Source organism: Nocardia beijingensis NBRC 16342, from assembly GCF_001612785.1.
Taxonomy (GTDB): domain Bacteria; phylum Actinomycetota; class Actinomycetes; order Mycobacteriales; family Mycobacteriaceae; genus Nocardia; species Nocardia beijingensis.
This window is the reverse complement of record NZ_BDBC01000032.1, coordinates 1-57,671: the sequence shown is the minus strand read 5'-3', so window position 1 is coordinate 57,671 and position 57,671 is coordinate 1. Positions and strand designations below refer to the sequence as shown.

General features: G+C 66.7%; 50 protein-coding genes, 1 tRNA gene and 7 pseudogenes (1 of these 58 running past the window's edge). 23 read left to right on the top strand and 35 right to left on the bottom strand.

Annotated features, from left to right (window positions below):
* Both NB3_RS35180 and NB3_RS19645 read right to left on the bottom strand, forming a co-directional pair.
* On the bottom strand, positions 1–6,715 hold the start of the coding sequence (locus NB3_RS35180; protein ID WP_169810715.1) for a type I polyketide synthase. 15,287 nt of this gene lie to the left of the window's left edge; only the first 6,715 of its 22,002 coding nucleotides appear in the window; its start codon is at positions 6,713–6,715; its stop codon lies off the left edge, out of view.
* Between the two features lie 178 nt (positions 6,716–6,893).
* Positions 6,894–7,244, bottom strand: coding sequence for a winged helix-turn-helix transcriptional regulator (locus NB3_RS19645; protein ID WP_067805325.1), 351 nt, complete (start codon positions 7,242–7,244; stop codon positions 6,894–6,896).
* Positions 7,245–7,387: 143 nt separating this feature from the next.
* Between NB3_RS19645 and NB3_RS19640 the strand changes: the two genes are divergently transcribed.
* The 3 genes from NB3_RS19640 (at position 7,388) to NB3_RS36285 (ending at position 9,165) form a co-directional block, all read left to right on the top strand.
* On the top strand, positions 7,388–8,257 hold the full coding sequence (locus NB3_RS19640) for an NAD(P)-dependent oxidoreductase (protein ID WP_067805323.1): 870 nt from the start codon (positions 7,388–7,390) through the stop codon (positions 8,255–8,257).
* A gap of 126 nt (positions 8,258–8,383) precedes the next feature.
* Positions 8,384–8,468: transfer RNA gene (locus NB3_RS19635), tRNA-Leu, on the top strand.
* Between the two features lie 190 nt (positions 8,469–8,658).
* Positions 8,659–9,165: a hypothetical protein gene (locus tag NB3_RS36285; RefSeq protein ID WP_244891982.1), complete on the top strand. Its 507-nt coding sequence runs from the start codon at positions 8,659–8,661 to the stop codon at positions 9,163–9,165.
* 45 nt (positions 9,166–9,210) lie between these two features.
* Here the strand turns inward: NB3_RS36285 and NB3_RS36280 are convergent.
* Positions 9,211–10,110, bottom strand: a pseudogene (locus NB3_RS36280) (recombinase family protein); the annotation flags it as partial.
* A 625-nt stretch (positions 10,111–10,735) separates the two neighbouring features.
* Between NB3_RS36280 and NB3_RS19625 the strand changes: the two are divergent.
* Positions 10,736–11,409, top strand: a pseudogene (locus tag NB3_RS19625) (DUF8020 domain-containing protein).
* A 331-nt stretch (positions 11,410–11,740) separates the two neighbouring features.
* Here the strand turns inward: NB3_RS19625 and NB3_RS19620 are convergent.
* The 3 genes from NB3_RS19620 to NB3_RS19610 form a co-directional block, all read right to left on the bottom strand.
* Positions 11,741–13,510 carry a hypothetical protein gene (locus NB3_RS19620; RefSeq protein ID WP_157111882.1) on the bottom strand — a complete coding sequence of 590 codons (1,770 nt, stop codon included), beginning with the start codon at positions 13,508–13,510 and terminating at the stop codon, positions 11,741–11,743.
* Positions 13,511–13,604: 94 nt separating this feature from the next.
* Complete coding sequence (locus tag NB3_RS19615) at positions 13,605–15,311, bottom strand: hypothetical protein (protein ID WP_157111881.1); 1,707 nt, start codon at positions 15,309–15,311, stop codon at positions 13,605–13,607.
* Positions 15,312–15,616: 305 nt separating this feature from the next.
* Positions 15,617–16,198, bottom strand: a complete 582-nt coding sequence (locus NB3_RS19610) for a TetR/AcrR family transcriptional regulator (protein WP_067805317.1) — start codon at positions 16,196–16,198, stop codon at positions 15,617–15,619.
* Between the two features lie 78 nt (positions 16,199–16,276).
* On the opposite strand from NB3_RS19610, the gene NB3_RS19605 reads away from it, so the two are divergent.
* Positions 16,277–17,239 (top strand): TauD/TfdA dioxygenase family protein, encoded by a 963-nt coding sequence (locus NB3_RS19605; protein WP_067805313.1) that lies wholly within the window; start codon positions 16,277–16,279, stop codon positions 17,237–17,239.
* On the opposite strand, the gene NB3_RS35175 is transcribed toward NB3_RS19605, so the two are convergent.
* The 3 genes from NB3_RS35175 to NB3_RS19590 all read right to left on the bottom strand — a co-directional run bounded on the left by NB3_RS35175 (position 17,176) and on the right by NB3_RS19590 (position 20,219).
* Complete coding sequence (locus tag NB3_RS35175; protein WP_157111880.1) at positions 17,176–17,466, bottom strand: hypothetical protein; 291 nt, start codon at positions 17,464–17,466, stop codon at positions 17,176–17,178. The two genes, NB3_RS19605 and NB3_RS35175, sit on opposite strands and share 64 nt — an antisense overlap.
* 284 nt (positions 17,467–17,750) lie before the next feature.
* A complete protein-coding gene (locus NB3_RS19595; RefSeq protein WP_067805309.1) occupies positions 17,751–18,497 on the bottom strand; it encodes an SDR family oxidoreductase in 747 nt (248 codons plus the stop codon).
* Positions 18,498–18,596: 99 nt separating this feature from the next.
* Positions 18,597–20,219, bottom strand: coding sequence for an MFS transporter (locus NB3_RS19590; RefSeq protein ID WP_067805306.1), 1,623 nt, complete (start codon positions 20,217–20,219; stop codon positions 18,597–18,599).
* A gap of 341 nt (positions 20,220–20,560) precedes the next feature.
* On the opposite strand from NB3_RS19590, the gene NB3_RS19585 reads away from it, so the two are divergent.
* Together NB3_RS19585 and NB3_RS19580 are read left to right on the top strand one after the other, a co-directional pair.
* A complete protein-coding gene (locus tag NB3_RS19585; RefSeq protein WP_067805304.1) occupies positions 20,561–21,283 on the top strand; it encodes a DUF8020 domain-containing protein in 723 nt (240 codons plus the stop codon).
* Positions 21,280–22,065 carry a DUF8020 domain-containing protein gene (locus tag NB3_RS19580; protein ID WP_067805301.1) on the top strand — a complete coding sequence of 262 codons (786 nt, stop codon included), beginning with the start codon at positions 21,280–21,282 and terminating at the stop codon, positions 22,063–22,065. The genes NB3_RS19585 and NB3_RS19580 overlap by 4 nt, the downstream gene beginning before the upstream one ends.
* Positions 22,066–22,074: 9 nt before the next feature.
* Here the strand turns inward: NB3_RS19580 and NB3_RS19575 are convergent, their stop codons facing one another.
* Entirely contained in the window at positions 22,075–22,869 is a 795-nt protein-coding gene (locus tag NB3_RS19575) for an IclR family transcriptional regulator (protein ID WP_169810714.1), read from the bottom strand.
* Between the two features lie 101 nt (positions 22,870–22,970).
* Positions 22,971–24,227, bottom strand: a complete 1,257-nt coding sequence (locus NB3_RS19570) for an acyl-CoA dehydrogenase family protein (RefSeq protein WP_157111879.1) — start codon at positions 24,225–24,227, stop codon at positions 22,971–22,973.
* 122 nt (positions 24,228–24,349) lie between these two features.
* Here NB3_RS19570 and NB3_RS19565 point away from each other — a divergent pair, with 122 nt between their 5' ends.
* Positions 24,350–25,657: an alkyl sulfatase dimerization domain-containing protein gene (locus NB3_RS19565; RefSeq protein ID WP_067805295.1), complete on the top strand. Its 1,308-nt coding sequence runs from the start codon at positions 24,350–24,352 to the stop codon at positions 25,655–25,657.
* A gap of 121 nt (positions 25,658–25,778) precedes the next feature.
* Here the strand turns inward: NB3_RS19565 and NB3_RS19560 are convergent, their stop codons facing one another.
* The 5 genes from NB3_RS19560 to NB3_RS36840 form a co-directional block, all read right to left on the bottom strand.
* Complete coding sequence (locus tag NB3_RS19560; protein ID WP_067805292.1) at positions 25,779–26,093, bottom strand: DUF202 domain-containing protein; 315 nt, start codon at positions 26,091–26,093, stop codon at positions 25,779–25,781.
* Entirely contained in the window at positions 26,090–26,467 is a 378-nt protein-coding gene (locus NB3_RS19555; protein WP_067805289.1) for a YidH family protein, read from the bottom strand. The genes NB3_RS19560 and NB3_RS19555 overlap by 4 nt, the downstream gene beginning before the upstream one ends.
* A gap of 342 nt (positions 26,468–26,809) precedes the next feature.
* Entirely contained in the window at positions 26,810–27,541 is a 732-nt protein-coding gene (locus NB3_RS19550; RefSeq protein WP_244891980.1) for a YoaK family protein, read from the bottom strand.
* Between the two features lie 65 nt (positions 27,542–27,606).
* Positions 27,607–28,158, bottom strand: coding sequence for a transposase (locus tag NB3_RS36845; RefSeq protein WP_084823487.1), 552 nt, complete (start codon positions 28,156–28,158; stop codon positions 27,607–27,609).
* On the bottom strand, positions 28,146–28,280 hold the full coding sequence (locus NB3_RS36840; RefSeq protein WP_371855922.1) for a hypothetical protein: 135 nt from the start codon (positions 28,278–28,280) through the stop codon (positions 28,146–28,148). The genes NB3_RS36845 and NB3_RS36840 overlap by 13 nt, the downstream gene beginning before the upstream one ends.
* A gap of 69 nt (positions 28,281–28,349) precedes the next feature.
* Here NB3_RS36840 and NB3_RS36270 point away from each other — a divergent pair.
* The 3 pseudogenes from NB3_RS36270 to NB3_RS34260 all read left to right on the top strand — a co-directional run.
* Positions 28,350–28,610, top strand: a pseudogene (locus tag NB3_RS36270) (alpha/beta hydrolase); the annotation flags it as partial.
* 58 nt (positions 28,611–28,668) lie between these two features.
* A pseudogene (locus NB3_RS36835) lies at positions 28,669–28,740 on the top strand (hypothetical protein); the annotation flags it as partial.
* Positions 28,741–28,784: 44 nt separating this feature from the next.
* Positions 28,785–29,100: pseudogene (locus NB3_RS34260) on the top strand (Tn3 family transposase); the annotation flags it as partial.
* Positions 29,101–29,128: 28 nt separating this feature from the next.
* Here the strand turns inward: NB3_RS34260 and NB3_RS19530 are convergent.
* Positions 29,129–30,565: an amidase gene (locus NB3_RS19530; protein ID WP_067805606.1), complete on the bottom strand. Its 1,437-nt coding sequence runs from the start codon at positions 30,563–30,565 to the stop codon at positions 29,129–29,131.
* 42 nt (positions 30,566–30,607) lie between these two features.
* On the opposite strand from NB3_RS19530, the gene NB3_RS19525 reads away from it, so the two are divergent.
* A complete protein-coding gene (locus NB3_RS19525) occupies positions 30,608–31,213 on the top strand; it encodes a TetR/AcrR family transcriptional regulator (RefSeq protein ID WP_067805284.1) in 606 nt (201 codons plus the stop codon).
* Positions 31,214–31,724: 511 nt separating this feature from the next.
* Here NB3_RS19525 and NB3_RS35170 read toward each other — a convergent pair.
* The 4 genes from NB3_RS35170 to NB3_RS19500 form a co-directional block, all read right to left on the bottom strand.
* The gene (locus tag NB3_RS35170) at positions 31,725–34,070 is read right to left on the bottom strand and encodes a lanthionine synthetase LanC family protein (RefSeq protein ID WP_067805279.1); all 2,346 of its coding nucleotides are present in this window, start codon (positions 34,068–34,070) and stop codon (positions 31,725–31,727) included.
* Positions 34,070–35,242, bottom strand: coding sequence for a hypothetical protein (locus NB3_RS19510; RefSeq protein ID WP_067805276.1), 1,173 nt, complete (start codon positions 35,240–35,242; stop codon positions 34,070–34,072). The genes NB3_RS35170 and NB3_RS19510 overlap by 1 nt, the downstream gene beginning before the upstream one ends.
* Positions 35,239–35,514: a hypothetical protein gene (locus NB3_RS19505; RefSeq protein WP_067805273.1), complete on the bottom strand. Its 276-nt coding sequence runs from the start codon at positions 35,512–35,514 to the stop codon at positions 35,239–35,241. The genes NB3_RS19510 and NB3_RS19505 overlap by 4 nt, the downstream gene beginning before the upstream one ends.
* 225 nt (positions 35,515–35,739) lie before the next feature.
* Positions 35,740–36,516 carry a DUF6065 family protein gene (locus NB3_RS19500; protein ID WP_067805270.1) on the bottom strand — a complete coding sequence of 259 codons (777 nt, stop codon included), beginning with the start codon at positions 36,514–36,516 and terminating at the stop codon, positions 35,740–35,742.
* A 311-nt stretch (positions 36,517–36,827) separates the two neighbouring features.
* On the opposite strand from NB3_RS19500, the gene NB3_RS19495 reads away from it, so the two are divergent.
* Positions 36,828–37,163 carry a DUF732 domain-containing protein gene (locus NB3_RS19495; RefSeq protein ID WP_067805268.1) on the top strand — a complete coding sequence of 112 codons (336 nt, stop codon included), beginning with the start codon at positions 36,828–36,830 and terminating at the stop codon, positions 37,161–37,163.
* A 485-nt stretch (positions 37,164–37,648) separates the two neighbouring features.
* Here the strand turns inward: NB3_RS19495 and NB3_RS19490 are convergent, their stop codons facing one another.
* From NB3_RS19490 to NB3_RS19480, 3 genes are read right to left on the bottom strand one after another with little or no spacing between them, the layout of a single operon-like run.
* Entirely contained in the window at positions 37,649–38,137 is a 489-nt protein-coding gene (locus NB3_RS19490) for a hotdog fold domain-containing protein (RefSeq protein WP_067805265.1), read from the bottom strand.
* 27 nt (positions 38,138–38,164) lie between these two features.
* A complete protein-coding gene (locus tag NB3_RS19485) occupies positions 38,165–38,812 on the bottom strand; it encodes an enoyl-CoA hydratase/isomerase family protein (RefSeq protein ID WP_067805603.1) in 648 nt (215 codons plus the stop codon).
* Between the two features lie 11 nt (positions 38,813–38,823).
* The gene (locus NB3_RS19480) at positions 38,824–39,462 is read right to left on the bottom strand and encodes a TetR/AcrR family transcriptional regulator (protein WP_067805263.1); all 639 of its coding nucleotides are present in this window, start codon (positions 39,460–39,462) and stop codon (positions 38,824–38,826) included.
* A 227-nt stretch (positions 39,463–39,689) separates the two neighbouring features.
* On the opposite strand from NB3_RS19480, the pseudogene NB3_RS36830 reads away from it, so the two are divergent.
* Both NB3_RS36830 and NB3_RS19475 read left to right on the top strand, forming a co-directional pair.
* Positions 39,690–39,817, top strand: a pseudogene (locus NB3_RS36830) (GTP 3',8-cyclase MoaA); the annotation flags it as partial.
* A 280-nt stretch (positions 39,818–40,097) separates the two neighbouring features.
* Positions 40,098–40,337, top strand: coding sequence for a hypothetical protein (locus NB3_RS19475; protein WP_067805260.1), 240 nt, complete (start codon positions 40,098–40,100; stop codon positions 40,335–40,337).
* Positions 40,338–40,514: 177 nt separating this feature from the next.
* On the opposite strand, the gene NB3_RS19470 is transcribed toward NB3_RS19475, so the two are convergent.
* The gene (locus NB3_RS19470) at positions 40,515–41,438 is read right to left on the bottom strand and encodes a DAPG hydrolase family protein (RefSeq protein WP_244891979.1); all 924 of its coding nucleotides are present in this window, start codon (positions 41,436–41,438) and stop codon (positions 40,515–40,517) included.
* 349 nt (positions 41,439–41,787) lie between these two features.
* Between NB3_RS19470 and NB3_RS19465 the strand changes: the two genes are divergently transcribed.
* The gene (locus tag NB3_RS19465) at positions 41,788–42,387 is read left to right on the top strand and encodes a TetR/AcrR family transcriptional regulator (protein WP_067805258.1); all 600 of its coding nucleotides are present in this window, start codon (positions 41,788–41,790) and stop codon (positions 42,385–42,387) included.
* A 133-nt stretch (positions 42,388–42,520) separates the two neighbouring features.
* Here the strand turns inward: NB3_RS19465 and NB3_RS19460 are convergent, their stop codons facing one another.
* From NB3_RS19460 to hxsA2, 5 genes are all read right to left on the bottom strand, one after another.
* Positions 42,521–42,946, bottom strand: a complete 426-nt coding sequence (locus NB3_RS19460; RefSeq protein WP_084823484.1) for a Zn-ribbon domain-containing OB-fold protein — start codon at positions 42,944–42,946, stop codon at positions 42,521–42,523.
* A 410-nt stretch (positions 42,947–43,356) separates the two neighbouring features.
* Positions 43,357–44,517 (bottom strand): His-Xaa-Ser system radical SAM maturase HxsC, encoded by a 1,161-nt coding sequence (gene hxsC, locus NB3_RS19455; RefSeq protein WP_244891978.1) that lies wholly within the window; start codon positions 44,515–44,517, stop codon positions 43,357–43,359.
* The gene (gene hxsB / locus NB3_RS19450; protein WP_067805252.1) at positions 44,514–45,968 is read right to left on the bottom strand and encodes a His-Xaa-Ser system radical SAM maturase HxsB; all 1,455 of its coding nucleotides are present in this window, start codon (positions 45,966–45,968) and stop codon (positions 44,514–44,516) included. Before hxsB ends, hxsC begins: the two co-directional genes overlap by 4 nt.
* Before the next feature lie 3 nt (positions 45,969–45,971).
* On the bottom strand, positions 45,972–46,229 hold the full coding sequence (locus NB3_RS19445; RefSeq protein ID WP_169810712.1) for an HxsD-related protein: 258 nt from the start codon (positions 46,227–46,229) through the stop codon (positions 45,972–45,974).
* Positions 46,230–46,348: 119 nt separating this feature from the next.
* Entirely contained in the window at positions 46,349–46,945 is a 597-nt protein-coding gene (gene hxsA2, locus NB3_RS36825; protein WP_218020604.1) for a His-Xaa-Ser repeat protein HxsA2, read from the bottom strand.
* Positions 46,946–47,120: 175 nt separating this feature from the next.
* On the opposite strand from hxsA2, the gene NB3_RS35640 reads away from it, so the two are divergent.
* Complete coding sequence (locus tag NB3_RS35640; protein WP_169810711.1) at positions 47,121–47,432, top strand: hypothetical protein; 312 nt, start codon at positions 47,121–47,123, stop codon at positions 47,430–47,432.
* Positions 47,433–47,814: 382 nt separating this feature from the next.
* Here NB3_RS35640 and NB3_RS19440 read toward each other — a convergent pair whose 3' ends face one another.
* A complete protein-coding gene (locus NB3_RS19440) occupies positions 47,815–48,660 on the bottom strand; it encodes an NAD(P)H-binding protein (RefSeq protein WP_067805245.1) in 846 nt (281 codons plus the stop codon).
* 126 nt (positions 48,661–48,786) lie between these two features.
* Here NB3_RS19440 and NB3_RS19435 point away from each other — a divergent pair, with 126 nt between their 5' ends.
* Complete coding sequence (locus tag NB3_RS19435; RefSeq protein ID WP_244891977.1) at positions 48,787–49,797, top strand: Lrp/AsnC family transcriptional regulator; 1,011 nt, start codon at positions 48,787–48,789, stop codon at positions 49,795–49,797.
* Positions 49,798–49,829: 32 nt separating this feature from the next.
* Here the strand turns inward: NB3_RS19435 and NB3_RS19430 are convergent, their stop codons facing one another.
* The 3 genes from NB3_RS19430 to NB3_RS19420 all read right to left on the bottom strand — a co-directional run bounded on the left by NB3_RS19430 (position 49,830) and on the right by NB3_RS19420 (position 52,108).
* Positions 49,830–50,648: an NAD(P)H-binding protein gene (locus NB3_RS19430; protein ID WP_067805238.1), complete on the bottom strand. Its 819-nt coding sequence runs from the start codon at positions 50,646–50,648 to the stop codon at positions 49,830–49,832.
* Positions 50,645–51,532 carry an alpha/beta hydrolase gene (locus NB3_RS19425; protein WP_067805235.1) on the bottom strand — a complete coding sequence of 296 codons (888 nt, stop codon included), beginning with the start codon at positions 51,530–51,532 and terminating at the stop codon, positions 50,645–50,647. The genes NB3_RS19430 and NB3_RS19425 overlap by 4 nt, the downstream gene beginning before the upstream one ends.
* A gap of 81 nt (positions 51,533–51,613) precedes the next feature.
* A complete protein-coding gene (locus NB3_RS19420) occupies positions 51,614–52,108 on the bottom strand; it encodes a nuclear transport factor 2 family protein (protein WP_067805232.1) in 495 nt (164 codons plus the stop codon).
* Between the two features lie 256 nt (positions 52,109–52,364).
* On the opposite strand from NB3_RS19420, the gene NB3_RS19415 reads away from it, so the two are divergent.
* The 5 genes and pseudogenes from NB3_RS19415 to NB3_RS19395 all read left to right on the top strand — a co-directional run bounded on the left by NB3_RS19415 (position 52,365) and on the right by NB3_RS19395 (position 56,334).
* Positions 52,365–53,282 carry a LysR family transcriptional regulator gene (locus tag NB3_RS19415; RefSeq protein WP_067805230.1) on the top strand — a complete coding sequence of 306 codons (918 nt, stop codon included), beginning with the start codon at positions 52,365–52,367 and terminating at the stop codon, positions 53,280–53,282.
* A 685-nt stretch (positions 53,283–53,967) separates the two neighbouring features.
* Positions 53,968–54,582: a restriction endonuclease gene (locus tag NB3_RS19405; protein WP_084823482.1), complete on the top strand. Its 615-nt coding sequence runs from the start codon at positions 53,968–53,970 to the stop codon at positions 54,580–54,582.
* A 124-nt stretch (positions 54,583–54,706) separates the two neighbouring features.
* Positions 54,707–55,231 (top strand): cupin domain-containing protein, encoded by a 525-nt coding sequence (locus NB3_RS19400; RefSeq protein WP_244891976.1) that lies wholly within the window; start codon positions 54,707–54,709, stop codon positions 55,229–55,231.
* Between the two features lie 131 nt (positions 55,232–55,362).
* Positions 55,363–55,464, top strand: a pseudogene (locus NB3_RS36820) (helix-turn-helix domain-containing protein); the annotation flags it as partial.
* 63 nt (positions 55,465–55,527) lie between these two features.
* Positions 55,528–56,334, top strand: a complete 807-nt coding sequence (locus NB3_RS19395) for a GAF domain-containing protein (protein ID WP_218020602.1) — start codon at positions 55,528–55,530, stop codon at positions 56,332–56,334.
* Positions 56,335–56,388: 54 nt separating this feature from the next.
* On the opposite strand, the gene NB3_RS19390 is transcribed toward NB3_RS19395, so the two are convergent.
* Positions 56,389–57,291: a universal stress protein gene (locus tag NB3_RS19390; RefSeq protein WP_067805214.1), complete on the bottom strand. Its 903-nt coding sequence runs from the start codon at positions 57,289–57,291 to the stop codon at positions 56,389–56,391.
* Between the last annotated feature and the right edge of the window lie 380 nt (positions 57,292–57,671).

The following is a 57,671-nucleotide window of genomic DNA, read 5'->3' as shown; positions in this document are numbered from 1 at the left end:
GAGCCAGGTCGATCGACCCGTTCGAGATCTCGACGACCGACTTGCTCGCGGTGACGCCGGAGGCGATGTTCTCGAGCTCGGCGCGCAGCTGCGCGGCGGTGTCGAAGCAGATCGCCACCCGCTCGGCGAAGTGCGTGCGGCCCACCGCGGCGCTCGCGCACAGATCCACCAACGCGGTCTCGGGGCGGGCGACCAAGAGATCCCTATAGCGACCAGCCAGTTCGCGCAGCGCATCGGCGCTCTTCGCCGACAGAACCAGCAGATGCGGCCCGGCATCGTCACCAGAACCGGCCCCCGACACCTGCGGCGGCTCTTCGATCACCACGTGCGCGTTCGTCCCGCTGATCCCGAACGCGCTCACCCCCGCCCGCCGTGGCCGGTGCGAACGCCGCCACGGCCGCTCCTCGGCCACCACGCGGATCGCGACCGAGTCCCAGTCGATGTGCGGATTGCCCGAACGGAAATGCAGCGAGGCGGGGATGCGCTCGTGCCGCATCGACTCGATCACCTTGATGATGTTCGCGATGCCCGCCGCCGCCTGGGTGTGGCCGAGATTAGACTTCACCGACCCGATCCACAGCGGCGTCGTCTCGGTGCGGCCCTGCCCCAGCGCCGCGGCCAGCGCGTTCACTTCGATGGGATCACCGAGTGCCGTGCCGGTGCCGTGCGTCTCGACGTAATCGATGTCCTGCGCCTCGACCGCCGCGTCCGCCAGCGCCGCGCGGATGACCCGTTCCTGCGCCGGACCGTTGGGTGCGCTCAATCCCTGGCTGCGGCCGTCGGAGTTGACCGCGGACCCGCGCACCAGCCCCAATATCCGATCGCCGTCGCGCCGCGCGTCCGCCAGCCGCTTGAGCACGAGCATTCCCGCGCCGTCGCTCCAGACCACGCCGTCGGCACGCGCGTCGAAACTCTTGCAGCGGCCGTCGGCGGCCAGGCCGCGCGCCCGCGCGAAGTAGATGTCGAGCGAGGGCGTCAGCACCACGGTGGCGCCACCGGCCAGCGCCAGGTCGCATTCGCCGCTGCGCAGGCTTCGCACCGCCGTGTGCACGGTGACCAGCGACGACGAGCACGCAGTGTCGATGGTGAGGCTCGGCCCCTGCGCGCCGAGGAAATACGACAGCCGACCGGAGGCGACGCTGGAGAGGTTGCCGGTGCCGAACCAGGCATCGGGCGCGACATCGGCCCGCGCCATCCGTTCGGCGTAGTCGTTGGACATCACGCCGACGAAGACCCCGGTCCGGCTGCCCTCCAGCCGGCTCGCCGGATAGCCGGCGTGTTCCAATGCTTCCCAGGCGGTTTCGAGCAGCAGCCGCTGTTGTGGGTCCAGCATCCGCGCCTCGCCGACGGAGATGTCGAAGAATCCGGCATCGAAATCCTCGACCCCATCGACGAAACCGCCCCAGCGGGTGTAGGTCTTGCCGTCGGCATCGGGGTTCGGATCGTAGAAGGCCTCCACGTCCCAGCGGTGCGGTGGCACCTCGGTCACCGCGTCGGTCTCGGTGGCCAGTACACGCCACAGATCGGCGGGCCCCCGCACCCCTCCCGGGTAGCGGCAGCCCATGCCGACGATCGCGATCGCGTCGGCGTAATCGTCGGCGGCAGCTTCGGATTCACGCGATGTGAGCTGTGACACGTTCGGCGTAGTAGGTGTAACCGGGAGTTCCGTCGGGTACACCGGGGAGGTGAGTTGCTCGGAGACGCGCGGGGTCGATCGCATGTCGGCCTGTTTCGCTGTCGCGCGTCCGGGGGCGGGTATGGCGCCGAGCCGGGCGATCTCCTCCGACACCGCGGCGACCGTCGGATGATCGAACAGCAGGGTCGCAGGCAGCCGCACCCCCAGCTCCGCGGAGAGCGCGTTGCGCAATTCGACCGCCATCATCGAATCCAGCCCGAGTTCCCGCAGCGGCGTGCGATCGGGAACGTCGGCCGCGCGGCCGAGCGTGGCCGCGGCATGGGTGCGTACCAGTTCCAGCAGCTCCGCCGGATCGCCCGGTTCCTGTCCTTCGACCGAGTCCCGCTCCGCCGTAACGGCGGGAAAAACAGCGACGACTCCCTCCGCCGACAGCAGCGAGCGCAGCGCGCGGGCGCCGTCCTCGGCATCCAGTTCGCCGACACCGTGGCGTTCCCACGCCCGGCGGGCGGCGTCGCTGAGCCCTTTGGCCATGCCGGTGCCCGCCCACGGCCCCCACGCGATACTCACGGCGGGCAGTCCCCGGGCGGCGCGCAGGTGGGCGAGGGCGTCGAGATACGCGTTCGCCGCGGCGTAGTTGCCTTGTCCGGCGGTGCCCACCAGGGCGCTGACCGAGGAGAACAGCACGAACAGGTCCAGCGGCCGCCCCGCGGTCAGCTCGTGCAGGTGCCACGCGCCCGCGACCTTCCCCGCGAACACCCGGTCGATGTGACCTGCGGTCTGTTCGAACAACAGGGCGTCGTCCAGCACACCCGCGCAGTGCACGATCCCGGCCAGCCTCGGCAGCTCCGCGCCGAAGCGGCCGATCAGGTCTTTCACCGCGTTCCGGTCTTCGACATCGACCACCACGGTCTCGACTCGCGCCCCCAGTGCGGCGATCCGCGCTGTTTCCCGCTCGTCTCGCGGGGTGGGTCCGCTGCGACCGGCCAGCACGATGGTGCCCGCACCGGCCTCGGCCAGCGTCCGAGCGGCGGTCGATCCCAAGGCTCCGCGCCCGCCGGTGATCAGATACGCACCGTCACGATCCAGCTCGGCCGGCCCGCTCACTTCGTCGGAGGGCCGCATCCGCATCGTGTAGCGGTGACGTCCGCGCAGAGCGATCACGGAATCCTCCGCTTCGGAGCGGATTTCGTTTACCAGCCGGTGGTCGTCACATCGGGCGTCTCCGGGCAGATCGATCAGACGACAGCGCAGTTCGGGCAGTTCGGTGCGCACGACCGCGCCCAGTCCCCACAGAGTCGCGGCAGCCGGGCGCACGGGTTCCCCGGGCAGCGCCGCGGTCGCCCCCATGGTCACGACATACAGCGGTGCGTCGGACACCGTCCGGACCATGTGCTGCACCACGGCGAGGGCGAATCGCGTTTCCACCCGGGCCGTTTCGGCGCTGTCGTCGGCCTCGGCATCGGCGAGGTAGATCACCGCCCGTTCGTCGCCGGGCCACACCGCCGGATCGACAGCACGCTCCACGGCCACCGCGTCGATACCCGCGGCGCGCAAGGCGGCGGCGAGTCGCTCTGCCTGGTGCCCGACCCCGATCACCAACGCGGCGGCATCCGCCCGTTCACTGGGCGAACCCACGGCGGGCTCCCAGACCGGGCGGTGGGTGTGGCCGGACATGCGATACCGATCCTGCGACTGCCCGGAAGAACCGGACTCGGCGAACCATACGTTGTCGATATCGCAGACGACCGTGCCCGCGGTATCGAAGATCGTGAGACGAACCGTGCGGTCGATGAACTCGGCCCGCACCCACGCCGTTTCACCTGCGTCCTGACCGGACAAACGCAGACTGCCGATACCTACCGGCAGTCGAGCCGCGTCACCGTTTCCGGACACCAGCGCCAGACCGGTCTGGATCGCGGCATCGAGCAGACACGGCAGCCAAGCGTCGGGTTCGTCGGCCAGTCCCGAGGGACGCCGCAGTTCCGCGAGCATCGCGTGCTCGCCGGACCACAACCGCGTGATCCAACGGAATCGCGGGCCGAAGGTCAATCCCGCGTCCGCGCAGCGGCGGTAGAAATCCTCGACATCTTCCTCGGTCGACATCACCCGTCGTGCCGCGGCCAGTTCACCGGCATCGCGCGGCCGAGTCGAGGCGGTCCGGACCGCGGCGGACACCGCGGGGACACTGCCGTTCTCGACGTGGAACCGCACCTCGGTGCGGTCGCCCGCGTCGGTCACCAGCGGCTCGGTCAATTCCTCCAGCGGCACCGGTCGCGCGGCGACGAAATCGATCAGTTCGTGGCCCGCGCCTCCGGCCGCACGCAACGCGCGCAGCGCGAGTTCCGCCGCGGGCACCACCGCGCGGTCGCGGAACCGATGCTCGGTGAGGTATCCGGTGCTCGACGACGCGCTTCCGATCGGCACAGACACCCGCTCTCGTTCGAAGGGGTAGGTGGGCAGGCCGTTGCGCCTGCGCGCGTCAGCGGGAAACACCGCGGCCCAGTCGATTTCGGCGCCCGCGCGATACAGCTCGCCGAGGCCGGTCAACAGCACTTCGTCGTCGGTGGACGTCCGGCGCATACTCGGTACCCACAGGGCGTCGGGATCGGTGTGCCGCCCGAAGTCCAGCAGCACCGGATGCGGCCCCACCTCGAGGTAGACGTCCACGCCCGACTCGGCGGCGGCGCGCACGCCCTCGGCGAAACGAACGGTGCCGCGGGCGTGCGCACGCCAGTACGCGGCATCCATGGGGCCGTCGACCAGCGCGCCGGTCACGTTGGAGATCAGCGGAATCGCCGCCGCGCGCGGGACGGGCGCCAACGCGGCGACCGTGGTCTCGAAGTCGTCCAGCATCGGATCCAGCATGGGCGAATGGAAGGCCGTGGTCCCGGGCAGCCGCACCGCACGGATCGACCGTTCCTCGGCAGCCCGCAGAACCCGGCCCACCCCGTCCACCGCTCCGGACACCACGAACTGGCCGGGGCTGTTGACGGCGGCCACCGACACACTCGCCGCGAGCTCGTCCAGCAGATCTTCGAACTCCACGGGCGCGGCGAACACCGCCGCCATCGCTCCTCGCTGCGCCACCGCCTGCATCAACCGGCCCCGTTCCGCGGCCAGACGCAAGCCGGTGTCCAGGTCGAACACCCCAGCGACGGTCGCCGCGACCAGTTCACCGAGGCTGTGCCCCAGCACGACGTCGGGGCGGACGCCGAACGCCGACCACAACTCGGCGCATGCCCATTCGAGCGCGAACAGGGCTGGTTGCGCGTACTCGGTGCGAGCCAGCACATCGTCGTCCGCGGCGAAGAGCGCCGACCGCAGACGCATCCCGCCGGGAAGCGGTCCCAGCAACTCGTCACAGCGGTCGAGCGCCGCGCGGAAAGCCGGATACTTGCCGTCCAGCGCCGCACCCATCCCGGCGTACTGCGCGCCTTGCCCGGTGAAGAGCATCGCCACCCGCGGCGCACCAGGCTCTGGTTCGATCGTCCGGCCTGGAGAGGCCACGAGTTCGCGCGCCGCCTCTTCGGCCGTGCCGGCCACCACCACTCGCCGATGCGCGAAGTGCGTGCGTCCCAGCGCCGCGGTGGCGGCCACATCGGCGAGCGGCACCTCCTGCCTGCCCAACTGCTCGGCATAGCGGACGGCCAGCGTATCGAGGGCTGACGGGGTGCGGGCCGAAATCGCCAGTAACACAGGCCCGTTCGGATCAGCACGCGCCGCAGGCTCGGGCGCCTGCTCCAGCACGACGTGCGCGTTGGTGCCCGCGAAACCGAACGAACTCACCCCCGCCAATCGCGGCTGCCGCGTGCGCGGCCAGGCGAGATCGCCGGTCGGCACCGCCAGCGCCGTGCCGTCCAGCTTGATCTTCGGGTTCATGGTGGCGAAGTCGTGCTGACGCGGAATGCGTTCGTGCTGCAGTTGCAGCACCACCTTGATCAGCCCGGCGACGCCCGCGGCCGCTTCCAGGTGCCCGATCTGCGACTTCACCGAACCCAGCTGGCACGCCGACCCATCGGCCCGTGGCGCGCCGAGCACCTGCGACAACGCCTCGATCTCGATCGGATCGCCCAGCGGCGTGCCGGTGCCGTGCGTCTCGACGTAGCCGATCCGGTCGGCGGCGCACCCGGCGTCGGCCAGCGCGGCGCGCAGCAATTCGCGCTGTGCCGTCGGATTCGGCGCGGTCAGCCCCATGGAACGACCGTCGTGGTTCACGCTCGAGCCTCGGACGAGCGCTCTGATCTCGTCGCCATCGGCGATCGCCCGCGAAAGCGTCTTCAACACAACGACACCCGCGCCCTCGCCACGCACATACCCGTTCGCGCGCGCGTCGAACGGGCGGCAGCGCCCGTCCGGAGAGAGCGCCCCCATCCGAGCCAGCGCCTCCGAGGTCAGCTCGGATTGCAGCAAGTTCACTCCGCCCGCCAACGCGACGTCGCACTCCCCCGAAAGCAGACTGCGGCACGCCTGATGCACGGCCACCAGCGACGACGAGCACGCCGTGTCGATCGCCACCGCGGGCCCGCGCAATCCGAGTACGTAGGACACCCGTCCGGCCACGATGCTCGACATCGTCCCGGTGAGCGTGTGCGCGTCCACCGAACTCACCCAGTCGGGGGTGATCGTGCGCTGGTATTCCTGCCAGCTGACGCCGAGGAACACCCCGGTGCGGGCCGCGGCCGGACTGCCAGGAACCAGAGCGGCATCTTCCATTGCGGCCCAGGCGACTTCGAGTACCAGCCGCTGTTGCGGATCCATCGACGCCGCTTCGCGCGGCGCGATCCCGAAGAACTCCGCGTCCATCGCATCGATCGGACCGGCCAGCAACCCGGCTCGCCGCCGTGCCCGTCGGGGCGCCGAATCCGCTACAGGCCAACGGCTTTCCGGCGCATCGACGATGGCGTCGCGACCCGAGGTCAGCAGATCCCAGTACTGCTGCGGGGATTCCGCGCCGCCGGGAAAGCGGCAGCCCATCCCCACGATGGCGATCGGCTCGCGCTGCGGCCGCGCCTCCAACTCCTGAATCCGGCGGAGTGCCCGCGTCAGCAAGACCCGTAGGTCATACCCATCATCCGACATCCGCAAAGCCACCCACATCTTGCAAAAGTTGTGACGTGGAACATACGACGGGCCCGGTTAGGCGTCAATTGCCTACGGTGTGCACAAAATTAACTCAAGTTACCAACTAGTAGCTTGATCTTCCGCTCAAGGATGTTGCCCGAGTGAAACATTCACTTTTGAAGGATTCACTTCGGAGCTACTGATGCACCCGCCGCGCCCCGATCCGATCGATCCGAGCGCGCCCCCACTCCCCCAGCGGCTCCAGCGCGGCGTTGAGCGCCGCGCCGATCTCGGTCAACCGGTACTCCACGCGCGGCGGCACCTCGCGGTAGACGGTCCTGCTGACGATGCCGTCCTCCTCCAGCTCCCGGAGCTGCTGGATGAGCATCTTCTCCGAGACGCCCGGCAACCCCTTGCGCAGCTCCCCGAAGCGCCGAACCCCGTGATTCTCCAGCTCCCACAGAATCAGCGCCTTCCACTTGCCGCCGACGACGTCCATCGCCGCATCGATCCCGCAGAAGTACGGTCCCGATCGTTTCGCGCCCATCGCTCACCCTCTCCACCTGCTCACAAACCAATGGGTAAGTACCCGACAAAATAGTAGGTACTTGCCCCATTGCCGGTCACCGAGCAGTCTGGATCCCAGCGCGCTGACCAGGACATTTCGATCTCGGAGGAGTTGAACCCGCAATGGCGGAGACCACGAAGACCCCGGTGACCATTCTCGGGCTCGGCGCGATGGGCCGGGCGTTGGCCGCGACCTTCCTGAAGGCCGGCGTGCCGACAACCGTCTGGAACCGCACGCCGGGCAAGGACGCCGACCTGCTCGCGGCCGGAGCCATCGGCGTCGCCACGGTCGCCGAAGCGATCGATACCGAGGGCCTCATCATCGCGATACTGCTCGACCACGCTTCGGTGCACGCGACCCTCGACCCGGTCGCCGACCGCCTGGCCGGACGGCAGTTGATCAACCTGACCAGCACCGCCCCGAACGAGGCCCGCGAACTCGCCGCCTGGGCCGCCGGACACGGCTGCGACTACCTCGACGGCGGCATCATGGCGGTGCCGCCCATGATCGGCCAGCCGGGCGCGTCCATCCTCTACAGCGGCTCCAGGACAGTCTTCGACACACATGTCGAAGCGCTCGAATTGCTCGCCGCCGCAGAATATTTCGGCGACGATGCGGGCCTCGCCTCGACCTACGACTTCGCCCTGCTCGCCACCATGTACGCCATGTTCGGCGGCTTCCTGCACGGCGCGGCCATGATGCGCTCGATGGGCGTCCCCGCCGCCGAATTCGGCCGGCGAGCCGCCGCCTGGGTCAGCGCGATGGCCCAGTCGTTCCCGCACCAAGGCACCGTCATCGACACCGCCACCTACACCGACCCCATCCAGTCCATCGCCTTCCACAAAGCCGCCCTCGACGCGATCACCCGCGCCAGCCGCGACGCCCACGTCACCCCCGACTTCGTCGCCCCCATGAAGACCCTCCTCGACCGCCAGGTAGCCGACGGCCGGGGCGCCCTGGGCTTCGAACGCACATTCGAAGAACTCCTCTGATCCATCGCGTGGGCCGCATCGCTCCCCGATGCGGCCCACGCGCGCCCGTCAACGCCGGAGAATCCCCAGGTCAGGCTGCGATTTGGTCCACACGGAGGTGATCCGATAATCTTGCTGGGCACACCGGTCCGGGTGGCGGAATGGCAGACGCGCTAGCTTGAGGTGCTAGTGCCCTTTATCGGGCGTGGGGGTTCAAGTCCCCCTCCGGACACAGACACTACGCACACGGGTGGTTGTGGAGCAGTTTCTGCCACGACCACCCGTTTTTCGTGGTCGTAGGTGAGCTTCAGGCCGAGTTGCCGGTAGACCTCAAGTTTGTCGCTGGGGTCGGCCGCCTTCAGTATGTGAACCAGCCCACCCAGTGAGGTCACAAGCTGGAGGATCTCCTCCTTGTTCAAGTGGTGATCCGACCATTGCTCGGCTTCCAGCGCGGTGAGCTGTGCAGCGGTGGCCTGGCGTTCACGCTGAACTTGTTGGGTCCAGCCCGCCACAAGGACCGGGTCGGTGCCCGCTTCCAGTGCTGCTCGGTACCGCGACAGTTTGCGGTCGTGTTCGGCAAGCGATCGCCGTGCACTCTCGATGGCGGGTGTGTTGTCGGTCTGGGCGCCTTCGAGCATGGTCAGCGAATGCTCGATCCGGTCGGGGTGGAAGATGTCGGCCAACCATGCATCGATCGGGGCGCTGAGCTGGTCTTCGCGCAGGTAGACGGTCGTCGGGTGGTCGATCTTGTTGACGAGGGCGTACTCGGATGGATACCGGCAGCGGTAGTGCGGCAGCCCGTGGTTCCAGTTGCCTTGCATGCGGCGTCCGCAGGCGTCGTGGAACAGCAGTCCCTTGAAGGCGTACGGGTGCTGGCGGCGGGTCGTTGTTCTGCCTGTCGACTGCGGGCCTCGGGCGGCGAGCCGTAGTTGTGTCTGCTCGAAGGCGTCCTTGCTGATGAGTGCGCTGTGGGCTGGCTGGTCGGAGTAGACCCACTCGTTTTTCGGGTTCCACGCCAAGCGGGTGTGATGGCCTAAGGCGACGTCATCGACGTCGATGAGGGACTCCTGCTTGCGTTGTTTGTTCCACACCTCGTAGCCGGTGTAGCGCGGATTGCCCAGGATCGCGCGCACCGCGCTCTTGGACCACGCGGCGCCGGAGCGATGGCTGTTGCGCCTGCGGTCGTAGGCCGACGGGCACAAGATGTTGTCGGCGGTAAGTCGTTGCGCGATAGCGAAAATCCCTATGCCGGATAAGTACTCGCTGAAGATCCGTTGCACCACTGGCGCGGTGACAGGGTCGGGTCCAAGGGTATGCAGCCGTTTACCGTCGGCGGCTTTGCCCGGGTTGGGATGGGGCCCGGCGTCGGCGAGGCGGTACCCGTAAGGTGGCCGGCCGCCGAGGTAGCGGCCCTCGACTTGCGCTTGCGCGGCCATGGCGGCGCGGACGCGGATCTTGATGCGGTTGCGGTCGCCTTTGGACATGCCGCCGAACACCGACATGATCAGGTCGTGTGCTTCGGAGTCCGGGTCGATCGGACCGCCGACCTCTGGGACCCACAGCTGCACGCCGTAGTGTACGAAGACCGGAAACGTCAGCCCGAACTGGTTGCCGTAGAACGCGCGTTGCGGTTCGCCGATCACGACCGCGTCGAACCCTCGCTCGGGTTCTTTCAGCAGCTCGAGCAGTCGCCCGGCCGCGGGGCGGCGCTTCCACGGAATCGACCGCGACTGCCCGATGTCGAAGAACTCCGCGACGATCTGCCCGTGCTGACCGACCAGGGCGTTCGCTCGCCCGAGCTGCCAGTTGCGAGACGCTTCCGGATCTTGCTGGTCTTCGGTGGAGACCCGCCCGGCGAAAGCGAACCTGATCATTGCTGCGATTCCTCCTGCTGGTTGAGAAAGACATCGGCGTTCGGTGGTGGCTTGGCCGAAGTACTCCATCCTCGGGAGTTGAGCTGGAGGGAGTCGGCCGTGGTGTTGGGGCTGGACTCGGTCGGGGACTATCGACGGTCTCGACACCAGTCTCGCGGACGTGTCGGAGAATGATCTCCAGCAACACTTTAGCGGCTATGGCGTTGAGCTGAGGCGGGTCCTCTGGAACGACGACAGTGACATCGTTCGTGCGGCTTCTAGCAGCCTGATCATGCGCGTTGCTGCCATCAGGGCGCACGGCGCACGTCCTCGGCTACGCTGGCCGACTGGTAGCTGACCGATGACGACCGGCACCTCGTTCTGTACCAATCACGAGCCGCGCGCGTTCGGGCGTGGCAATCCCTCCGCCAAGAACGACAGACCGGTGTGCTGGTGCGAGTAGAGGTGAACGATGAGCGCGCCGCCGCGGGAGACAAAGGCCCAGGACGAGCTCTGGCGCCGAGATGGCCAGTAGAGGGCTGACCGTGGAGATCGAAAGGCATGGCTCCTCCAGGCCTGCCGATTCTCCCGCCTTCCATGAAAGCCGAAACACGGCGATTTCGCCACCACCTGTAGCCGATGGTCCGTGCCCGCGCTGGCACTGGCCGCCCTGACCGCCGTGACGGGCACCGCCCACGCCGACCCGGGCGATGACCAGCCCATCTCCTTCACCGCGCACGCCACCGACACCTCCTCGATCATCGAAATCGACTCCGGAGCCTTGGTCGTCGAGGACGGAACGCTGAAAGTGAAGTCCCGGGACGGCATCACCGTCGCGGGGACGCCGCTGCGGTTCACCATCGACGAATACGAATTCCCGATCCGTGCCGAAATCTCCGGCCGTACCGCGACACTGACGCCGGACCTGTCGATGGATCGCGCCGTCTACAAGCCGGTAGCGTTGCCCTACGAGGACAAGGCGCCCTGGAAGACCGAATACGACCGGGAACAAGCCGCTTGGTCCCGCATGACCAGCACCATCAGCATGGGCGCCACCATCGGAACCCTCGTCGGCGGCCTCGGCGGCGCGGCGGTCGGCTGCGTGCTCGGCGGCCTCGCTGGCGCGACCATCGCCGCGGGGACCATCGCGGGCCTGTTCGGTCCATTCATCCCGCCGCAGCCGTTGGGTGCCTCGTCGGCGTCGCCGCGGTCGGCGCGTTGGGCACTGTGGCGGGCCAGATACTGGTCACCGCCCCGGTGGCGATCGGCGCCGCGATCCAGTACTTCACCACGATCAACAGCCCGTACCCGGCGAAATAGGAGGCAGGGCAGAACTATTCGTATCGACGGCGGCCACGACAAGGTGGCCCCCGTCGAAGCCGTTGTACCGATCGGGGCCCATACGATCAGCGATCTGACCGGTGGGCAGCACAAGCCAACCTGACCAGTGAGCTCCGACAACGAGCCCAGCGCCAACTACCCCCGGACGATGCACACCGAACCAGCCCGATGAACCGATCGAGGAGGTACTGCTCGAGCGATAGACGCGACCGCCGCCTGATCGTCACCGTCTAGCGCCGCTAGCCTCGGTGCGTGATACCACTGTCGGACCAGACACAGGTAGCTTCGGATTCGTCGCGCAGCCCAACTTCTATCCGGCGGAGACCCGTTTGATGGAGAACATGCCTCCGGCAAGGAATTCTCCGTTGCCGATCGGCGTAACCATGCCGCCGAAGAGATTGAAGTTCCTGCTTTCATCCGGCATCGGCCATCGAGCGACGAGTTGACCGGTGTTCCAGTCGATAGCCACGTACTCGTATTTGCCGTCCTTCTTGCTGGCGGCATAGAGCAGGCCGGACTCGGCCGAGACCGAGGGGACTGTGATATCGCTGTTGTCGACCTCGGTGTTGGACCACACCTTGACGAAGGTGTTCTCCGCGCTGTCCCACCGGAACTTCTGCATTCCACTGGGTGCCGGACGGGTGGTTCCCGGGGCGAAGATGTTCGCCCATACGTTCGGGGCAGGCTGCGGGTATGCCGTGGTGGTCGCCAGCACGTCGTGGCCGAGCACGGTCGGTGACAGTTCGAGGGTGACCTTGGACATGTCTACCTTGACTTTGCCTGCAACGCGATTCCGCTTTCCCCCTGATTGGGTATCGGTATTGTTGTGCGGAATCTCGTTGCGCCAGAACGCCACAAGGTTCGGGCCTGAAGAGCTCGCGTCCGAGATGATGACCAACTCGTCTTCATCCGGACCGAATCCCATCAGGGTTGGGGTGGTGCCGGAGCCGCCGGAGCGGGTCAACGATCCCGCTGCTCGCGCGATTGCCGGGTCGGACCGTTCGTAGTCGGCCTCCCACCCACCGTCTTTCTCGGCGATCGAAAACTTCTCGCCGTTCCAGGCGATCTTCAGCATCCTGCGCGATGTCACGGCGTAGATGCCGGACTCGTCGATCGCGAAGCTGTTCTCGAGTCGCTCGTCCGACAAGGGGAAGACCGAGAGGATGTCGAGGTCGCGATTCATCAAGAACAGGGCCGAATCCGATCCGGCGACGACGTGACCATCGAACGTCATACCTAATCCGACGATGGCGGAACCGGGCCGCCGCACGGCAGCGACGGTCTCCTCGGGTGTTTCCTCGGGCAGTGGGGCGTTCTGCAATTCCACGACTTTGTCGAACCGCAGGTCACCGCGGGGGTCGTTGTCGTCGGTGGTCTTCAGGACGCGCATTCCCTCGATGACCGAGTAGTGGTAACCGTCCTTGTCGATCATGTTGTAAGCGCCGTTGGGGATCTTCGAGTAGGCGATACCCGCCGCGTCCGCCTCCTGTCCGAGACCGACGAGGGCGGCATCATCCTTCGCCGCCACTGCGGCGTCGGTCGCTGCCAGCAACTCTTCCACAGCCTCGGGAGCCGGGGGGTTCGCGCCCGGGTAGGGAAGGAAGTCGATCGGCTCGAACTCGTCTCCCGTTGCGAGAATCTTCTGGATTCCATACATCGTGGGGGCGAGCACAATGCGATCGTCCCCACTGTATTTGATGGTTGGATTGCCCGCATACGTGGTGCGGACGTAGTCGACATCCGAGTTCGACAGTTCCTTGGTCTCGGTGGGCCCCGCTACTGGCGTGGAATCGGTAGCAGCGGAATCGAAATGGGTGATCGGATATTCGGAGTCGGCCAACCACGGGTTTTTCGGCGGCGCGGCGGCGTGCGTCGCCGACTGCGAATCCGGTTCGCCGGTAGAACATCCCGTGGTCATAAGGCCAGTGCCGAGTACAGTCGCCACGATCGAGATCAGGGCCCCGGTGCGGAGGCGGCGAACCGAGCGACCGAAGCCATTGGGCCTTGTCGAGATCTCGGCGTGGGCTTCTCGATGGTGCCAGTATTCATTCTGTGCGGGTTGGCAGGGCATGCCGATCATGCTCCTTCTGTTCGTTGGGATTCGGGGTCAATCGCGACCGAGGCGGCGAGAAGCGCAGGCGTGTGCCCGCGATGAAACTTCTTTGCGCGAGAACTCATCGCTGATGGACGACGTTCTGGGATGTGGGGGCGAACCGTGAGATCCCGGCGATGGTGCCGGTGTAGATACTGCCATCCGATCCCATTGTCATTCCGGAATAGAAGCCGTTCTCGCATGCGTTGCCCCCGGTCAGCGCGGGCATGTCCCCGGAGATATCGTCGGCGACAGTCGATGTACCGGTTGCCAGCAATCCGGCTACCAAACCAGCTGCGCACTCCTGCGCAGCGCCCGGCACGAACCACCGGGACTCTCCGGTGCCCAGATCGAGAGCGTGAACACCGAATACCGCCTGACCATCCGACTGAACCTGTAGCGAATTCCCCAATACCAAGCCCGATCCGCGCGAGATCATCGGAATCCCGTTAGGGAAGCTGGCGGTCGGGTTCTCCCAAATCGTGTGACACGTTCGAGTTCGCGGATCCCAGTCGACTCGGGCGACTCCGCGTGAAGTCTGCACGGGGTCCCCTCCGGCGAGCCCGCTGGCGGCGACCCGGTTGTACCGTGGCATCCCCGCGTATTGCTGATCGTTCTGCAGCTGGTTGTCGACGACGACGGCCGAGTACCCGGCCACTGCGACAGACTGCTCGGTGGTCGTGCGGGTACGGCCGTCACCGAAATCGACGGCGACTTCGCAGGCGATGCGCGGATCCCGGCCCGGAGCGATGGGCGTCCAGTCCGCCGGTATCTCGTCGCGCCACATGAGCACCAGATTCCGGACGGGTTGCTCGTCTGTCAGCACGACGAACTGATCGTATCGGCCGCTGGTTCCCATCAACGTCGGCGTCGATCCGGTGCCGCGCCCGAGCGAGACCGCGCTCGGTGTCGGGGAGGTCTGGTACTCGGTCCGCCACGTGCGCGCCAGAGTCGAACCATCCCAATCCAATCGGTACTGTGCCGCGGTGGTGGCGGGGTAAACGCCACCGTCTTCGTCGACAGCGAAGTTGTTGGTGAGCTGTTCGAGATCCCCGTCGGGCAGAGCGAGGTCATCGCAGCGTTCTCCGTTGACGGAGTAGTGCCCGAGCACGCCGCGCGTCTGCCATTCCATCGGATCGGCGGGCAACACGATCATCTCGCCGAGCTCTGTTCCCGCCACGAGGTGACCGTCATAGGTATGCGCCACACCGGTCAATTGCTCGGCCCGGCAGAAGAATTCGTCCGGAATCGAGTATCGGGCGACGCTGCGGATCGGCGAGGACGGTACCGCCGGATCGACGTCTCCGAAGGCCTCGACCGCCCGGTCGGCAATTCGAATGACCTGATTGTTCGAATTCAGTTCGTAGTAGGCCGTACCGACGCTCGCCGACGCGGGTGCCGGTTGTGTCGTCGCGTACGTGCGCAGGCTCTTCTGGTCGAGCTTGACCACCTGCTGGGTCCCAGACATCGACGCCCAGACAACCCGCTCGCCATTGGGATAGGGCATCGACTCGTATGCCCAGATGGGTACTACGCCGGGAAGAAACGCGTGCTCCGCACGATACTGCCCATCCGCGGCGGCCTGGTACGGGTAGGACTGTTGGCGGTACCCGTCTCGATGGGTTCCGCCGTCCGGGGCGAGGTAGGGGTTGCAGGGCGGTTCATCGGATGCGCCCGCCTGGCATGCCCGGGGAACATCTGGGGGTGCTGCTGCGGCTTCTTGTGTCGGAAGTACGAGTCCGAGGGCGACCGCTAGCGCGACGAACATCGGCTGGAAACCGTTTCGCAACGGAGACTCCTAGTGCGGTGGAAGGGGTTCGATGTCAACGCCCGGGAGCGCCTGGGTGGCGCCGCGCTCGGCGACCAAACCAGGTCGCAGGCAGGTTGACAGCTCCGCGGTCGATGCAGGTGTCTACGTCAACTGCGGTCCCGGCTGCCCCAAGGCGTACTCGCGCGAACGGTGAGACCAGGCAGCCCGATGACCGCGAAGCGTTCGCCAGTGTAGTCACTCGACTACGGCATTGCAATCGAATCCCGATCTCCGACTTCGCCACTGTGGCGACCATGGGGCCATAGAGCCGCACAGCGCCCTTGTCAGCCCTCTTTCTTCCCGCCCTGCAACAGGCGCGCCGCCTCGGAGTCGATGCACGCTTGCAGCTCGGCCTCGGGGATATCTTCGAGTCCCGTAGCCCCTCGCAGGAATGATCCGAACAACCGCCAACCGAGCTCGAGTGCCGCGACGTTGGCGACCGCGATCGCGGCGGCGCGCTCATCGAGGTGATGACGACGGGCTTCGTCGAGCAGGCGGGACATCAGCGGAAACCGCTCCTGTAGCGCTCCGACGTCGAAGCCGTCGAGGATGCAGCGAGCCAGAACGATCCAGTGGCGCTGCCAGCGTGCATCGGAGGCAGTCAGTGGGCTGTCGGCGTCCAAGGCGGCCGTCTCGGTCCCGAGGTGATTCAGTACGGCCGCGACCAACTGTTCCTTCGCGCCGAAGTGCCGGAAGACCAGGCCGTGATTGACGCCAGCGCGTTCGGCGATGTCGCGAATGGAGGTGGCGGCCGGCCCGCGTTCGGCGAACAGTTCCGTGGCGCTGGCCAGGACCGCCGCCACCACCTCGTCACGTCCGACCGGCACGCTTCCGTCCCCCGACTTCGTTGCACCCTTCGTAGTCATGCGACTACACTAGCGCACACGTGCTGTAGTCAACTGACTACACACGCTCCGTTTCGCTCATCCGAGAGGATCATCCCGATGACAGACACTGTCGTGGTCGCCGACAAGGAACCCGCCGCCGCACTCGATCTCCATCCAGTCCGGCTCCCGGGTTCACCGCTCATCACCGGCCCGTTCACCCATCTCGCCGCCGAGCGCGACCGTTTGGCCGGGCTACGCTGGCAGCACTTCGACGCAGTCCAGATGGGGGCCACCGTTGGCGCCGAGATCAGTGGCGTCGATCTGACCTCCGATCTCGCCGACGAGGTGATCGCCGAAATGCGTCAGGCGCTGCACGACTACAAGGTGCTGTTCTTCCGCGACCAGCCGATGACGCCCGTTCAGCACGTCGCCTTCGCCCGCCGCTTCGGCAACCTCGAGGTGCACCCCTTCATTCCGTCCAATACCGACCACCCCCAACTGGTCCGGTTCGAGAAGAGTGCTCAGGTCACCGGTTTCGAAAACAGCTGGCACCATGACGTCACCTGGCGCCGAGAGCCGTCGATAGGTGCGATCCTGCATGCCCTGTCGGTTCCGGACGTCGGCGGCGACACCCTGTTCTCCGATATGTACGCCGCCTACGACGCACTCGACGACGAGACCAAGCAGCTGATCGAATCCCTCGACGCCGTTCACGACTTCACCAAGGCCTTCGGGCATTCGCTGCCCGAGGAGCAGCGCGATGCGATGCGCGTGCAGTATCCGTCGGTCCGGCATCCGATAGTGTGCGCCCACCCCGCAACGGGTCGCCGCCACCTCTACGTCAACAGGATCTTCGTCGACCGGGTCGACGGCATGGATCTCGACGAAGGCGCGGAACTGATCGACCGGCTGTGCCGCCAGGCCGACTACCCCGAGCACCAGGTCCGGCTGCGATGGGAACCGCACACTGTCGCCTTCTGGGACAACCGCGCGGTGCAGCACTATGCGTCAAGTGACTACTGGCCGGCGATCAGGGTCATGGAACGCGCATCCATCGCCGGACCGCGTCCCTGCCGCTGACCCGAATGACCGGCGAAAGTGATGATGTGACGAGAACGAGTCGTACGGCGTCGGCCGCGGCGGAGGTGTTCGCCGAGTTCAAGGAGCTCGACGGATTCGATCGCAGCGCCGACGCCATCGGCCCGGTACTGGCGTTCCTCATCGGATACCAAATCGCCGGTGCGCACGGTGGCGTCGTGGCAGCCATCGGCACAGCGGCGACCTTGGCGGTGGTGCGCCTCGTTCACGGCGACTCCGTCCCGCTCTTGACGGTGTCCCGGCGCGGCCGTGCTGGTCTATTCCCTCTTCGTCCAGTTCAGCGCACCCGATGGGTCTGCGCGACAGCGCAATCCACGAACCAGCATCGATCGCACAGCGATACCGGCTGATCGCCACTCCACTCACCAACTCCCGTTGCCGCCAGAAGACACCGTTGCGAAACGGTTTCCGAGCCGATGGCCAGTGCGTTCGCACTGGCCATCGACTGCGTTCGTCCTGTGCGGCCCGCCGTTCGTCCAAGACCGGAAATCGCTCAGCCGACCGCGGCCCCGGCCGTCATGCCGCCATCGACGACGAACTCTGCGCCGTTGCAGTAGCTGGATTCGGTACTCGCCAGGAATACGACGAGACTCGACACCTCCTCGGGCAGACCCAGACGCGCCCGGGTGTTTTCCGCCCGGTCGACATCGAGATCTCCTGTCGCGCCGATCATGGGGGTGAGGATGCCTCCCGGGTGCACCGAATTGACGCGCACTCCGTGCGGGGCCAGTTCCAGAGCAGCGGATTTCGTCAAGCCGCGCACCCCGAACTTCGACGCCGCGTAGGCGTGCATGCCCGCGACGCCCTGGATGCCGGCGGCCGAGGAAATGTTGACCACCGACGACGGGCGTGCTGCGACCAACGCGTCACGGGCGGCGGTCAATCCGAGGAAAGTGCCCGTCAGATTGACTGCCAGCACATGCTCCCACTGTTTCTCGGTGTAGACGCCGAGTTCGCCGCCGTCGAGGATGCCGGCATTGTTGACCAGCACGTTGAGTTCACCGAAATGCCGGACCGCTTCCGCGACAGCGTGCGTCCAATCCTGGGCGCTGGTGACATCGAGATGGACGTACAACGCGAGGTCTCCGAGTTCGTCGGCGAGTCGGGCGCCGGTCTCGTCGGCGATATCGCCGAGCACCACCGCAGCGCCCTCATTCAGAAAGGCCCGGGCGTGGGCGGCGCCCATGCCGGACGCTCCGCCGCTGATCAGTGCTACCCGGCCGGACAAACGGTTACTCATGAAACGGACTCCTCCGAAGTGATGGACGGGTTCTGCGCTCCGCCAACCGGTGGACGCAGCGGGCGTGGCAGATCGATACCGCGGTCGGCCTCCGAGTGATCACCGGAGCAGCGCTCCGCCGGTCGCCGGTGTGCGCCCGTGCTTCATCACCAGTGCGACCGCGAGCCCGCACACCGCTGCCGCCACGCCGAACCAGAAGCCGAGTTCATAGCCTCGGTCGGCGAAGACGTTCGTGAGCTGATTCGCCTGTGGGGTGCGTCCGGCCACGCTCACACTCGCGATGATCGGGTGGGCGGCGATAAAGGCGGTGATCACGGCGGTGCCGGCCGCGGCGCCGAGGTTCTGGGTCACTCCGAGCATGCTGGCGCTGATGCCCTGCTGTTCCTGCGGAACGGCCTCCACCATCAGAATCGGCATGCACGCGTAATACAGGCCGAAGGCGGCGCCGAACGCGATGCCGGACAGCGCGAACACCTGCCAGGTGTGCGGCAGCACGGCCAACACGATGGTGCTCCCGATGAACAGCACCAGTCCGGCCAGCAGCGGCAAGCGGGCACCCACACGCCGCGCGACGAAGCCGGCGACGACTCCGAAGATCATCGCGGTCAGGCCCTGCACCACGCCGATGCGCAGGGCGAATTCCATCAGTGACAAGCCGTCGCCGTAGCTGTACCCCGGTATCAGAGACACCTTCACGATGTCGTGCGAGACCGACCGGCCTGCCATCTCGGAAACTTGCGCGACCGTGCGGCCCGCGATCTGGGCTTCGAGCTCGGGCTGGGACGGCGTCTGCGCCATGTAGGCGATGGCGTAACTGTGCACTCCGATCAGGCAGGACGTGAAGACGGCGGTGACGAGCACGAGAATCACCCGAGGCGCGAACAACAGGCCCATATCCATGATCGGGGTGCTGGAGCGGCGCTCCACGAGCACGAAGGCCACCAGCGCCGCGATTCCGGCGACCAGCCAGGCGAGCGTGGCGGGCTCGCTCCACCCCCAGTCATGACCTTTGGACACGTAGAGCAACAGCATGGCGACACCACCGGAGAGCAGTGCGGCGCCGATGATGTCGACGCGCCCGGCGACTCGGAGCTTCGATTCCGGTACCACTGCCGCCACCAGCGGCATCATGGCGACCACGTAGCCGAACAACACCCAGAACATAGCCCGCCAGCTGTGGTTGTCGACCAGATAACCGGCGACGATCGGCCCTAGCGCCGCGGAGAATCCGAGACCGGTCGCGGCGACGCCGAGACCGATCGGCACATACCTGTGCGGCAATAGATCCCGGATGAGTCCGTAGGAGACAACCGCCATCGCGGCCGCCGTGGACTGTAGGCAGCGACCAGCCAGGAATACCGGCCAACTACTGGTGGTGGCCGTGACGAGGCAGCCCAGAGCGAACAAGGCGCCGCAGATCAGCAGAACCCGCTTCTTCCCCCAGATGTCGCTGATCTTTCCGATGACCGGTGTGGCCGACGCTCCGATCAGCCCGAAGACAATCAATGCCCAGGTGATATCGGGTCCCGCGCCGGGGAACGATGGCGCGATCTTCTGCAGGGCGGCGGAGATCATCGTGAACTGGATCGGCGCGACCTCGACGTACAGCACGATGATCACCAGCACCGAGAAGATCCGCAGGCGTGACGCGCCGTCGAGCCGCCCGGTGTCCTGTTCGGGAGCGGGGAGATCGGCATCGCCGACAGTGGGCGTAGTGGACATGGCACCTCTTCGTCGATTGGGGGAAGGTACGGCGCAACATGACATGCCTGTTCCGCTCGCATGCCGGAGATTTCGGTCAGTGAAACCGCCATCCGCCCCACGAATCGCTCGGCCCAGCCTTGTCACGCGGTTGCGGGCGAGTCGGGCATCGACACCGGCTGCGCATCGCCGATCGGAATGCTTCAGGCAGCGGCTCTGGCCGGCGGCACGCACTCGGATCCTCCGGTTCCACTGAGTGAAACCTCGACGTCCACACAAGACGCCGGCCAATACAGTCCGTCCGAAGTGACAGCATTCACATTCTGTTGGCCGATCGAATGATTCGGCCGTAAAGGAACATCATGAACCCACGCAGCATGTCCGTCCTCGCCGCGCTGGTCACGGCGACCGTCGTCGGCGCGGGGTCGACCTCCGCCGACGCGTCCCCCGCGCTGCCATCGCCGGTGACGTACTCCTCGTCCCTCACCGGTGATTCGGTCACCACGACCCTCGCGGGCGGCACCTTCGCTCTGTCCGGAGACGGCACCCGGATCGAGGTGCGTGACACCACTGGGCAGGTACTCGATGCCTTGCCCACCACACTGCGTCTGGACGGGCAGCTGGTCCCGATCCACCAGCTGATCTCTGTCGACGGGAGCGCTCTGGTATCGACGCCCGATCTGGAATCAATTCGCCGCGAGGATGTCCGGCCCGTCGCCTCACCACTCGAGAACCAGCTCGCCATGAACGATCTCATCAACTCGGTGAGCATCGGCACCTCTATCGGCAGCCTCGTCGGCACCGCCATCGGCGCGGCGATCGGCGTCGGCGTCGGTCTCGCGCTCGCGGGGGCGTCGTGCGTGGTGCTCAGCCTCGGTTGTGTGGTCGCTGTGCTGCCCATCGTCAGTCTGGTCGGGGCGGTCGGCGGCCTGACGGGGCTGGTAGTCGCCGGTGGCCCGACCGCTGCCGTCGCACTGTACGAATACGTCACGATCCTGCGAACTCCTCCGGGAGAGAGCAAGTACGCACCGCATCTGCCGAATCGGACGCAGCCTACGCCGGACGTCGCCGAGGAGACCCGATGACATTCCGGACGATGGCCGGGAAGCCGATTCCCACAGCGCTTTTGGCCGCCGCATTGACCGCTGGTATCGCGGTGTCGAGTGCACCCGCGCACGCCGACCCGGCCGAGCCGATCCAGTACACCGTCACCGCTGTCGGCGAGTCAGTGGTGGCGACGCTCGACGGTGGAACATTCGCCGCATCCGGGGACAGCCGGTCGGTCGAAGTCCGCGACAGCTCGGGGCAGGTGGTCGACACCATTCCGTTGGCGGTGCTCGTCGGCGAGCAGCGTCTGGGCATCGAGCAGCGGATCACTGCCGAGAACCGCACGTTGACGCTGGTTCCCGACCTCGGCGCTCTGAGGCTCCACGTCGCTTCGCCGGTCGCGTCACCACTCGAGAATCAGCTCGCTCTCAACGATCTGGCATCGAATCTCACCCGCTGGCCGCTCATCGGCACAGCCGTGGGGACCGTACTGGGTGCTGTACTCGGCGGAGTGATCGGCCTTGGCACCTGCCTGGTGATCGGCCCGGCGTGCCTGGCCACGGTACCCGCCGCGATCGGCGCGTTCGCCGCGGCCGGCGGGCTTACCGGCACCCTCGTGGGCGGCGGCGCAGCGCTTGCCGACGGATTGTGGAAGTACCTCGTCACTCTCCAATCGGCACCGGGTGAGAGCCCCTATGCGAACGGCGACGGGCTGCTCGACCCGAATGGGACAGGAGTTCCGGATGCCCAACTGCGGTTGCCCAGCGGGTCGGCCGGTGGGCTGCGCAGCGGGTCGGCTAGCGGGTCAGCAGGCCGGTAGCGGCTGCACTTACAGCAGGGCGTCGTCGCCGAGTAACGCCAGCACCCGCCCGACCAGCACGTCGGCGGTGGACGGCGGCGACGCTGCGGCTGCGGCGGCGTCCGGGTCCAGCCGCAACGATATCCGGCGGGCCGCCTCGAGGACGAGAGGCGCCGCTCGTTCGATGGGCGCGACACCAGCCGCTGCGCTCGCGGCGAGGGCGCCGGGTATTCCGTCCCCCACTCGAACGACGGCTCCGACGCCGAACATTCCCCGACGATGTTCCTCCCGTTCGAAGGCCAGCCCGCGGCGGCCGCGGATACGCCGCAGTTCCGCACGCAGCACTGGGAGTTCGGTAATGGTGGCCGATGTGCACGGCCGCAGTCGGCCAGTGAGCACCGCGTCCACCTCCTCGGGCGAGAGCGACGCCAGCATGGCCTTTCCGAGCGCGGTGGCGTGCGCCGGTGCGCGATGCCCGACACTGAGCACGGAGACGGAAACCGGCGGGTGCGCGACCCGGTCGAGGTAGACCACTTCGTCGAAGTCCAGTACGCCGAGATACACCGTCGCCCCTGTCTGGGCCTGGAGCTCCTCGAGCACCGGTCGGGCCGCGACGCGCAGATCGTCGTGGGCGTCGTGGCCGCCAAGCCGGATGGCGCGCGGTCCTAGTGCATAGCCGCTGGGCCGCTGTCGCAACCAGTGCAGCCGCACCAGTTGTTCGAGAATCCGGTAGCAGGTCGATCTGGGCAAGTGGGTGTGCTCGACCACTTCGTCCAGCCGCATCCGGACCGAGCGATCGTCGAATACGTCGAGAATGAGCGTCATACGCTCGAGCATCGACTGTGGCGGAGCGACGGAGTCGAGTTTGTCCGAACTTCGCTCCAAGGCTGTTCGTAAATGGCTGGCCCCGCCGTGATTTCGTTCGATCACACCATCACCATTCCATCGATCTCGAGCCCCAGCGCCCATCGGCCGTACAGCTGAAGAGCTGGTTCGCTCTGGTTCACCATGTGGGCGGCGGCGGTGCGGATGTCACGCCAGACTCGCTCCAGGTCGCTACCTTGCCGCACCGCCTCGGAGCCGGCCGAGCGCACGAGCAAGTCCATTGCCTCGACCGCGCGTTCGGTAGCCCGCACCTGGTCTCGGCGCGTCCGCAGTCGCAGTTCCGCGGGGATCGGTGCCCCATCTGCCGCGAGCGTGACTGCCTCTCTCAAATCACGCTCGACCTGCAAGATGGAGGCGTCGATCTCGGTCAGCCCGCGTGCGAGCCCGGCCTGAACCGCTGGGTCGACAACCGAGCGCATGCCCGCGAAGCCGAGGGCCGACCGCCGGCCGGTCCGCTCGAGGTGCTGCTGGTAGGCACCCTGCACCGCACCGAGGACGGGCATGCACGCGGCCATGCTGTAGACGATGCCGAGGGGACAGCGGTACAGCGAGCTGAGCCGACCGACGTCGTCCATCCCTGCAGCCTGTCCCGCGACATTTACCCGGTGGGTGGGTACGAACGCGCGTCGCACCGTCACCTTCTTGCTGCCCGTGCCGCGCAGACCCGTGGTGTTCCAGTACTCGCCCTCGATCAGATCCGACTTCGGCACGATCGCGGTCGCGAGTCCGACCGCTTCGCCCTGGACATCGGTGGTCAACGCCACCAGGCACGCCCACGCGGCGTATTCCACGGCGGGCACATTCGGCCACTCACCCTCCAGTCGGTATCCGCCCTCGACCGGCACCAGCTTGCCGCCGGGCGTATGGGAGACCGTCACGACCGTCTCCGAACCGGTACTCCAAATCTCCTCGCGCACTGCAAATTTGAGCCGCGCCACGTGCCACGTGGCGATGCCCAGTTGTGCGGTCGCCCAGCCGGTGGACGGGCACGCCGCCGCGATCGTCCGGATGGCCGCGAAGAAGTCGAGCGGGTCCGGGGCAGCGGCTCCGATCAGCCGCGGCATGCCGACCAGCCCGGCGCCGGCCAAAGCCTCGACGACGGGAAGGGCCAGCGTGCGATCGCGTTCGGCCCGATCGGTGTGCTCGCGCAGCAACGGCGTCAGTTCACGGGCCGCGCGCAACACGTCGGAGTTCGTGCCGTCGGTCCACCGATCATGGCCGCGACGCCGGCGAAACCGGGACGCGGCAGCCGCTGTCGCCGCCCGGTCGGCGTGGGACTCGGCACCAGTCTCAGTCAACGAAATCGTCCACCTCTCACCGGTCACGCGCTCCTACCGTCGGCCTCGTCCTGCGGTTCCGCTCGCCGGACAGCCCACTGTCCTCGGCCGATCCGGCCTTCTCTCGACAGGAAGTTCATCCAATGACGCAGACACAGCCCGTGCCCGAACACACCTCGTCCACCGGCGAGGCGGCCTTCCTCGGGTTCGCGCTCGACCAGATGACCCACCTGTTCTCTCGCGGCCATACCTCCGGCGCCGAAGCGGAGATCGTCACCGCCGCGCCGCGCACCTACTACATCCGGCCCGGCGTGGCCAACATCGGCGTCTTCGAGACGGACGAAGGTCTGCTCATGGTCGACACCGGGCTGGCGGGCGACGGCCGAGAACTGCTGCGGGCGGTGCGCTCCATCTCCGATGCACCGCTGCACACCGTCGTCTACACCCACGGGCACGTGGATCACGCGTTCGGCCACTGGGCCTTCCTCGAAACCGGCGAGACGCCGCGCGTCATCGCGCACGAGAACCTCATCGGGCACTTCGAGCGCTACATGAAAACGCCCGGCCTCAACGCGGTCATCAACAAGCAGATGCCAGGGGGAACCGAAGGCAAAGCCTGGCCCTCCGAACCCACCGACTTCCTGTGGCCGACCGAAACATACAGCGACACGCTCGAACTCGTCATCGGCGGCGAGCGCTTTGTGGTACGGCATGGGAAGGGCGAGACCGACGACTGCTCGTGGGTGTGGGCGCCGCGTCGGCGGGTCATCGCCGCGGGCGACCTCGTCACCGGCTATTTGCCCAATGCGGGCAACCCCCGCAAGGTGCAGCGGTATGCCGAGGAGTGGGCCGACGCGGCCGAGGAGATGGCGGCGCTGATCCCGGAGGTGATCATTCCCGGTCACGGCACGCTGGTGCGCGGCGTGGACGCCATCCAGGACGAGTTGAAGGCCATCTCCGCCTACCTGCGCCATATCTTCGACCACGCACTGACGGGCCTGAACGCCGGACAACTGCACGACGACATCGTCGAATCGCTGCGGATTCCCGATCACCTGGCCGCCCACCCCCGCCTGCCCGCCATCTACGACAAACCGGAATTCATCTGCCGCAACGTGATCCGCCGCTACAGCGGCTGGTGGGACGGCAACCTTGCGAACCTGCTTCCCGCGCCGAAGCGAGACCGCGCCATCGAATACGCCACCTTGGCCGGAGGCGTGGACAAACTGGTCGAACGGGTACGCGAGCTGACCGAAACGAATATTCGACTCGCGTGCCATCTCGCCGAAACCGCCTATCACGCCGACCCGGACAACCGCGTCGTCCAGGACTGCTACGGGGAGGTGTTCGGCCGGCGGGCGGAAATCGAGCCCGCGCTGATGGCGAAGGTCATCTTCGCCGAGGCCTATCAGCGGGTCGAAGCGCGACGAGCGAACGTCGGCGAAGCATGAACCTTGTCGGCGCACTCTCGCGGGCGGACCGACCGGACCACCGCGCGGGGATGCGCCCGTGATCGACTGCGTTGTAGTCACTCGACTACAGTATCACGCCCTATCGTTCGTGTGGTCAACGTCACCGCAAGACGACTGCAACGATCACTACCGCGGACGACGCCACGATCGCCGTCGCGGTCGATAGCGCCACCGTTGGGACCATTCCGCTGTAATCGACCTGCAGCCGTCGCCCTCGGCGGTACGCAGCGACCGCGAGAATCGCGAGCGCCGCAGCCGCCACCACCACGGGTATGACACCCGTCGGCGCGTTCCCCCATCGCAGGGAGAAGTGCACCAGCAACAGCGCCACAGCCATCGCCGACGCCGCGGTGCGCCGCCAGGCCAACGCGGTGCGCTCGGCTTGCAGCCCCGGATCCCGGCCAGGGCTGCTCACGCCGTGGCCACGGCCACGCCGGCCAGCACGCAGAGCACCGTTACCGCACCGGCAAGCGCCGGAATGAGAATCGAACTCGGGAGTGGACGGTCTCGGCGGATGGCGCTGTCGATCGCCCGCCAGCGCAGGTACGCGCCGACCGCCACCGCGGTGGCAAGCCCGATAGCCGCTGTCGCCAGCACCGCGATCGCCGGAGTCGCGAAGGTCCGCACCAGTTCGTGCACAGCGACGCCGCCTGCCAGGAGTGCCAATGCGGTGCGAATCCAAGCCAGGAATGTTCGCTCGGCCGCCAGAGTGAACCGGTAGTCGACTACGCGCTCCGCCGTCTCGCCATCACCGAGCGACTCGCGCTCAGCCTCACACGATTGCTTCATGGCCACCACACTCCACCGCAGTCGACAGCCGTGGAGTGCTCATTTCCTTGGCCGAAATCGTGCAGCCGCAACGGTCGGCACCGGCGTTGTTGTCGCTGTGCCGTGCTGATCTCCGGAATTCGGCGTGGCGAGTCGATGTTGCGCCGGCGAGTTCGCCCGCCCGGACTCGGTAACGGCACCCAGTCGCGTTTTCAGCTCGAGCAGCACGCCGTCGACGACGTCGGAGTCGGCGCCGCAGAAATGGAACGCGGTCAACGTCGGCCCCAACCACCGTCGATAACGGCCTGCTCGCCGGACACGGGGCCTGTGTCTCCTTCACGCAGGCCATCCTCCGGTTCGCTGTTATGAAACTCCGGCTCGTCGAAGTTCCGGCCCCTCGCGATCGGCGGTTGTTGGTCCGGATTCGGCCGGCGACGCGAGCACGGGACGTTGACGGTCGTAGGCGAGACCGGCCACGGCGATGAGGACGCAGACCGCGGCGGGCAACAGCAGTGCCGCCTCGCCGATCCGGTTGGCGAGGATGGTGCCCGCGACGCTGCCAGAGATGAACGTGATGACCGTGGCCGACAGCACTGCGGCCCGCCAACTGTCGAAACGGTGCCGTCGTGAACGCCCGATCAGCAGGCCGAGGTCGGTAATGGTGCCGGTGAAGTGGGTGGTGCGGATCTGCATCGTCCGCAAACTGGAACTCGTTCCGTTCTGCAGCCCGCAGGCGAGCGCGGCGAGGAAGATCGACAGCACGTCTCCCGACCAGGTGAAGGCGAGAAACAGCAGCAACGCCTCACCGGTCATGATGGCGCTGTGCCGAGCTCCCGCATGTGTTTTCGCCGGCGCCAGCACCGCACCGGCCGACGCGGCTCCCACCAGGAATCCGATGATGATCGCGGCGAGCAGGCTTGTTTCGAACATCCACGGGCTGGCAGCGTCCATCCCCAGCTGCGTTGTGGTCGCGGTCACATTGGCAACCGGGACGGCTAAAGTCAGGAGGGCCACGGCATTGACGAAGCCCGCAACAGTTGCGAGCAATGATCCGTAGGCGAGAACGAGCGCGCGATGCGGCGCGGTGAGGCTCATGGCAGGCATACAGCTCCCTGAGTTGCTTGTCTGACATAGGGCAAACTGGACAAAACGTATCGGGGCTACCTCAGAAAAATCTGAGAACCTTCCTCCAGCAGTGGGAAGTCGCAGGGCGACAACGTAACTCGCGAACCCGGACCGCAATCGTGCGGCAACATCGTGGGTTCGTAGCCATCGGCCGCGGGGGCGATGATTCCGCTTGATATGAGTTCGCGAAGCCGCTGGTAGAGGACACTGGATGACAGACCTGCGCACCGTGTCAGCAGCGTGCGCGCACCGAGCGGACCCGCACGCAGTTCCCAGAGAATCCGCAGCGTCCACCGACGGCCGAAGAGGTCCAGCGCGGCCATGATCGAGCAGTTCCGGTTCGAAGCCGCCGAGTACGCCTTATCCGCGATGACCGTGTCGGGATTGCGCCGGGGTCGGCCACCGTCGAGCCGGGGCACCGCCACCTGCTCGAGCACCGCGGGCAGCATCGGCGAGTCCGCTGCCTGCCCGGGCGTGATCAGCACGGCCAAGCCGCGGCCGTGACCATCTGTTGCCACATGGGCCTTTGTCGCCAGCCCGCCCCGCGAACGGCCCAAGCCCGTGGTCGACCGGTTTATAAATCGCACTCCGGGCCGGCGGTGCGGGCGCCGGCGGCGTGCTGATGCGCGCGCACGATCGTCGAGTCGATCGACACAACCCAGTCCAGATCACCGGTGGTGTCGGCCAGCGCCAGCAGCGCGGTCAGCACCCGGTCCCAGGTGCCGGCGGCGGCGTAGCGGCTTCCACACCGTCTGCCACGGCCTGACGGCCTTGCGGAGTGGGGGTCGCGTCGCTCCGTTTCGATCTACGCGGTCACGGCGAAAGCGAAGGACGACAGGAAGAACTCACGCTATCGATGATCCTCAACGACATCCGCGTCGCCGTTGCCTCCTTGCGAGAGGCGAGCGGTGCGCGACAGATCAGCCTGCTGGGCGCCAGCTTCGGCGGCGGCATCTGTGCCTACTACTGCGCCAAGCGACGAGACGACCTGGGCCTCGCTCTACTGAATCCCCAGCTGGACTACAAGAAGCGCACCATCGACAGCCGCGATTATCGGAACGGTGACGTCATCGATGATGAGAAGGCCAGAGAGCTGAATGACACTGTCGATGCCCGGCATGGGCCCCAGCCTCGGCGCAAATTTCCTCGCCCAGACCGGCGGTGAACTGACCAGGTTCGCCTACTCGGGACTTCTGGCCTCCTGCGCAGGCCTGACATCCTGGCCTGGACAGCGGAGTGTGTATGTGTGGTAGGCGCGGCGGGCGGCGAATCTGGCGATCATCGGCTACAACCAGCGGCTGCCGCTGACCAGTGCTTGCGGTACCGGCACGTTGTCGTCGCCGGACGGGCAACGGTTCCCTACGCGCGGTAAGTCCACCACTGCTCGCGTAGCCAATCAATGGTTCGCCGCCGAGGGGCTGTCGACCTACACCCATGTCACGGACCAGCACACCACCTACGGCACCAAGGTCATCATCACCACCCGCCGCGAAGCCCACTACGTGCTCGACGAAATCCTCGGCAACGCATGCACATGTCTGAGCAGCCTGGAGCAGGCTAGCCGATCTGCGTGCTTCGCTGTTCGGCCGCCGCTGTCGGGTTGATCGGGGTCAGCACCCCCAAGCGTTGCTCGATGGCGCTTGCCGCGGTCAGGCACAGGTCTTCCCGATACATCCGGCCGATGACCTGAACGCCCTGAGGTAGCCCGCCGATCACACCAGCCGCAACAGCTACCGCTGGAACTCCGACCAGGGTGGTGGCCGTGCACAAGCGCAACGGGCTCATCGTTCGCTGCTGCTCGTCCGCGTCGACCGGAACCGATGGTGGTGGCGGCAATTCGGTGTAGACCGGGCCGAGTAGTAGCGGATACCGGTCGAGGAACTGCGTCCACACGCGCTGCACACCTAGCCTCGCAGCGGTCAGCTGGATGTAGCCGGACAGGTCCGATGGTGGTTGCCGACGCATCATCAACTCCATGTGCAGGCGACTGGTTTCGCTCAGCAGCGGCTGCAGTGTGGGCCAGACCAAAGAGAATTCGGTGCTGATCAATCCGGAATAGACCGCCAGCGCCTCAGCCAGCGCGGGTGCCTGCACTTCTTCGATCCGGTAGCCGGCATCGGCCAAGGCGTCCGCCGCAGCGGCCAATCCGGCGCGCACGTCGGGATGCATTCGGTCACCATCGAGGTCGGTCACCAGCCCGACCGTGACGGGGCCGCTCAGCGGCGGACCATCCAGCGGGGCGGGAACGACCCTGGGATCTTGCGCGTCGGCACCGGCGAGTACGTCGAACGCCAGCTGCAGATCCGCCACCGACCGAGCGAGTGGACCGTCGACTGGGAACAGTTGTGACGCCAGTGTCGGTTCGCGACCACTGATTCGGTGGTCCGCAGGGAATCGGCCGTAGGTGGGTTTGAGTGCGGTGATCCCATTGAAGGTCGCCGGATTGCGTAGCGAGCCACCAGAATCGTTTCCCAGTCCCAGCGGCGCCATGCCGGTGGCTACCGCTACGCCGTCGCCACCACTCGTCCCACCCGGTGTCCGACCATCCGGATCCCACGGGTTGCGCGTATCGCCGTACAGCGTGCTCGTTGTGTGCAGACCGGCAATCGTCAGATCAGGCAGGTTGGTTCGGCCGATAGGTACCGCCCCAGCCGCGCGCAATCGGCGCACCGGCGGCGCATCGGCGGCGGCCACCAGGTTCCGCATGGCCGGCACACCCATCGTCGTGGCCGAGCCCGCGACATGGATGTTCTCCTTCACCGTGAACGGGACCCCGGCCAGCGGGCCCAGCGCTTCGCCCGCCGCGCGCCGCCGGTCGATCGCGCGTGCGGCATCGAGAGCGCCGTCGGCCAGCACGTTCGTTACCGCGTTCACTGCCGGGTTGACCGCCTCGATCCTCGCCAGATGTGCGCTGACCACGTCGACCGCGCTGATCTCCCCCGCGGCCACGGCTGCGGCGATCTGCACGGCCGTCGCCTCGTATAAATGCTCCACTCGGCGCAATATACATAGCTGTATTCAGATACACTATCGAATATGAATCAGCGTCTCAGCCGCGAAGAGAGCCGACAGCAGACCCGGGACCGGCTGCTCGACGCCGCCGCGGAGTTGTTCGCCGAACGGGGTGTCAACGGCACCTCGGTAGAGCAGATAGCCGAACGCGCCGGATACTCCCGAGGAGCCTTCTACGGCAACTTCGCGGACAAGCATGAACTCACACTCGAACTCCTCACCCGACGAACACAGCACGAGCTCGACGAAGTCGCCCGACTCGACCACACCAACCGGGAACCTTTGCGCGAGTTCAATCGCGCCCGTGCCCGTCACCTCGACGAATGGCTGGCATTACGGCTCGAACTCGTACTCCACATCCTGCGCAACCCCCAACTGCGATCACGTCTGGCCGAACGCGAACTCACCGCCCGCAACGCCATCGCCACCGGAATCACCCACGAATTACCGCATCCTCCCGCCGATCCCGCTCTTCTGGCGCTCATAGTGCACGCCCTCGAAGACGGTCTTCTGGTTCAGAAGCTACTGACCCCCGACGGGATCCCCGACGATATCGTGGTCGACGCCTACGATTTGTTGATCGCCGCGTGGGCGGCATTGGCCGAGAAGGATTGCAGGCCAGCGCAATAACCCAGCGTTGAGCGGCGATCGCCCAGGACTCCCCCGCCAAGCAACCCAGCGCAGTTCTCACGGATGTCGGCGAACGCCACTGTTCTGCCGCATGCCGCCGTGGGCGTGATGGGTCAGAAACGAACGTTTCCGACCCGCACCAACCCTCACCCACAGCGACCGGCGCAACCGTAGGTCAGCGAAACCCGTCAGTGGGTCACGACTCGTGTGCGGAATATTCGGGACGAAACCCCAGCAGGCCCTCCTGGACGGCACCGGGAAATCTCCGAAGATCGAACGCACCAGCTGGCCGGCCACCCCGCCGATCGCCCGCCTGACGATGTTCGGAAGCTGTTTGGCCTGGGCCACCAGCTGCCGGGCCAGCCTCGCGATCCACCGCATCCACCACGGATTCGAGTGTCTCCGACATCAAACGATCCTTCCCACCGAACCCTCAGGCTCGGCCAGTCAGACCGAGGTCGCATTTACCGGAGATCAGACACTCCCCCGCTCTGGTGGCGATTCACGTCGTTCAGAGCGTTTGGAAGACGGGCATGTAGGCGTAGGCCGGGTCGGTGAGGTGGGTAGCGAGGACCGCGAGGCCGGGTTCGCCGTGGTAGAGGCTGGTGGGAGTGGGCAGGCGCAAGGGGCGGCGGGTCAGTTCGTCGGCCAGGGCGCGTGCGCGGTCGAGCCAGGCGTACTCGCCGGTGGCGGCGGCGAGTGCGAGCAGGGCGTAGCAGCGGCCGGCCGTTCCGCAGCACAGATCGTCGGTGGCGGTCCCCGGCGGTGGGGACAGGCAGGTCCAGCCTGCGAGCCGCGCGAGCAGGGCGTAGTGCGCGTCGTCGAAGGCGCGGTGGGCCTGTAACCAGAGGAACACGTGTCCGGCGCTGCCGTTGCACCAGCTGGCGGTGAGCGGACCGTCGATGGCCGGTTCCCCGCGGCGCAGCGGCCAGTGCAGGCCGCGCCCGGCCGGGACCGCAAGGGCAGCCAGTTCGTCGAGGTGATGGCGCAGCGCGCCTGCGGGTGGCCGGAGCTCGCAGGCGTGGGCCCAGTGCAGGATGGCGTAGAGAATCCCCGCGAGGCCGTGCGCGATGCCCAGACTGGTGCCGTCGGCGTCCAAGGGCGACGAGCCGGGCTCGATCAGGGTGAGGAGCCGCCGGTAGAGGTGGTCGCCGAGGGCGCGCAGGGCCGAGGCGGAGTCGTCGTGGATGCGGGTCAGCAGGTGCGCGCAGCCGAGCAGGATCCCGGCGCGACCGAACGCGACGTCATCGTGGCCGACAGTGGCCGCGGCCTGGATGTAGTCGTGGACCGCGCGGTCGGCGGCGGCGGTGTCGCCGCGGGCCTGGGCGATCAGCGCCCGGACGAAATGCACGCCGCAGACGTGGTGGAACAGCGAGCAGTGTCCGACGACGTCGGCGGTGATACCGGTGTCGTCGTTGAAGAACGCCGCCCGGGCGTCGATGTCGTTGTGCGCGCGCGTGATCCACACATCGGCCCGGGCGAGCAGCTCTTCGTCGTGCCGGGATTCGGCGAGCAGCAGCAGCGCATAGGCGCGCCCGGCCGCGCCGTAGGTCAGTGACGCGGTCGGCGGCTCCAGATGCGGCACCTGGTCGCCGGCGGGTTCGAGGCCGGCGCGGACGTGGTCGACGACAGCGGTGAGTTCCCGGGGATCACGTCGGGGTGGTAGTGCATGGTGGCTGGCCAGAGCGGCCTGGAAGTCGGTGGCGAAATCCCGGGTGGAGCGGTATCGGTCGCCGGGGTGGTGGCTCAGGGCCCGGCGCAGGCACGGTTCGACCGCGACGAGAGCGTCGGCGCCGCGTCGAGCGAAGGGCTGAGGTGGTTGCTCGGTGAGCTGGGTGAGCATGCGGGTCTTCTCCATGGAGAAGTCGTGGGTGTGGGCGCCGGTCAGGACGAAGTACAGCAGCGCTGCGATCGAGTACTGCTCGCCGACTTCGGTCAGCGGGGGTTCCGGTGCGCCGGCGAGCAGTGCCAGGGCGAGTTCGGGTTCGTGGTAGAGGTCGATTCCGCCGCGGCGCAGCGGGGAGCGCATTGCGTGCGCGGGTGCGGCGGCCAGACCGAAGTCGAGCACGGTGATCTCGTTGGACGGTCCGACCAGAACGTTGCGCGGATGGACGTCGCCGTGCAGGATTCCGTGTTCGTGCAGATCGGCGTAGGCGTCGAGCACCCGGGCGGCGAGGTCGAGCAGTTCGGGTGCGGCGCGGGAGCCGAGCCGCCGCGCGACAGCGGCGGCCTCGAACAGGTCGCCGCCGTAGCACCACTCCATCACGAGGTAGCGCCGCCGCTCGAGCACGTCGTGTGCCAGCAGCGTGGGTGTCGACGGCACGGCGAGGCCGAGGATCCTGGCTTCGTGGGCGAGGCCCGCCTCGACCGCGGCGGTGGCGACAGCACCGGCGATCTTGAGCGCGGCGCCGCGGCGGCCGGGCATGTGGATCCGGTAGACCTCGGTGTCGGCGAGCACCTTGACCGATGCGACCACGGTGCCTGCGCCGATCGGTGTTCCGGCCGGTAGCGACGCGGCGATCGGTTCAGCCGAAGCGGATGCCGCAGGAACCAGAATGCCCTCGGCGCGCAGGGTTGTCAGGGCGGGGTAAGAGGTTTCGAGCACGGTTCCGGGGTCGGCGCCGGTCCGGCGGCAATAGGCGAGAACTCCGTCGACGATCGTGGTGGGCTCGCGGAAGAACTCGATCAGCGCGGCGGTGTCGGGGTCGATGATCGTGGTGACGCCGCGGGTGGCCGGGCGGGCGATACCGAGGTCGCCGGGGCGGCTGTCGAACAGCGCGGCGACTTCGGTGTCGAGGTCGCTGACCGGAGTGAGGACGACGTCGGCCGGTATCACGAACAGGTCCAGGATTCCCATCAGATCGTTTCTCCCGCCGCCCAGTGGGTTTCGCGGGGCGACCACGTTCGGGGGTCGACGCCGGCGAGTTCGATCCTGGTCAGCGCGTGGTGGCAGGCCTGGCGCGGTGTCGCCCCGGTACCGGCTGCCGCCAGCAGGTAGTCGGCGAGCCGGTCGGTGATCCAGCGACGCCAGCTCATCGGCTCCCCGCCCGGGGCCGGAGGGTCGTAGCCCCACGACAGCAGGCCGTCGGCGGTGATCGCGCCGGTGAAGGGCACGCCGTGCGGTTCGAGCCCACCGAGGCGGGCAGCGAGCTCGCCAGCGAGTTCCCAAAGATCGTCCTGGGTCCGCAGATACACGATCAGCTTGTCCGGGCGGCACAACCCGGACAGCCCCCGGCCGAGCTTGTATCCCACGACCCCGTGTGCCCGTGCCGCGGCCTGACGGAGCTGCGGCAGCACCGCGGGCACGGCCTCGATACCCGGGCTGACGTAGAGCTTGAAGGTGGGCCGGGAGCGCTCGGGCCGCGGATGGTCGCGCCGGACCCAGCACCGCCAGTACTGCGCGGTCCGGGCGCTGGTCGGCCACGCCGCCCAGCACGAGTCCGCTTCCTCCGGTGCGAGGAAATCCTCGACCGCGGCTGGATCGCCCAGCCGGTGCCGCAGCCGTGGGGACGGTGGTTTGCGCCCGTACCCATAGAGCCGATTCGACAGCTCCTGCTCGGTCAGCCCCACCAGCCGCCCGCCGTAGCGTACAGCGGCCCCGGACAACGCCGAGCACACCGATGTCCCGGCACCCGGTGCAGCGATCGTGGCCGCCGCATCGGGACCGCACACGAAGCACGACCCCGATCGCAGCTGCAGGACTCCGTCGAGGACCAGAGCGGTGATGGTCGCATCGGTACGCGACCCCAGTCGGCGCCGGACGTAGCCTGGGATCGGCCCCGGCGCGCGCAGGGTGTGCGCGAGCAGGGCGGTGTCGCAGTCCGCGGTGCGCACCGCCAGCGCGGATCCCGGTCGCGGCCGCAACACCCCGTACAGGTGCGGGTCTCCGCCCGCGGCGTCGAGCAGGGCGCGCTCGGAGTCGGCCAACCCCTCGAGCGGGACCAGGTCGTAGTCGGGGTTGAATCGGAGTATCCCGCTTTCCAGCCCCGAGATCACAGCGGACCCGGTGATGGCCTGCGGCGCCGTCATTGCGGCTGGGGGCTGTCGGGGGGCTGCTGTTGGCGCAAATTGTCCTCGATGCGGTCGATGTCGTCGAGATGGTCCTGGATGCGGCGTTTGGCCTGGGCGACCGAGCCCTCGGCGAGCTCGGCCATCTGCAGCCGCAACCGCAGATGTTGCTTGAGCAGCGGCAGCTCATCGGCGTCGAGGACCACCGCGGCGGGGTCGCGCTGCAGCAACAACTGATCGACCAGTGGATCGCGCAGCAGGTTCTGGTCGAACTCCAGGAACTGGCTCGGCACGCCGCACGGCGGGGGCGGCGGTATCTTCGAGGTCCCCGCGTCGCAGCCCGGTGGCGGTGGAGGCGGGCAGAACGCGGACTGCGGGGAGTCGCTGCACCCGGCATCGCAACCGGCCGCCAGCAGCGAACCTCCTCCGCCACAGGGAATCTGGACACGTAAACGACGAGCTTCGAACGGCATTGCACTCTCCTCGGTGATAGGCGGGGCAGTAACCCGACTCAGCCGCTAGGGCTGCTCGAGATCCGTATCGGTGAAAGGACGCAGGCGGCGGCGCGTCCGATGGTCCACCTGGGTCGTCGCACCGTCGACATGGCGGCCGCGGAGGTAGTCGCCCTGCCAGCGCAGCCGATCCGACGGGGCGGTCTCCCGAGTCGCTTGCATGAAGGCCGTCCGCGCGGAATTCCACGTCCGGTATTCCCGCTCCACCTGGGGCTCGGACTCGATCGGCCGGATGCACGGGGTGAACTCCTCGAGTTCCCCGCGCCGCTGCGGGACGATCATGCAAATCGGCTCGCCGAGCGCGAAGCGCACCGGCGTCATCGGCCGGGTGAACTTCCAGTTCATGGTGAAGCTCGCGCTCGCCCAGTCGGTTTCGATCAGTCCCTCGAGCGCGTAGAGCCCGTCCTTGGGCCAATTGGCCGGCCCGCGCACCAGCAGGTCGTAGCCCGGCGGGGTACGGAACACGATCGGGATGTGCCAGGTCAGAATTCCGTACCCGAAATGGCTGGTCGGTACCAGCTCCTCGGCGTCGGACGGGTCCGCGATCACGCTGACACCGCTCGGGCCCTCCTCCCCCGTCCACACCGCGCTCACAGCACACGCATTGCGCAGCACCCACCCGCTCTGATTCGCCATGAGCATCGGCAGACACCGGTTCGCCCAACCACTCCGGGTCGCAGACATCCAGTCCCGCGCAATCGGCGCCGGGCTCACCTCAGGAGCACTCGCGCGCACCCGGAAACCGGTCAGTGCCGGGCCGTCGGCAACGAAATCGCCGGTCATGAATCGCCCCCGCTTTGTTGGCAACGTCAGCCTCACCGCAACGAATACAGATCGAAGCGGCGTTGCGATAGTTCCCGAGCCCCATCAGTCTAGGTCGCTCCGCCCACGACCGGCAGCAGACTGACCAGAACCGGAAAAATAAACCTCGCGCTATCGGGCGCGGCCCCGTCCGTGCACCGGGGACCTTCCCGTGCGTCCAGCGCGCCACAAGGGGGGTGCCCGACTCATCCCTGGGGTGGCTACTTCCGGGAGCGCCGGGGCGGAATCATTAAGTTCCACAGCCACAACACCTCTCGAACAGGAACTACATCATGGGGATCACCCGCAACCGCTTCCGCACCTTCGCCGTCGCGACCGCCGTCACCGCCGCCGCGCTCGGCGCAACCGTGCTGGGCGGTACCACCGCCACCGCCGACCCGAGTGCCGAGGGTTCCTTCCTCGAGGAGATCAGCATCAACAACGCCACCCTGCCCGGCAAGAAGCCCGACGAGATGGTCGCCGCCGGGTACGCGACCTGCGATCACCTGCGCGGCGGTACCTCGGTACTCGACGAGATCTCCGCGGTCGAGACCACCTACCACTTCCACCAGGGCGTGCTCTTCGTCAGCGCCGCCACCACCAACCTGTGCCCAGGGTTCGCCGGCTAGGTTCTGTGTCGAAACGAGGTGAGGGTGGCACCGCGTCGCAGTGCCACCCTCACCTCGTTTCTGAAGTTGTTGTCTGCGTCGGCCGATGGGCGAGGCCTCCGGAAAGTTTGGTGGATCCCGGCCCGCGCCCAGTCTTGCCGATCACCCTGTACGGCTCGGCGCGCGTGGCTGGGACAACCAGCTGTGGCGGCTCGGTGACGACCTCGCTGTCCGATTGCCCTGGGCGACGGAATCCGCGGATGCGTTGCTGCGCAGAGAATACAATTGGCTGCCCCGCCCTCGCTCCGCGTCTTCCGCTGCCGGTTCCGGTTCCGCAGCGCTTCGGTGAGTCTTCCGAACGGTTTCGGCGGCCGTGGATCGTCACCACCTGGGTGGCAGGTGTGATCAGCACCTTCCCGACCATCCGGAACAAGCAGCCAGCCTTCGGAGCCGATTGAGTCGTGACTGTCGAACCTTCCCAGGTGGCTTGTCAATCGGTGTGGGCGTCAGCGTTTCTTGGAAACGTGCATCGTGATCCGGGCGGTGACGAAGGCGTTGCCGTCGGCGTCGAGCACATCGACCGGGACGACGAGTTCGGTGGGTTCATCACCGAACTCGGGAATCGGGTCGAGGCGCGCGACGGCGTTCACTGCGGTGGTTGCCTTGGACTTGTATTCCACGGTCATACCGACCGGGATCCACCGGTGGGTGGCGGGGATGGTGGCGTCGGTCATCATGCCGCCGGCGAGCTCGGCCATGTTGCAGGAGGCGATGGCGTGGTAGGTGCCGAGGTGGTTGTGGACGCTGCGCCGGTTGGGGGCGCTGACTCGGCACAGTCCGGGTCGCAGCTCTTGGATGAGGGGGTGAACGCTGCGGAAATAGGGGGCTTTGAAACACAGCGCCTGGGTGAAGAGCCAGTTGCCGAATGGCAGGCGCTGCAGTGTGTTCCAGAGTGCGAGATTGGTGCTGGCCGGCTTGTCCGTGGTGGTTGTCATCGACGGTCTTCCTCGGTTCGAGCGGTGTCAGCGCAGTGCCGCGGTGACGGAGCTGTACATGGTGGTCTTGATGGCGGCGAGGGTGGCGGGGTTCTTGCCGAGGATGGGGGTGAGCCGAGCGATGGCGGTGGTGAGGACCTCGGTTTCTGTGGCGGTGGCGTCGACGAGCCCGGCGGCCAGGGCGTCCGGGCCGGTGAAGCGGTGGCCGGTGGTCATCGCTGTCACGGCGGCCTGGGGGCCGAGTTTGGCTTGGATGAGCGCGGACATGCCGGGGGTGAAGGGGATGTTGATGTCGACCTCGGGGAAGCAGTAGTAACCGCGGTCTTCGCGCATGACGCGGTAGTCGTGGGCGATGGCCAGCATGGCGCCTGCGCCGAAGGTGTGGCCGTTCACTGCGGCGATGGTGGGCAGCGGGAAGGTGAGGATGCGGGCGAACAGTTCCTGCACGCGGCCGACGTACCATTCGGCGCGGTCGCCGTTGGCCATCAGCCAGTCCAGGTCGAGACCGTTGGAGTAGAACTTGCCGCTGCCGGTGGTGACCAGGCCCTGGGCGTCGCGCTCGACGGCGTCGAGATGGGTGTTGACGGTGTCGAGCCAGTCGGGAGAGAACCGGTTTTCGTCGTCGCCGAGGTTCAGTACGGCGATCTTGTCCTGGTAGTGCAGGTTCGCGGTCATGGTGTTTCCTTTCACTTCGTTGTGGTGGGAGTGGCGCTGGGAAGAGGTATGGCTAGTACCGCTCGGACCGCGGCGGCGAGGCGTTGACGCACCGCGGGATCGGGGTTTCGGCGGCCGCGCAGCAGCAGCGCGGTGGGCAGTTCCACCACGCAATCGCGGACGACGGCGACAGCCTCGCGGTCGGCGCGGTCGAACACGCCGCGCGACAGGTTCACGAACAGCTCGGTCAGGGTCTGATCGAGTCGGCGTAGTTGCTCGGCGATGTCGTCGGGGATCTCGCTGGAACCGAGGAGTTCCCGGCGCGGCACGGTCAGCAGGAAACGCCCCGAGACCGGTTGCTGGAGGAGGAATTCGGCGGGGGTGTCGGCGGCGGCGACGACCGCCTCGATCGCGTCTTCGTGGGAGTTGCCTGCGGCCAGCGCATGGTCGACCGCCTCGCGCTGCAGCGTCAGAAACCGCTGCGCGGCGCGCAGCCAGACACGCCCCATCAACCCGGCGCGGGAGCCGAAGGCGTGATAGATCGCGCCGTTGGACACCGAGGTGGCCTCCGAGAGCGCGCGGACAGTGACGGCAGCGGGTCCGGAGTCGACGGCCAGCCGTTCGGCGGCATCCATGAGTGGATCCAGGGCATGTACGCGAGGGCGGGGCATGACCGGAGCATAACAGAGCACTCGCTCCATAACTAACCCGCTCGCGCTCGCGCGCGACATATTCCCAGTTCAGAGCCTCGCGCCTCGTCGGAGCGGGCCTGGTGACGTTACTCACTCGAGAATTGGAGCATGTGCTCTGGTTTAGTTATGGAGCATGTGCTCTCAAATGTGATGTCTTGCGTCGGCGAAGCCTCGAGCCCTGACTGATCGCCGGCCGCCGGGCGGGGATGTTCATGGCAGCCCTCGCGAGTTTCGGCCGCGTCGCCAAGGATCTGTGCGTAGCTCTCACCGATCGCTGCAATCTGCGCTGCACCTACTACATGCCCCCGAGGGACTGTGCTGGCTACCCATCGACGATCAGGCGGCGCTGCGCGAGCGCGCTGAGATCCACAGTTTGCAACATTGCAACCATTATTGTTGCCGTGTAACCTCGGTGTCGATCCCTTCGATGGCACGACCAGTACCCCTGACTGTGAGACCTCATGGCACCGACAGCGACGCGACCTACCGCCCCGGTGGGTCCGGCTATTTGTTCGCCCGTCCCCGATCGTGAGAGGCCGGCCCCGTCTCGGATACAGGCCGATCCGCAGGGGCTGCACCCCCGCTCTCGGTGCGGGAAGCTTGGCTCGGCGCGGGTGGCGGATGCCGGGCTCTCGCGCTACGAGGTTGGCCCGTCGGCTTTCGGCGGGGATGTGTTTGTCCGGCTGTGGGTGGGCGGCATCGCGTTCGACTATGTGGTCTCGGCCGCCGCGGTGGGCAATCTGCTGCACGATTGGGCGAAATCTCGCTGGTGCACGATCGAGGTGGTCGGCAATTCGAGCGCCGAGCATCGTCCGCCGCGTCTGCCGTGTGAACGGTTGTTTCTCGGGCCGTGACAGGTGACCGAGGAACGGAGTGAGAGGCCGACCGGGGGTTGGTGCGCTGTGGTACGGGTGCACGCGGCCCCACGAACTCGAGCAGATCCCCACGCCGACGGCTCAATCCCGCGGTTGGCCAGCGCAGCTGCTCTCGCCGCCGATAGATCTCGGTCGCAATGGATTCCGCTGACGGGTCTAGCTTGTGAATGCGCGGTGGAGTTCGGGAAGGAAGGTGGCGAGATGGTTCATTTCCTGTCCGCAGTGTAGGAGAAGCTCGCGGGCCATATCCAGCCCGAGCGTCAGATCGGCCGGATCGACAGCGGCTCCGCGCGCTACTGCCTGCGCGGCCTGCCCCGCATCGGGCACTCGCGGGCCGTACAGATTCAGATAGAACCGGCTGCGCATCTCGCACCCGCCGGGCACGGGCCGGACCTGATGCGCCAGCCACCCCACATCCAGCGGCGCCACGCTGCTGCCCACCCGGCCGGAAATGATCGTGTGACCATCGGGCACTTCCATGCCCAGCAACGCCGGGTCGTGGAAGCTGATGGCCAATTGCTGCAGCCTGGCGCCGATGTACTCATCGACATAGACCGTGTTGCCGATGTATTTCTCACGGTCACCGAGCCCCGCGGCGGTCCGCGACTGCGCGGCACCGACATAGAGGTGCGCGTCGGGATGCCAGAGCTTGTAGCGAGCCGACTCGGCGATATGCCAGCCGAACCACCAATCCCACATCGCCGCACTGACTCTCGGCATCACCGTCCGCACGGCCACCCACGTCACGCCCGATCGCGTGTGCCCGTATCCGGTCTCGACCGCAGAGTATCCGCTCGGGCTCAAATCACTGGGCAGACAGTCGAACTCCGGAATCAGCTGCGGATCGGTCGCAGGCCCCGCATAGGCCACGGCGACCTCCGCGGGCGCGGGCAGCGTGCGCTCGGTGAAGAACCGCGCATAGGGCAGAAGCCGGTCCTCGGCGGAATACCCCTGATAACGCGTCTCTCCCGCAGGGGCGGCGCGCCCGGCGCCCGTCGAGTCCTCGATCGCCAATATCGCCCCCACAGTTGTGATCATCGACAGCATCGCGCGCCGCGACATCCACCAGCTTCTCAACACCTGTTGAGACTAGAAGAGGTGCGTCGGCGCCGCTGGCTGTCGACCCAGCTCTGTGACACAACACAGGGCTGGGAGTTCGCGCCCTGGTCGGTAGCCCACATGACCTCGGCTGCCAGCGCCTGACGACGGTGTCGATCCGGGCTCTCCGCGACCAGGCATCGATGCCTGCCTCCCGTCGACTGCCGGCGCGTTCACCGATGCGAATTTCGCTTGCGCCAGGCCCCGCGGTATCGGATCACACACTGCCCACTCCGAGGCCGCGTCCGTCGCTGATCGCGACCCCGGTGTTCACCCGTTTTCGGCAACCAGCAGCGATGGCGGTGCCGAAGCTGCGCTCTACGATGCCGTCATGAGCGAGCCCCCCCGTACGGACGTCGCCCAGCGGCGCCGCAGTATCGCCTCGGCGGCGATCGATGTGCTCGCCGACCACGGCGTGCGTGGCCTCACCCACCGGGCAGTCGACGCCGCAGCCGGGATGGGCCCCGGCGCGGTCAACTATCACGCACCCACCCGCGGCAAGCTCGTCGCCATGGCTGTCGAAGAGCTGTTCACCCGGGACTACGAGCTCGTTGTCACCCATTTCACCGATGTGTCGGCCCTCGACCCGACCTCGATCCCACAACTGGCCGAACTCATGGCCTCCCTCATCGAAGCCATGACCACCGGACCGGCACGTCGGCGGGCACTGGCAAGACACCTCCTACTGGGCGAGGCCCAGTTCCACCCACAGCTGCGGGACCTGTTCGATCAGCAACGCCGCGCCTTTGTACAGTTCACCCAACGGCTACTCGAAACACTCGAAGTGTCCGAACCCGCTCTGACCGCCGAGGCCGTCACCGTCGTCGTAGACGGACTGATCCAACGCCAAGTCGTGATCGGCGCCGCCCCCTTGTCTCAGGCCGAGCTCCGCCGAGTTCTCACCCGACTGCTATCGCCCTGGAACCAATGACTCGCACCATGATTCGCCGCGCTGCTAGCACGGCCGCTGGTCGGACACCGACCTACCCGCCGCAAAGTGGGCCTGGGTCGACAGACCGATCTCGTGAGCGGTGCATCGATCAGTCGCGAGCGGACAGAGGTATTCATGGGCCGATATGCCGACTCCGCGGATCGGCACTGACCGCGAAGACCGGGAACCGGTCCTCCCACGGATGGGGCTGGAACCGGACGCGCACCTCCCCGTTCGGCGACGAGGGCATCTGGCCTTCCAGGCAGGTGTAGACCCACGGGCCCTCATCGAGCGCCACGATGGCGATCATCAGCGGCACCAACCCACCCTGCCGATCGAACGGGGCACGATCCACCACCCGCCACGACACAACCGAACCCGCACCCGAGGACGGCACACGCTCCAGCTCGCCGGATCCGCACGACGAACACCCGGACGTGATCGGCGCGAGCAGCTTGGCGCACCGCACGCAACGATGAATCATCAACACGTCATCCGCGCACGGCTGCCTGCCGTCGCCGAGGGAATGCGCAGGTTTCTTCAGGTCTGACGGGTGCATACGGGCCTCCCCGAGAAGGTGCTGACCGGTTTCCGCTCCAGCCTGTTCCGGAAAGACGCGGCGGGCGACGGCCGAACGACCCGCGGTATACCTGTTTCGCCCACGACCTCAGTGCTCGCGCAATCCGCAGGTGCCCGCCAATGGATCGGCACGCAGCGCCGTACCCCGACATCTGAGACTTCCAAGGCAACGAACACGTTGCGGGTACTTCAAGCCGCGCTCGAGGCGGGGAGTGCCGCATGCTCCTCTGTCAAGCGGTGGTGGCTGTCTCGGCCCCACAACCGTTCCGTGAGGTTCCCCCGCTTCTCTGGAGGACCCTTCAACAAACGGGGGAAACTCATCGCGAATCTAGGATCGAAACACCAATCCGAAACCCCTCATGCCAGCACCCACCTCGTGAAAGAATTAGGCTAGATAGCGGCTATCCCGCGACTGAACCTCGGTCGCCCTGTCGAGAAGAAGCCGGCACATTCGTGGCGCACCGAGCAGTCGTCACACTCCGCGACGTACGCGTTCTTCCAATCCGAGATCGACTGCACCGCGAACGGCCGGATGCCGGCATCGAGGACGCACAGGGGCAGATTGTAGATCGAAACGTTCACCCCGGCGACGGACAGGGCGTCGACACCGGCCTTCAACTGCTCCTGGTAATCGACGGGATCGATCCACAGTGTGGCGTCGTTGGCGACCGCGAAGCCGGTGTTTTCCATGCCCATCAGAGCCACATGATCGACGAATGGAAGATTACGCGCGATCCACGAGCAGGTCTCACGGAGGCGTGGTGCGGTGATGGCGTGCAGAACAATACGAATCTCGACCCGTTGCCCGAGGTTCTTGAGTCGGAGCACGCCGAGAACAGTTTCGTCGAACGCGCCCGCGGCCTGAACCACATAGTCGTGAATGTGATCCACCGCCGCGTAGATCGGTATACCTGCTGAGAGCTGCGGATGCCGGATCTCGGCCCAGGCGCGCGCGACCTCGGGAACGGAGAAGGCGCGCCCGTTGGTCAACACGTGGATTGCGGTGCCCGGGAGGAGATCCCGCGACAGCTCCAGCAGCCCGATGAATCGGCGCCATTCGGTGAGCGGTTCCCCGCCGGTGAATGTCAGTACGGGAGTCGCCGGGTCGAGCAGTGGCAGTGCCTCTGCGATCTCGTCGATCAGCCAGCCATCATCGACCTTCTTCGGCGGCTGCGAACACATCAGGCAATAGTTGTTGCAGCGTTCGGTGACGAGGAAGAAGTTGTGTCGCGACGACCGACGGTAGAGCAGCCTCACTCGACCCGACCGCGGGTAGATGCTCATCACATCGCCATCGCCGACCTCGGCGAACCCCGCCGGAAGTCGGATGTAGCTCGACGATGCGCCGTCCGGGCACGTGTCGCGCCCGACCGCGATCCGGAATCCATTCGCCTGCGCCGCCGTCCAGTCGCAATCGTCGACGATCAGCGCGGCATCGCGATCATCCGACGGGGCACTGTTCGGGGGGCGGAGCCGCACGATCCGGTTCTCGTCCCCGAGTCCGACGTTGTCCGCCGCCGGTGATCGTCCTACAAGCTGAAGAGGTTTCACGACGCCCACTCCCGGAGAACGGCGGCGTCTTCGGGTGAGTGTTCCAACAGTTCGAACAAGTGGGTGATCACGCCCTTCTGTCGCTCGCAGAACTCGGATAGCGGTTTGATCCCCAGCAGGTCTCCCTGCGTCGCGTGGTGATACACAGGGTCCGCGCCGCAGTTGGGCTCGAATACGCACGTCGAGCATTGTGGCGCCGTCTGGGTCAGCGAATCCGCCACCGCCGACACGAGCGTGTCGGACAACACCATCTCCCGGTAACTATGCTCATGTACGTTGCCGAGTTCGAAGCTGCGGTCTCCCATTTCGGCGAGCATCCGTGCCTCGTCGGAGGCGAATACGGTGCCGTCATAGTTGTAGACCAGCGCACCGAGACCGATCCCCGCAGGACTTCTCAGATCGACATACCCGATGGGCTCATCACTCAGCATCCGGCGAAGGATCAGGGCCGAATAGGACTCGGGAAACCGGTGGCCGGACTTGTTGATCTCCAGGATGTAGCGAAGACCGCGCTTCCAGAATTCGAGCCATTCTCGGGCATCGTACTTGTGGAACTGTTTGGTCTTGATCGCATGACCGTACGGAGACAACGGCCTCAGGAAGATGCCGTCGAGACCCTGCGCGAGGTATTCGTCGACGATCTCCTCCACACGATCCAGACTCGCTTCGGTGGTGGTCATCAACGCACCAACCCGGTCCGGGCCGAGCCGCTCTCGAATGCGCTCGATTCCGGCCACCGCGAGTTCGTAGCTGTTCTGGCCACGACGGGGCCGATTCTTGTTGTGCAGATCGCGCGGCCCGTCCAGTGAGGTACTGAGCAGAACATCGTGCTCAGCGCAGAATTCGAGCACTTCGTCATCCAGGAGCGCCAGGTTCGTCGTGATCACGAACTGCAACTGCTTGCCCAGGGACATCGCCCGCTCCTCAGCGGTCACGACGATCCACCGGATGAGCTCGAAGTTCAGCAGCGGCTCGCCGCCTTGAAACTCGATCTTGATCATCGGCGCCGGCGCGGACAGAGCGATATCCAGTGCTCTGGACGCCGTGGCGTTGTCCATGTCGTAGCGGACGCGGTCCTTGCTCTGACGCGACACCTGGCAATACGGGCAGGAGTGCTCGCATCGCAGCGTGACGACGAACAGGTGCAATGGCGTGGCGGCGCGCAGGAAGCTCAGGCGGCTACGCAGACGAAGGGCGAGAAGCTGCTGCGGTGCGCGCTGATCGGCCGATCCGACGAAGAGCTTCTCGAAAGCCCTTTCATAGAGCCCGTCACCAGGGGTGAGATCGAGCGCGCACAACCGCTCCAGCTCGGTTGCCGTCATTTCCGCCATGTCGCCAACCATGTTGCCGACGAGGAAGCGGTCTGCACCGAGCCGTTCGAACCGAATGGGCAGGAGTCGCAGCCGGGACGTGTCGGGATGGAACGAGTCCGCTGAGGCGAAGCCGACCAACGGTCACTCCCCCTCGGCCAGTGATCCGAATGCCAACGCGACGATGACATCGCGAAACCGGCCGGTCTCGCGACCGACCTTCTCGCGCAGGTTCTCGTCCGTCACGAGATTCAGGAAATGAGTGCGCAACTCATCGCCCCGAAGCTGTGACTGCGTTGGTGAGAGCCGACAGACGTATCGCCCGTCCGCTTCGTCGATCTGGCATGTCGCCTGCCCGATCAAACGGTAAGCGGCCTCCCGCAGCGCGTCGAGCGACTGCACCGACCTGCTGAAGTCGACAACCAAATCAGACCCTGACATCACTCGATCCCATCACAGAACGCGGAATCCGCACTCGCCGAGAGCACCTGACATTGTTCGAAGGCAACTGCACTGCTCGGTCACCGAGGGGGCACCGCGGTCGTGTCAACCTCCGTACACAGGTCCAATGCTCGCTGGGCAAGATCCTCAGCCTCGGTCGCAGCGAGGGCGAAGACCTCTTGCAGCTCGCGCGCGATCTCATTCAGGCCAAGGCCCTCCTTTGCCCGCGTGCACGCCAGGGAGAACGGATCGGAAGCAGGCTGCGAGCTTGGTGGTGGGGTGGTGGTAGGAGGCGGAGCGGCTGCGGGCGGCGGAGCGGCCGGTGGGGTCACGGCAGGCGGTGGTATGTAACCCGGCTTCGGCACATCGGGTCGGCCGAAACCTGGACTGGAAGACGCATGAGATGCATGAGATGAATGGGATGAATGAGACGAATGAGAACCATGCCGCGCGAACAATCTGCCATCGCCGGCGCGATGCGTCGTGAAGCTCATCAACTCGACGTCGTCCGGCAACGCAACCCGAGGCTCCGGCAGGGCCTCCTCCCGTGCCGCCGAGACGCGAGGTTCGTCCGTTCCCGTCGAGACCGACGCCTCCGCGACTGCCTGTGCGGCCGTGGGGATCGCGAGGGCGGCGAGAGCCGCCGTCAGACTCACGATCTTCGGCGTCTCACGCATTCGTATCTCCCAGAATCGAACCCGAGTTGACCACGGCGAACGAAATGCCCGTGCGTTCCATCGTCACTGCCCTCCATCACCACCCCGACGAGCTTCGAACTCGTTACGGCAAATAGTATCTCGCCCGGCACCGGACCGTTACACATCGAGCCTCACGCGCCCGCACAACGTTCCGGTGACGTCGATGACCGCACCCATCGGCCACGGGATGCGCCGTCACACTGGCGACGCCGACACCGATGCCGCGCCCGCCACAGCTACTACCAGCGACGAACCGAATCACACCGCGATCCGGAAGTCCGGCTGGAGCACTGGCCCCGGATCCACTCGAACAACGTTGCGGGAGGTGGCGGGCATCGAGTCGATCGACAACTCGGTGATCAGCGACCGCCTGACCGACGCCGAACTCGCCTCCAAACATGTGTTACCGCGCGTGTACGATTCGCCGGCCACACCACCGCGGGAGCTCGAGCGAAGGCCGGGCTGAGAGGGCGCGACCACGCGGCGCCGACCGCATGAACCTGTCCGGGTAATGCCTGCGTAGGGAGCGAGTCGCACCATAAACGCCTGTTCATCGCCACCTCCTTCTCACCTCCGACGCCGCCGACTACTTCGGGTTGCCCCGCGAGCGGACCGTGATCATGGGCTCCCAGGTCGAGGTATGACACGGCGAAAGCGACGACGCATTGGTGGTGATCCTCGACTGACGCCAGCCGTCTTGTTCGTCGGTGGAGCGGCGGCAGTATCCGACGCGGAACGGCCGATCGGCTAACGGAACACCAAGCCGCCGGTGGAGTTCTCAGAAGCTGGGGTGATGCTGGTGGTGGAGTGGATGACCTGGCGGTGTGTCCGATCGGGCTTCCGGTGTGTCAGGCGAAGTCCGTGACGTGCCGGATGGACCACTCGCGGAAGGTGTTCGGCCGGACGCCGGTGATGTCCTGGACCGTGGGGTGCACAGCGGAGGTGAACGATTCCAGTGCGGTGGCGCGCAGCGCCATGATGGCGTCTGCCATGAGTTCGGACTGGCCGTGGTCCAGAATCGTCTGACGGGCGCGGGACGGTTCGACTTCGACGAATCGTAGCGGGCGACCCAACACGTCAGCGAGAATCGCGGTCATCTCGGCGGGGGTCAACGCCTCCGGTCCGCTGAGCAGGTAGGTCTGTCCGTCGTGACCATCGCTGGTGAGCACGGTGGCGGCGACGGATGCGATGTCGTGTTCATCGATGACGGCGATGCGGCCGTGGCTGTAGGTGGCGAACACGCTGTTCTGGTTGCGGATCGACCCGGCCCAGTGCAGCGCGTTGGCCATGAAGCCGAGTGGGCCGAGGATGGTCCACGCAAGGCCGCTGTCGCGCAGCGCCTGTTCGCCGTGCCGGTGCCAGCTCGGAATGGGGTCAGTGGCGGTGTCGTCGCCGGTGCGGCCCGAGGACAGTTTGACCACATGCGAGACGCCTGCGCGCGTCGCCTCGAGCAGCACATTGGCGTCGTGGACGGGGATGTCGGGGCCGGTGGACAGCAGGAAGACGCGATCCACACCGCGCAGCGCCGCGGCGATGCTGCTGCGATCATTCAGGTCGCCTGGAACCACATCGACGGCATCGGGGAGGTTGGCGACGGCCCGCCGGGTCAACGCACGTACGTGCACCTCCGCAGCGACGAGCTGGTCGACGAGTGCGCGGCCGACAGTGCCGGTAGCACCGGTAACAAGAATCATTGGCGGTCCTTCGGTAGATCGTTGCCTCGGGGCCTGTCCCCGCGACTCGATCAGCCTCGATCCGGGAGGTAGAAATATCCACGCACCATGTCAGGTTCGCGGATATTTTCCATTCAAGGTGGGATGTTGAAAGATTCGATCGTCATCGACGAGCTGGACCGTGGGATCGTGCATGCTCTGCACATCGACGGCCGCCTACCATTCAGTCGCATCGGTGAGGTGCTCGGTGTGTCGACCCAGACGGTGGCGCGCCGCTACCGGCGGCTGCGCGCGGAGGCAGGTTTACGGGTGATCGGCTCGAGCCACCTCGACCGCGACGACCACACGCGCTGGTTGGTACGCCTGGGTGCCACCGCGGCGACGGCGCGTACGCTCGCGCACTCCTTGGCTCGCCGGCCGGACACCTCGTGGATCAAGCTGCTGTCCGGCGGCACGGAAATCCTGCTCATCGTGCGCACCCCGCTCGGGGCGGACGCGGCGCACTCACTGCTGCTACAGGAGATCCCCCGGACCGCGGCCATCACGACGGTATCGGCCCATTACGTACTGCACACCTATCTGGGCGGCCCGACCCCCTGGCACGGACAGGTCGCAACACTGAACGAACAACAGCGGCGACAGCTCACGCCCAACTGCGACGGACCCGTCTCCGGACGCGGGCTGTCGAGCACGGATGATGCCCTGCTGGCGGCACTGCAGGCCGACGGGCGGGCGGGACTGGCCGAGCTGGCCGCGGCCACCGGCTGGTCGGCGGCTACCGTGGCACGCCGCCTGGCCGATCTACGGGCACGCGACGAGATCTTCTTCGATGTCCAGGTCGACGACACCCTTTTCGGCGCCACCACCCAGGCACTGCTGTGGATGTCGGTCGCACCAGCCCGGCTCGACTACGTCGCCGCCGAACTGGCCCGGCACCCCGAACTGGCCTTCGTGCACGCCACCACAGGCCCGAGTAACCTGGTGGCACAAGCGATGTGCTCGGGTCCGGGCGCACTGCACCACTACCTGACCCGCCGCCTCGGCCACGTCGGCGACATCCAGGCGCTGGAAGTCACGCCCGTCCTGGCCACGATCAAAGCCGCGGGCCGTGTCACCGCCGAACTCCCCAAACCCGTCCGAGCCACTCATCGTTCCTGAGACCCCGCTGCGGAGTCTCATGTCGGCAAGATTCAGCGGAAGTCGTTTGCGTGAGCCACTGCCCATTGATGAAAGGTGCGAGGGGGACGGCCTGTCACTTCTTCGACCGTGGGATAGATCTGGGACTCGTCGAGTGTCCGGTCACCATAGAAGCTGAAGAAGGCGTGGACGTATTCCTCCGGCATATGTGCGCTCATGTCGGCACGGGCCTGCTCGTCGGTGAGCGGATGGAAGCGCAGATCGCGCCCGAGCACCTGCGCGAGAACCGCCAGCCGCTCGGCCGGCAAAAGCCGTTGCGGGCCGCTCAGCTTGTGAATGCGTTCCTCGTGTCCGGAGTCGAGCAGTGCCCGCACCGCGACGGCCGCGATGTCGTAGGGGTCGACGGAGGCGATGGGCACCTCAGCGAAGCCGTCTCGCACGTCGTCACCGGACCGCAGTTGGGGCAGCCAGCGCAGTGCGTTGGACATGAAGGCATTGGGACGCAGGAAAGTCCAGGCCAGACCTGACTCCCGGACGGCGGTTTCGGAGCGGATCATGAACTCGGAGACAGCGTTTCGGGTGGCGGTGGCGACCGTGGCCAGACTCGACAGCAACACGACCCGTTTCACTCCTGCCGACCGCATCGTGGCGAGCAGGCCCGGCATGTCGCGGTAGCCGGGCAAGAGGAACACCGCATCGACACCGTCGACGGCGGCGGCGAGCGAGGTCGGCTCGTTCAAATCGCCGACGGCCTGCTCGACCGGCAGGTCCGTCTGCTCGCGTACCAGCGCGCGGACCGGTTGCTGTTCCCGAAGGAGTGCTTGGACGACTTCGCCGCCGACGTTGCCGGTGGCGCCTGTGACGAGAATCAACGAAGGGTCCTTCCGAAGTGTGCGGCGGCGGTGTCTGTGGCCAGCGTGACTTGGGGGTCTTGGTCGTAGAAGTCGAACTGGCTGCCCTGGGTCCACAGGATGTCCTTGCGGCCGGCGAGTCCGGCGTGGAAGCGGCGGGCGCCGTCGGGGATCGCGGCATCCTCGCTGTGCACGAGCAGGGTGGGTTGGGTGATCTGGGGCGCCAACGCGATGGAGTCGAAGCTGAGCCAGTCCTGCCAGGCGAGGACAGCGAAGCGGTTGGGCCAGGCGGGAATTCCGCCGCGAGCCGGGTTGAGGTAGAAGTCGATGTCGTAGGGCATGGCTGCGCGTGGGTCGGTCGTGCTGACCACGGAGACGTAGTCGATCTCGCCGGTCTCCTCGAAGTGCGCCCGGGCCTGTTCGGCGATCTGGATCTTCTCGGCGACCGCCTCCGCGCCACCGTAGACGGCCTCGCAGATGGCCGCGTCATGCAGCCACGGTGCGATCAGGGCGAGCGATCCGATACGCGGGTCGCGGGCGGCGTTGCCTGCCATGTACATCGCGGCAGCACAGATTCCCAGCGCTCCCAGACGGTGGGAGTCGATCGACGGCTGTGCGGCCAGGAAGGTAGTGGCGTGGTGGATGTCGTCGATCTTGCGTGCCGGGTTCTCCACCTCGCGCGGCGTGCCACTGGATTCGCCGAAGCCGGCGAAGTCGAACGACAGCGCGGCGTACCCGCGGTCGGCGAGGTGTTCGGCGTAGCGGTCGGCCATGAGCTCTTTGACGCTGGTCCAGGTCCCAGCCACGACAATTCCGGGGACTGGGTCGTCGCTGTCGGGGAGGAACAATGTGCCGATGAGGGTGGCATCCCCGCTGGGGAAGCCGACCTTGTGTCGAGTCGTCAAGAAATGCCTTTCAGGCGAACAAGGACGCAGCGCACGGTCGCGCGCGGACGTCGGTTGCTATCGAGGTTGCACCTCTGCCGGTCAGTGTGTGGATCGGCTGGAGGCACGTTCCATCAGCTTTTCGTTGCCGTCACCCCAGCGTGCGTGCATCACCACGCCGGTGATCCGCCAGTTGTCGCCGACACGTCGCAGGTCGAATCGGTACGTGCCGCCGAGCGTCCACAACGAGTCGCCGTATCCGGTGGCCAAACGGTGCGTGGCCTGGAACTGCGCAGTGCACACCGCGGTGTCATCGACGACGTCGACCAGCGAGTTGCCGAGTAGGTGCTGAGTGGAGTCGAAGCCGCCGAGTACCCGTGACCAGCCTTCGACGATCTGTTCCGGTGCGAGCGTCGAGGGTTCTCCGCCGTTGAGGCTCGTGTAGTCCAGATGCACCTCATCGGCGAACACAGTCTCGAGCAGGTCCCACTCACGGTGGTCGGTGTGCCAGGCCATCCGCGTGCACAGCTCGATCACGGCCTGGCGATCGGCCAGCCGTCGCATCTCTGCCGCGACGGATTCGTCGATCATGCTCATCGGGCGACTCCTGTCGGCCGCACACCTGCGGTTGGCGGAGCAGCAGCCTTCACCGGCCGATGGTCATTTCGAATACTTCTCATCCTGTTCTTTCCGACTCGTCTCGGGCAGGTCGGGCACTGGACGGACGCCCATGCTGCCGGTTGGAAGGTGTAGCGCTGCCCCACCAAGATCTTGGCGACGCCGGCACCGAGAAGGAAACAGCGATCTCCTGTGACGGCGCACAACGAATCGTTGTGACAGCTAGGGTGATGCCGTGAGCGACCTCGATCTTCGGCATCTGCGTTCATTTCTGGCCGTGGCGCAGGAGCGGTCCATCACACGCGCCGGAGTGGCGCTGCACCTGACACAACAAGCGGTGTCGACGCATGTGCAACAGCTCGAACGTTCGCTGGGGGTGGCGTTGTTGGTGCGCACCTCACGGGGGGTTCTCCTCACTCCAGCCGGTGAGGAACTCGCGCTCGGCGCGGCGGCGGTCGTCGACGACCTCAGCCGTCTGGTTCAACGAGTGCGCGCAGTCGCCGATGCTCAAACCGGCACTCTCCGTCTGGCCTGCTGCCCAGCAGCTACCGCGCTGTTCGCCGTCGCCGTAGCCGATGCGCTCGAGTCCATGGTTCCCGGGTTGCAGGTGACGTTGAGCAGTGCCCAACACCCCAAGCACGAACTCGAACTACTGCATACCGGTCGCGCCGACGCGGCCTTCATGTGGTTGCCGATCGCCGACGTCGGTCTGCACCACGCGACGGTGCGCCGAGATCCCCGAACTGTGGCGCTGTCGCCGCGGCATGCTCTGGCCCACCGCACGAGCGTGACGCTCGCCGACATCGCCGAGGATCCTGTCGTGCGTCCCGACATCCTCACCTCCGAACAGGCACAACGGTTCTGGACCGCCGACCCGAGACCCGACGGCCGCTCAGCTCCGCTCGGCCCGGTTGTGCCCACCGTCGAAGACTGCCTGCTCGAGGTCGGCCGTAACCGCGGTATCTGGATCGCGCCCCAGCCGCTCGGCGCCGCGATGCCCATCGGCGACCTGCGCTGGGTCGAGCTCACCGACGCCGAACCCTTCGACCTGGCTGTCGTATGGAACGATCAGGCACCCGAGCCCCTGATCACACGGCTGATAGCAGAGGTCCGCGCCGCCGTCGGTAACGATCGGCGACAGGATGCCGCATAGGCCGGGCTTACCTACGAGTCAGCCTTGAAGCGGCGTTCGACCAGCCGCTTCCTGCCGGATGCCGAGCTGTATTCCGTCGATGAGGTGAACTCTCGGTCGTCGCCATGACCCATCACGTTTCGAAACCGCGAGCTTCGAAGCCAAGCGTGAGGTCGTACCTCGATGGTCCCACGATTCTGGGATGTAGAGCCGTCGCCAGATCTCAGGGAGGTCGGCGGCGAGCTGCAGCGCCACGGCGTAATCGCCTTGCCCAGCGTGGAATCGGGCCAAGTCGCGCCTGGTCGTGAGCGTGTCCAGGGAATGCTCTGGCAGACCAGCCCGGCGTGTACCGAGTTGGAACAGCATGTCCGCGACTGGCTCGCCGCGTTGCACCGAGCCTCCGGCGGGCAGGTGGTACGCAACGGTATCGGCCGTGGTCGCTACGTCGTCTATACCTTCACCGCGGCCAACTTTGGCAGGTGCCGCTGGAGCGTAGGTTCCGGGCGTTGAAGCTGTGGGCGGTGATCCGCTGGTACGGCGCGGCCGGGTTGCGGGAGCAGCCGCACAGTGACTCGCTGGCGGACCGGGCCTTCTCACGACCCCCGAAAGGCGGCGGAATCCGACGATAGCCGTGACAATCGAGATCGGCTGAGCGCTCGCGCCAGGCCGAGAAAGGGCCGGACAGGCTGCTGAAGGGGGCACGAGGATGGGAAGACGACGTGGTCGCCGCGGATCGGATGCGGCGGCGTTGATGTTCATGGCAGCCGTCGCCGCGGTGGTGGTTGCACCCAAGGTCGCGGACATCGCCGAACAGCACACCGTGGCACTCGCATCCGCAGGGGTGTGCGCGCTGGCGGTCGCTGTCGGTGCTGCTGTGCTGGCTGTGTGGCATCGCCGCCGGGTACGTGCTCGCGATGACGCGCGGGTGCTGGCCGCCCTACGCCAGAACTCGCTGAGCCCCGCCGAGTTCGAGGAAGCGCTGGCCGCGTTGTGCCGCCGCGACGGCTGCACCGATGTCCGGGTGGTCGGCGGATCCGGGGATCTGGGCGCAGACGTGATCGCCCGCGCTCCGGACGGCCGCCGAATCGTGCTGCAAGCCAAGCGCTATCACAACGGCCGCACCGTAGGCAGCCAAGACGTGCAACGGTTCGGCGGAACCGCGCACACCATCCACGGCGCCGACGTGGCGGCCGTGGTGACCACCGCACATGCGTTCACCCCGCAGGCACGCGCGTACGCGGCCAAGGTCGGCATCTCGCTCGTCCCGGCGAGAGCACTCGCTGCCTGGGAATCACAGACCGGGCCGACTCCCTGGGATTGAGCCCGAGACATGCGTCATGCAGCTGTAGACCTTTTGAACCACTCCTGCAAATTATCAGCGTCTGAGAGAGAATGCCTTCCAGACCGGCAGCTGTGATCGGATGGAGCATCCAACGGTTCGGCGGGTGGTCACCGGGCACGATTCCGAGGGTAAGTCCCGGGTGGTCGACGATCGTCATGTCGAGGCCATCACGACCGAGTTGATGCCCGGCTTCGCCGCCTACCGGCTGTGGGGCCGAGACGAGCGACCCACGTTCCCGGACGATGGTTCCCCGCGCGGCGCCGAGGCGTGGTACCCACCCCGAGACGGATCTCGTTTCATGATCAACACGGTCCCGCCGGGCGAAATGGTCCCGCCCCCGGACCTCGACGTGACGAAGGCTCTGCATGAACTCGAACGGCAGATGCCGGGAGCGATGGCCGTCCAGGAGCCCGGTGCCGGCGGGATGCACACCACCGACAGCCTCGACTACGTTCTGATCGCCTCGGGCGAGGTCACACTGGATCTCGATAACGGCGAGCAACGAGTATTGCGGGCAGGCGATGTGGTCATCCAGAACGGGACCCGGCACGCCTGGCGCAACCACGGCACCGAACCATGCACGATCGTCGGCGTCGCCATCGGCGCGGACCGAGTCCGGCTCACATAGTCCAGACCACCAACCGGGCCACCCAAGCCAAGCCCGTGCTGGAGGAAAGCGCCTGACCGCCGGAAAACGCTGGGACGCGGGTGTCATCAAAGGTCAGTCGCGCGTCTTGTACGTGATGAGGTTGCCGTCACACCATCGCCGAACTGGCGGAGCTGTTCGAGGTGTCGCCCTCGACGGTGTACCGAGTCCTCGACCGCGCCAGCATCACGACAGCCACAGCGGATGCGGCATGACCGCCGCAACCACGTACTCTCTATCCCGGACTGCACACCCCCATGGGAAGCGAGCACCACACCGTGTCGATCACCGCTGACAGAACCGCCCTCACCGACCCCGCCCGGCTAGCTGCGGTACATCGTTACGAGATCCTCGACGCTCCGACCGACGGCCAGTTCGACACCATCGCGGCGACCGCCGCAGCGGTGTGCGGCACCCCGATCTCCACGGTCAGCATCGTCGACGCCGACCGGGTCTGGTTCGCCGCGGCCAAGGGACTGGATGGTGTCGCGCAGGTCGGCACGGAACCGGGACTGTGCGCCTCGGCGTTCTGCGCCGAGGGCCCGTACGTGGTCAACGACGCGCTCACGGATCCGCGCACCCTCGATCATCCGTTGGTACGTGGTGAGCTGGGGCTGCGGTTCTACGCCGCCGCCCCGATCGTCACCGCCGACGGGCACCACCTCGGCACCGTTACCGCAATCGACGCCGTGCCCCGGGAGTTGAGCGAGGTGCAGAGGACCGTGCTCGGCTATCTCGCCGACCAGGTCGCGCAGCATCTGGAGCTGCGCCTGGCCACCATCAAGGCGGTACGCGCCGAACGCCAGTTCCGCGAGGATGCCGAGCAACGCGCCGCTGCCGCCGCCGAGCTCGCCGCCCAGATGCGAGCCGCGGCTGCCGTACAGGCCACCACGCCGCACCCTGAGCACTGCCAGCTCGGCGGCACCGCAGGCTGCACCGCGCCGGCCGAGCTGAAGATCGCCGATTCGTGGGGCGACTCGGCCTGGGGCTGCACCACCCACGTCGAAGAGGCCATCATCAACGTCCGTTCGGTGTTCATCGCCAACGAGGAACTCGGTGGCCTGGCCGCCTACCTCAACCGCTGACCGTCACCACGAACCAACCTCCCGACCCCCGGGCGGCGATGCCCGGTCCGGTCGTCATCTCGAACGGACGACGATCATCGGCACGTCGATCGAGTGCAGCAGCGCATTGCTGGTCGACCCCAGCACCGTGCTCGCGAAGCCGCCTCGACCGTGCGTGCCCACTACCACCAATTGCGCGGTCGCCGACTCGTCGAGCAGGGATCGCGCCGGGCGATCCACGGTGACGATACGGCGCACGGGAACATCCGGGTAGCGTTCGCTCCAGCCGGCGAGACTCTCGGCCAGCACCGCTTCCGCCGATTCGCGGGCTTCGTCCCATGCTCGGACCGGCACGTCCGGACCGCTCGTGTCGCTCCATGCGTGCAGCGCCACCAGCTCCACTTTCCGCCGCGATGCCTCCTCGAAGGCGAGTTCGACGGCGGGCACGCTGTTGTCGGTGCCGTCGACGCCGACGAGCACGGGTTGACGGGCCGATACCGGGTCGATCGCCGACATTTCATGGATCACCGCGACCGGGCACAGCGCGTGATGAGTGGTCGCGGTGCTCACCGAACCGAGTAGCCCCCGCTGAAACGCGCCGAGCCCGCGGCTACCGACCACCAGCATCCGTGCCTGCGCGGAGCGCTCGATGAGCAGGGGAATGACCAGTTCGAAGCTCACCTCGGTGGTGATCGCGGGCTCATCGCCGGGCGCGGCTGTGCGCGCGACCCGTGCGGCCTCGGTGAGGATGCGTTCGCCGTCCTTGCGCATCCACTCCAGGTCGGCCTCTCCCAGCGAGATGCCAGGTCCGAAACCGGTGCGTATGGCCATGGACGTGATGATGTGCAGCGGGCAATGGTGCAAGGCCGCTTCGGCGGCCGCCCAGGCCACCGCTTGGTATGAACTGGCGGACCCGTCCACCGCCGCCAGGATCGACGAGTTCGGTGTGGCGAGGCGCGAGGACTCCTCAGTGGACATGCCGAGTTCCTTTCAGGGCCGGGTTCACTGCCTTACGCGGTGTGCGGGTGGCCTGGGCGGGAAATTCGTTCCGATATCGCCGTCCACCGCTTCCGACGACCGGCGCCATCAGCTTCGAGGATCGCGCTTCGGGCGGATCATCGACAGAGACGAAGGTCATGCATCGGACGGGACATCAGACCCCGCCTCTACCGCCGCGCACAGCCCCTACCTCGCTCGGCAGCATGCGCGAGCACGCCGCTGGCCAGTACTCGAGGTGAGCCCGGAAGACCACCGCCCGGCCCGCCATGGCGAAAGTCACGCGGGAATGGTCGGTTCGACTCTGTTGCCTCCTCTCTCCGCCGCCCTACCGTCGGAGACCTCACCCGGTAGAGCGCAGA

Bases quoted from the DNA above. Each gene is read 5' to 3' on its own strand.
- NB3_RS19645 (WP_067805325.1), bottom strand. From the start codon at position 7,244: ATGGGCGCGAAACGATCGGGACCGTACTTCTGCGGGATCGATGCGGCG.
- NB3_RS19640 (WP_067805323.1), top strand. From the start codon at position 7,388: ATGGCGGAGACCACGAAGACCCCGGTGACCATTCTCGGGCTCGGCGCG.
- NB3_RS19620 (WP_157111882.1), bottom strand. From the start codon at position 13,510: ATGATCGGCATGCCCTGCCAACCCGCACAGAATGAATACTGGCACCAT.
- NB3_RS19610 (WP_067805317.1), bottom strand. From the start codon at position 16,198: ATGACTACGAAGGGTGCAACGAAGTCGGGGGACGGAAGCGTGCCGGTC.
- NB3_RS19605 (WP_067805313.1), top strand. From the start codon at position 16,277: ATGACAGACACTGTCGTGGTCGCCGACAAGGAACCCGCCGCCGCACTC.
- NB3_RS19595 (WP_067805309.1), bottom strand. From the start codon at position 18,497: ATGAGTAACCGTTTGTCCGGCCGGGTAGCACTGATCAGCGGCGGAGCG.
- NB3_RS19590 (WP_067805306.1), bottom strand. From the start codon at position 20,219: ATGTCCACTACGCCCACTGTCGGCGATGCCGATCTCCCCGCTCCCGAA.
- NB3_RS19585 (WP_067805304.1), top strand. From the start codon at position 20,561: ATGAACCCACGCAGCATGTCCGTCCTCGCCGCGCTGGTCACGGCGACC.
- NB3_RS19580 (WP_067805301.1), top strand. From the start codon at position 21,280: ATGACATTCCGGACGATGGCCGGGAAGCCGATTCCCACAGCGCTTTTG.
- NB3_RS19575 (WP_169810714.1), bottom strand. From the start codon at position 22,869: ATGACGCTCATTCTCGACGTATTCGACGATCGCTCGGTCCGGATGCGG.
- NB3_RS19565 (WP_067805295.1), top strand. From the start codon at position 24,350: ATGACGCAGACACAGCCCGTGCCCGAACACACCTCGTCCACCGGCGAG.
- NB3_RS19555 (WP_067805289.1), bottom strand. From the start codon at position 26,467: ATGAAGCAATCGTGTGAGGCTGAGCGCGAGTCGCTCGGTGATGGCGAG.
- NB3_RS19550 (WP_244891980.1), bottom strand. From the start codon at position 27,541: ATGAGCCTCACCGCGCCGCATCGCGCGCTCGTTCTCGCCTACGGATCA.
- NB3_RS19525 (WP_067805284.1), top strand. From the start codon at position 30,608: ATGAATCAGCGTCTCAGCCGCGAAGAGAGCCGACAGCAGACCCGGGAC.
- NB3_RS35170 (WP_067805279.1), bottom strand. From the start codon at position 34,070: ATGGGAATCCTGGACCTGTTCGTGATACCGGCCGACGTCGTCCTCACT.
- NB3_RS19510 (WP_067805276.1), bottom strand. From the start codon at position 35,242: ATGACGGCGCCGCAGGCCATCACCGGGTCCGCTGTGATCTCGGGGCTG.
- NB3_RS19500 (WP_067805270.1), bottom strand. From the start codon at position 36,516: ATGACCGGCGATTTCGTTGCCGACGGCCCGGCACTGACCGGTTTCCGG.
- NB3_RS19495 (WP_067805268.1), top strand. From the start codon at position 36,828: ATGGGGATCACCCGCAACCGCTTCCGCACCTTCGCCGTCGCGACCGCC.
- NB3_RS19490 (WP_067805265.1), bottom strand. From the start codon at position 38,137: ATGACAACCACCACGGACAAGCCGGCCAGCACCAATCTCGCACTCTGG.
- NB3_RS19485 (WP_067805603.1), bottom strand. From the start codon at position 38,812: ATGACCGCGAACCTGCACTACCAGGACAAGATCGCCGTACTGAACCTC.
- NB3_RS19480 (WP_067805263.1), bottom strand. From the start codon at position 39,462: ATGCCCCGCCCTCGCGTACATGCCCTGGATCCACTCATGGATGCCGCC.
- NB3_RS19465 (WP_067805258.1), top strand. From the start codon at position 41,788: ATGAGCGAGCCCCCCCGTACGGACGTCGCCCAGCGGCGCCGCAGTATC.
- NB3_RS19460 (WP_084823484.1), bottom strand. From the start codon at position 42,946: ATGCACCCGTCAGACCTGAAGAAACCTGCGCATTCCCTCGGCGACGGC.
- hxsA2 (WP_218020604.1), bottom strand. From the start codon at position 46,945: ATGCGTGAGACGCCGAAGATCGTGAGTCTGACGGCGGCTCTCGCCGCC.
- NB3_RS19440 (WP_067805245.1), bottom strand. From the start codon at position 48,660: ATGATTCTTGTTACCGGTGCTACCGGCACTGTCGGCCGCGCACTCGTC.
- NB3_RS19420 (WP_067805232.1), bottom strand. From the start codon at position 52,108: ATGAGCATGATCGACGAATCCGTCGCGGCAGAGATGCGACGGCTGGCC.
- NB3_RS19405 (WP_084823482.1), top strand. From the start codon at position 53,968: ATGGGAAGACGACGTGGTCGCCGCGGATCGGATGCGGCGGCGTTGATG.
- NB3_RS19390 (WP_067805214.1), bottom strand. From the start codon at position 57,291: ATGTCCACTGAGGAGTCCTCGCGCCTCGCCACACCGAACTCGTCGATC.